The sequence below is a fragment of the Algoriphagus sp. genome (genome assembly GCF_024305035.1).
Lineage (GTDB): Bacteria > Bacteroidota > Bacteroidia > Cytophagales > Cyclobacteriaceae > Algoriphagus.
This window is the reverse complement of record NZ_JAMWZB010000007.1, coordinates 51,905-109,575: the sequence shown is the minus strand read 5'-3', so window position 1 is coordinate 109,575 and position 57,671 is coordinate 51,905. Positions and strand designations below refer to the sequence as shown.

General features: G+C 43.6%; 40 protein-coding genes and 2 pseudogenes (2 of these 42 running past the window's edge). 6 read left to right on the top strand and 36 right to left on the bottom strand.

Translation table 11 applies throughout. The features are described 5' to 3' along the window. The 10 genes from Q0L00_RS05500 to Q0L00_RS05455 all read right to left on the bottom strand — a co-directional run. Positions 1 to 119 carry the 5' portion of an APC family permease gene (locus Q0L00_RS05500; protein WP_297335865.1) on the bottom strand. The gene continues 1,186 nt to the left of window position 1, outside the view, so the window shows 119 of its 1,305 coding nt (coding positions 1–119); it begins with the start codon at positions 117 to 119; its stop codon lies off the left edge, out of view. Between the two features lie 343 nt (positions 120 to 462). After that, on the bottom strand, positions 463 to 1,647 hold the full coding sequence (locus Q0L00_RS05495) for a P1 family peptidase (protein WP_297335864.1): 1,185 nt from the start codon (positions 1,645 to 1,647) through the stop codon (positions 463 to 465). A 76-nt stretch (positions 1,648 to 1,723) separates the two neighbouring features. Next, positions 1,724 to 2,236, bottom strand: a complete 513-nt coding sequence (locus Q0L00_RS05490) for a hypothetical protein (RefSeq protein WP_297335863.1) — start codon at positions 2,234 to 2,236, stop codon at positions 1,724 to 1,726. A 58-nt stretch (positions 2,237 to 2,294) separates the two neighbouring features. Next, entirely contained in the window at positions 2,295 to 3,605 is a 1,311-nt protein-coding gene (locus tag Q0L00_RS05485) for an amidohydrolase (protein WP_297335862.1), read from the bottom strand. A gap of 63 nt (positions 3,606 to 3,668) precedes the next feature. After that, positions 3,669 to 4,580: an alpha/beta hydrolase gene (locus Q0L00_RS05480; protein ID WP_297335861.1), complete on the bottom strand. Its 912-nt coding sequence runs from the start codon at positions 4,578 to 4,580 to the stop codon at positions 3,669 to 3,671. Between the two features lie 185 nt (positions 4,581 to 4,765). Then, the gene (locus tag Q0L00_RS05475) at positions 4,766 to 5,632 is read right to left on the bottom strand and encodes an SDR family oxidoreductase (protein WP_297335860.1); all 867 of its coding nucleotides are present in this window, start codon (positions 5,630 to 5,632) and stop codon (positions 4,766 to 4,768) included. A gap of 48 nt (positions 5,633 to 5,680) precedes the next feature. Continuing rightward, entirely contained in the window at positions 5,681 to 6,319 is a 639-nt protein-coding gene (locus Q0L00_RS05470; protein WP_297335859.1) for a DUF2306 domain-containing protein, read from the bottom strand. A gap of 49 nt (positions 6,320 to 6,368) precedes the next feature. Then, positions 6,369 to 6,788 (bottom strand): nuclear transport factor 2 family protein, encoded by a 420-nt coding sequence (locus Q0L00_RS05465; RefSeq protein WP_297335858.1) that lies wholly within the window; start codon positions 6,786 to 6,788, stop codon positions 6,369 to 6,371. 17 nt (positions 6,789 to 6,805) lie between these two features. After that, positions 6,806 to 7,204 carry a RidA family protein gene (locus Q0L00_RS05460; RefSeq protein ID WP_297335857.1) on the bottom strand — a complete coding sequence of 133 codons (399 nt, stop codon included), beginning with the start codon at positions 7,202 to 7,204 and terminating at the stop codon, positions 6,806 to 6,808. Between the two features lie 244 nt (positions 7,205 to 7,448). After that, positions 7,449 to 8,204 carry a hypothetical protein gene (locus Q0L00_RS05455; protein WP_297335856.1) on the bottom strand — a complete coding sequence of 252 codons (756 nt, stop codon included), beginning with the start codon at positions 8,202 to 8,204 and terminating at the stop codon, positions 7,449 to 7,451. A gap of 163 nt (positions 8,205 to 8,367) precedes the next feature. Here Q0L00_RS05455 and Q0L00_RS05450 point away from each other — a divergent pair, with 163 nt between their 5' ends. Both Q0L00_RS05450 and Q0L00_RS05445 read left to right on the top strand, forming a co-directional pair. After that, a complete protein-coding gene (locus Q0L00_RS05450; protein ID WP_297335855.1) occupies positions 8,368 to 10,329 on the top strand; it encodes a histidine kinase dimerization/phosphoacceptor domain -containing protein in 1,962 nt (653 codons plus the stop codon). Then, positions 10,326 to 11,060 carry a response regulator gene (locus tag Q0L00_RS05445; RefSeq protein ID WP_297335854.1) on the top strand — a complete coding sequence of 245 codons (735 nt, stop codon included), beginning with the start codon at positions 10,326 to 10,328 and terminating at the stop codon, positions 11,058 to 11,060. The genes Q0L00_RS05450 and Q0L00_RS05445 overlap by 4 nt, the downstream gene beginning before the upstream one ends. A 125-nt stretch (positions 11,061 to 11,185) precedes the next feature. Here the strand turns inward: Q0L00_RS05445 and Q0L00_RS05440 are convergent, their stop codons facing one another. The 8 genes and pseudogenes from Q0L00_RS05440 to Q0L00_RS05410 form a co-directional block, all read right to left on the bottom strand. Continuing rightward, positions 11,186 to 11,707, bottom strand: a complete 522-nt coding sequence (locus tag Q0L00_RS05440) for a nuclear transport factor 2 family protein (protein WP_297335853.1) — start codon at positions 11,705 to 11,707, stop codon at positions 11,186 to 11,188. A 254-nt stretch (positions 11,708 to 11,961) separates the two neighbouring features. Further along, positions 11,962 to 12,714 carry an SDR family oxidoreductase gene (locus tag Q0L00_RS05435; RefSeq protein WP_297335852.1) on the bottom strand — a complete coding sequence of 251 codons (753 nt, stop codon included), beginning with the start codon at positions 12,712 to 12,714 and terminating at the stop codon, positions 11,962 to 11,964. Between the two features lie 345 nt (positions 12,715 to 13,059). After that, a pseudogene (locus Q0L00_RS19665) lies at positions 13,060 to 13,221 on the bottom strand (zinc ribbon domain-containing protein); the annotation flags it as partial. 140 nt (positions 13,222 to 13,361) lie between these two features. Beyond that, positions 13,362 to 14,507: a hypothetical protein gene (locus Q0L00_RS05430; protein ID WP_297335851.1), complete on the bottom strand. Its 1,146-nt coding sequence runs from the start codon at positions 14,505 to 14,507 to the stop codon at positions 13,362 to 13,364. A 64-nt stretch (positions 14,508 to 14,571) separates the two neighbouring features. Further along, entirely contained in the window at positions 14,572 to 15,381 is an 810-nt protein-coding gene (locus Q0L00_RS05425; protein ID WP_297335850.1) for a DUF6090 family protein, read from the bottom strand. Positions 15,382 to 15,391: 10 nt separating this feature from the next. Next, positions 15,392 to 16,090 carry a hypothetical protein gene (locus Q0L00_RS05420; protein ID WP_297335849.1) on the bottom strand — a complete coding sequence of 233 codons (699 nt, stop codon included), beginning with the start codon at positions 16,088 to 16,090 and terminating at the stop codon, positions 15,392 to 15,394. 39 nt (positions 16,091 to 16,129) lie between these two features. Then, complete coding sequence (locus Q0L00_RS05415) at positions 16,130 to 19,819, bottom strand: sensor histidine kinase (RefSeq protein ID WP_297335848.1); 3,690 nt, start codon at positions 19,817 to 19,819, stop codon at positions 16,130 to 16,132. A gap of 230 nt (positions 19,820 to 20,049) precedes the next feature. Continuing rightward, entirely contained in the window at positions 20,050 to 20,466 is a 417-nt protein-coding gene (locus tag Q0L00_RS05410) for a hypothetical protein (RefSeq protein WP_297335847.1), read from the bottom strand. 256 nt (positions 20,467 to 20,722) lie between these two features. On the opposite strand from Q0L00_RS05410, the gene Q0L00_RS05405 reads away from it, so the two are divergent. Beyond that, positions 20,723 to 21,619 carry an IS982 family transposase gene (locus Q0L00_RS05405; RefSeq protein WP_297335846.1) on the top strand — a complete coding sequence of 299 codons (897 nt, stop codon included), beginning with the start codon at positions 20,723 to 20,725 and terminating at the stop codon, positions 21,617 to 21,619. Positions 21,620 to 21,794: 175 nt separating this feature from the next. Here Q0L00_RS05405 and Q0L00_RS05400 read toward each other — a convergent pair whose 3' ends face one another. The 17 genes from Q0L00_RS05400 to Q0L00_RS05320 all read right to left on the bottom strand — a co-directional run bounded on the left by Q0L00_RS05400 (position 21,795) and on the right by Q0L00_RS05320 (position 53,845). Continuing rightward, positions 21,795 to 23,861 (bottom strand): ATP-binding protein, encoded by a 2,067-nt coding sequence (locus Q0L00_RS05400; RefSeq protein ID WP_297335845.1) that lies wholly within the window; start codon positions 23,859 to 23,861, stop codon positions 21,795 to 21,797. Positions 23,862 to 23,866: 5 nt separating this feature from the next. After that, a complete protein-coding gene (locus Q0L00_RS05395) occupies positions 23,867 to 31,981 on the bottom strand; it encodes an ATP-binding protein (protein ID WP_297335844.1) in 8,115 nt (2,704 codons plus the stop codon). 5 nt (positions 31,982 to 31,986) lie between these two features. After that, a complete protein-coding gene (locus Q0L00_RS05390; protein ID WP_297335843.1) occupies positions 31,987 to 35,274 on the bottom strand; it encodes an ATP-binding protein in 3,288 nt (1,095 codons plus the stop codon). 207 nt (positions 35,275 to 35,481) lie between these two features. Further along, positions 35,482 to 36,303: a hypothetical protein gene (locus tag Q0L00_RS05385; RefSeq protein WP_297335842.1), complete on the bottom strand. Its 822-nt coding sequence runs from the start codon at positions 36,301 to 36,303 to the stop codon at positions 35,482 to 35,484. Between the two features lie 43 nt (positions 36,304 to 36,346). Next, positions 36,347 to 37,885, bottom strand: a complete 1,539-nt coding sequence (locus tag Q0L00_RS05380; protein ID WP_297335841.1) for an ATP-binding protein — start codon at positions 37,883 to 37,885, stop codon at positions 36,347 to 36,349. Between the two features lie 192 nt (positions 37,886 to 38,077). Then, positions 38,078 to 39,211 (bottom strand): FIST N-terminal domain-containing protein, encoded by a 1,134-nt coding sequence (locus tag Q0L00_RS05375; RefSeq protein ID WP_297335840.1) that lies wholly within the window; start codon positions 39,209 to 39,211, stop codon positions 38,078 to 38,080. 7 nt (positions 39,212 to 39,218) lie between these two features. Next, positions 39,219 to 41,474 carry a pyridoxal-dependent decarboxylase gene (locus Q0L00_RS05370; protein WP_297335839.1) on the bottom strand — a complete coding sequence of 752 codons (2,256 nt, stop codon included), beginning with the start codon at positions 41,472 to 41,474 and terminating at the stop codon, positions 39,219 to 39,221. Between the two features lie 639 nt (positions 41,475 to 42,113). Then, the gene (locus Q0L00_RS05365) at positions 42,114 to 43,091 is read right to left on the bottom strand and encodes an NAD-dependent epimerase/dehydratase family protein (protein ID WP_297335838.1); all 978 of its coding nucleotides are present in this window, start codon (positions 43,089 to 43,091) and stop codon (positions 42,114 to 42,116) included. Positions 43,092 to 43,282: 191 nt separating this feature from the next. Beyond that, on the bottom strand, positions 43,283 to 45,313 hold the full coding sequence (locus Q0L00_RS05360) for a S9 family peptidase (protein ID WP_297335837.1): 2,031 nt from the start codon (positions 45,311 to 45,313) through the stop codon (positions 43,283 to 43,285). A gap of 36 nt (positions 45,314 to 45,349) precedes the next feature. Further along, entirely contained in the window at positions 45,350 to 46,414 is a 1,065-nt protein-coding gene (locus Q0L00_RS05355; protein ID WP_297335836.1) for a DUF3500 domain-containing protein, read from the bottom strand. 288 nt (positions 46,415 to 46,702) lie between these two features. After that, entirely contained in the window at positions 46,703 to 48,877 is a 2,175-nt protein-coding gene (locus Q0L00_RS05350; RefSeq protein ID WP_297335835.1) for a bifunctional alpha,alpha-trehalose-phosphate synthase (UDP-forming)/trehalose-phosphatase, read from the bottom strand. Between the two features lie 171 nt (positions 48,878 to 49,048). Beyond that, complete coding sequence (gene metK / locus Q0L00_RS05345; protein ID WP_297335834.1) at positions 49,049 to 50,302, bottom strand: methionine adenosyltransferase; 1,254 nt, start codon at positions 50,300 to 50,302, stop codon at positions 49,049 to 49,051. Between the two features lie 246 nt (positions 50,303 to 50,548). After that, a complete protein-coding gene (locus Q0L00_RS05340; RefSeq protein ID WP_297335833.1) occupies positions 50,549 to 50,776 on the bottom strand; it encodes a VF530 family protein in 228 nt (75 codons plus the stop codon). A 79-nt stretch (positions 50,777 to 50,855) separates the two neighbouring features. Beyond that, the gene (locus Q0L00_RS05335) at positions 50,856 to 52,250 is read right to left on the bottom strand and encodes a trypsin-like peptidase domain-containing protein (protein WP_297335832.1); all 1,395 of its coding nucleotides are present in this window, start codon (positions 52,248 to 52,250) and stop codon (positions 50,856 to 50,858) included. A gap of 55 nt (positions 52,251 to 52,305) precedes the next feature. Continuing rightward, on the bottom strand, positions 52,306 to 52,701 hold the full coding sequence (locus Q0L00_RS05330; protein ID WP_297335831.1) for a VOC family protein: 396 nt from the start codon (positions 52,699 to 52,701) through the stop codon (positions 52,306 to 52,308). A 78-nt stretch (positions 52,702 to 52,779) separates the two neighbouring features. After that, a complete protein-coding gene (locus Q0L00_RS05325; protein WP_297335830.1) occupies positions 52,780 to 53,358 on the bottom strand; it encodes a hypothetical protein in 579 nt (192 codons plus the stop codon). After that, positions 53,345 to 53,845 carry an RNA polymerase sigma factor gene (locus tag Q0L00_RS05320; protein ID WP_297335829.1) on the bottom strand — a complete coding sequence of 167 codons (501 nt, stop codon included), beginning with the start codon at positions 53,843 to 53,845 and terminating at the stop codon, positions 53,345 to 53,347. Before Q0L00_RS05320 ends, Q0L00_RS05325 begins: the two co-directional genes overlap by 14 nt. 141 nt (positions 53,846 to 53,986) lie before the next feature. On the opposite strand from Q0L00_RS05320, the gene Q0L00_RS05315 reads away from it, so the two are divergent. The 3 genes from Q0L00_RS05315 to Q0L00_RS05305 all read left to right on the top strand — a co-directional run bounded on the left by Q0L00_RS05315 (position 53,987) and on the right by Q0L00_RS05305 (position 56,845). Beyond that, on the top strand, positions 53,987 to 54,589 hold the full coding sequence (locus tag Q0L00_RS05315) for a hypothetical protein (RefSeq protein ID WP_297335828.1): 603 nt from the start codon (positions 53,987 to 53,989) through the stop codon (positions 54,587 to 54,589). 247 nt (positions 54,590 to 54,836) lie between these two features. After that, a complete protein-coding gene (locus tag Q0L00_RS05310; RefSeq protein WP_297335827.1) occupies positions 54,837 to 55,835 on the top strand; it encodes a hypothetical protein in 999 nt (332 codons plus the stop codon). A 563-nt stretch (positions 55,836 to 56,398) separates the two neighbouring features. Further along, positions 56,399 to 56,845 carry a hypothetical protein gene (locus tag Q0L00_RS05305; protein WP_297335826.1) on the top strand — a complete coding sequence of 149 codons (447 nt, stop codon included), beginning with the start codon at positions 56,399 to 56,401 and terminating at the stop codon, positions 56,843 to 56,845. Positions 56,846 to 57,096: 251 nt separating this feature from the next. On the opposite strand, the pseudogene Q0L00_RS05300 reads toward Q0L00_RS05305, so the two are convergent. Next, positions 57,097 to 57,671: pseudogene (locus Q0L00_RS05300) on the bottom strand (IS4 family transposase); it runs 672 nt beyond the window's last position.

Genomic DNA, 57,671 nt, shown 5'->3' with positions numbered 1-57,671 from the left:
GTTTGGGCGATGATGGCAGGTAAAACAAAGATGCCCGCACCCACCATGATATTGACAATATTGGCCGACAGACCCCATACGCCGACTTCGCGTTTTAATCCTTCTTGGGTGGTTTTCATAAAAGGTTTAAAAGATGTGGATCAAAGAATTTTTCCATTAAAAGTTGATTTAGTACGTGATTGAAAAGATAAAAAAATCAAGAGTCACAAGGCCTCAGCCTAGGACGGACTGCCTTGATTTCTTCCCCAACAATGTGGAATACTTTGCAGGCAAAGTGGGATTGATTCAAATTGTTGCTAAGTCAAACAAATTTTCAAATTCAACTCTACCTGTCGGTAGACAAGCCCTTCGAGGTCGGGAAATTTCGGGGCGGAAGGAGCAGTCCTACTTCTCCAGAAGCCGGACTCCGGTTTGGATTAACAAACTGCTTCTGGAGGAGCAACTTAACGACATTTTTTACAATTATTCATTCAACCTATTGTATTTCCTCAGCACGTTCACTAGCAATCCATGAGGTATTGCATAAGACTTATTTCCATTGATTCCTTCCATAGTTTCTGCTGCGATCATAGCATTAATGATGGCTTCTTCGACAGCCTGCACCGTGGCTTCCAATAGCGGATCGATCAAATCATTTGGCAGCATGTCCACTTCTGAGAAATCATAGCGCTGAAAAGCATCGGGATTTGCGGTGGAAAAAGCAATAAAAATATCTCCTGAGCCATTGCTTGCATATCCGCCCGTATTTCCAATTCCTACCGGAACCCTATGTGCAATTCGCTTCAGCTGATGTGGAAGCAAAGGGGCATCTGTAGCAACCACCACTATAATGGATCCGTCTCCTTCTTTTCGATAAGACTGTGGAGGTAACTTCAATTCGTTGTTAAGTGTATCCAGCAACTCCCTGCCTACAGGAACGCCCGAAATGATCAGCGAAGGTTTTCTTCCAAAATTAGCTTGCACAAGTACACCAATGGTAAAAGTGGAATCTTTGATTTGTACCAATCTTGAAGAGGTGCCTGTTCCACCTTTAAACCCCAAACACATCATCCCGGTACCACCTCCTACATTTCCTTCGGCTATTTGACCACCAGATGAATTATTGATAGCTTCCAGTACATGTTCCTCTTTGACATGAAATCCATAAATGTCATTTAAAAACCCATCGTAGGTTTCTGCCACAACGGGATAGGTATACCACCACTCTTCGCCATTATACCAGTCAGTATCTACGTACCACTTCAAAAAAGCATCTCGAACCACTCCAACACTGTTGGTATTGGTAATCATAATTGGTGTTTCCAAAAAGCCGGATTCCGTGACCCATGTAGTCCCGGTCATTTCCCCATTTCCATTCAGGCTATACCAATTGGCAAATACAGGACTAAATTTTTGAGCTTTGCCCCGTGGAAAAATGGCAGTGACCCCTGTTCTTACCGGACCTTTTCCCACGATGTTTTCACCACTTCCAGAAATGATTGTGCTGTATCCGACTTCCACACCTTTTACATCGGTGATGGCATTGAATTGACCAGTTGTGCCATTAAAGGGAACTCCCAAATCTCTCGCTCGTGGTTTTTGGGCGTAGGATGCCGAACAAATAAGCAGTATTATAAAAATTGAAAGTAATCGGATTATATGTTTCATTTTAAAATGTTTAGCTCTTCTTTTTTCGTTTAATTGATAAATCTTTTGGCCATCAGATCATGGTTATGGGTAAGCTTCATTGGTCAGCCATAAATTCAGTGAGGACAGCACTATTTTCAGTTTCCATTTCGCAAGTCCAGCTGTCAATCCACCACCTTCCATTTTCATAATGCAACTGAATGCTATTCAATCCGCGGACGCCAGATTCGATTTCAGGGTCATTTCGGATCTCAAAAGCACTCCAGACCTGCGCCATATTACCAAATTGGCTTACTTCCCTTTTCAGTTCTATCTCATAAAAATCTTCTTTGGGAGATAGGGCAAGCGGAATGTATTCAGACTCCAGGGAATGTGATTCTGCTTGGCCATGTTCATCAATTCTTGTAATTACAGCATTTGGAGAATGGATATAGCGATCTCTTTCAAATTGCCAGGGATCGCTGCTTGAACCTGAAACTACTTGATAGTAAGCAGTGATAATGGCATCGATGGATTGGACATCCTGAGCGTATTGGTTTTGTGGACTTTGAGCGAAAACAAAAGAGCCCGTTAACACCAAGATTGGGAGTAGTATGTTTTTTATCCTCATTAAGTTTAGGTTTTTTTATGTTTGGAGTAAGTTGAGGCTTATTCATCAATTTTCTTTGCTACTGCCCTTCCATTTGCATATAGTCTACGACCAAATTGACCATGGCCTTGATTCCGGTTCTAAAGCCACTTTCATCAAGAAAAAACTCTGGGGTATGATGTGGTCCGGAGCTTTTGGGATCTTGCCCTTTGGGCATACCACCTATGTAGAAATAAAAGCCCGGGACTTCATTGGCGAAAAATGAAAAATCTTCCGCTCCTGTATCTGCGGGAATCAACAGGACATTGGACTTGCCGGCAGAATTTTCTAATGTAGGCAACATCTTAGCGGTAAGATCCAGGTCATTAAAGGTGACAGGGAATCGCGATGAAAAGGGAAGTTCCAGTAGGACTTCCGCCCCGTTTGATTCAGCGGTATTTTGGACTATTTGGCGAATTCGTTCGTGGACCAATTTTTCGTCCGAATCGCTTAATGTTCTTACTGTACCCAGCATTTCTACCTGTCCGGGGATGATGTTTGACCGATTGCCACCTTCGATTGCACCAATGGTTACTACCCCAGCATTTTGTGTGACATTCAGGTTGCGGCTGACGATGGTTTGAAGATTATTGATGATTTGGGCCGCGGTTACGATCGGGTCCACAGAAAACCAGGGTTCAGCACCATGGGAAGACTTTCCTTTGATGGTGATTTTCATGTCGCTCACTCCTGCCATCATTCCTCCCGGTCGATAGGCGATTTTTCCCACTTCGATTTGAGCAATGGAATGCAATCCGAAAATGACATCCACATCCGGATTTTTCAAAACGCCTTCCTTCACCATGAGCTCAGCACCCCCTTCTTCTCCTTTGGGTGCACCCTCTTCAGCAGGTTGGAAAATGAATTTTACTGTACCTTTTAAATCTTCCCGCATGCCAGACAAAATTTCAGCGACACCCATTAGGATTGCTACGTGGGAATCGTGCCCGCAGGCATGCATCACGTAGGTTTCTTCCCCGTTATACATGGCCTTGGCTTTGGAGGCAAAAGGAAGCTGGTTGACTTCTTGTACAGGTAGCGCATCCATGTCTGCGCGCAAAGCCACCACCGGGCCTGGAAGCCCACCCTTCAAAACCCCAACGACGCCTGTCACAGCCACATTGGTCATTACTTCTATACCAAGGGATTCTAAATGTCCGGCAACCAAAGTTGCCGTACGAACTTCACGATTCCCCAGCTCGGGATTTTGATGAATGTCCCTGCGCCACTCGATCACTTTCTGTTCCACTCCCTTTACCGCTGCTTGAATTTGGCTATCGGTGGATTGAGCACTTACTTGTAAACTGCTAAATAGAAAAGCTGATAGCAGCAATAGTTTGATCTTTTTCATTTTCAATTTGTAGTTATTTCTGATAAGCCCCACTGACCATCAGAAGAGCTAGATTATCTATTTTTACTGAAGCTGCTCATTTTTTAGATCATCCAAAAACTCAAAAATTTGAAGATAAGCAGCTTCTAATTCCTCCTGGCTGGGACTGTGTTTTCCCTCTGGGAGATACAATTGGAAATCCTTGCTATTTCTCAATTTTTGAACAAATCGCTCGAAAGTATTTGGAGGAACCTGATCATCCAAACCACCATGCCACAGAAAAATGGGTGGATCCTCTTGATCAAAATAGGTGATGGGCTCATAGACAGCCACTTCTTCTTTTTTGGCATACCCTTCAGAAGGGAAGAGTGCTTCTCCTGCTTTTCTGGCTATCTCTTGATCGAAATTCAGAAAGATCTTTTCGATGATGTCCAAATCATCGACCGGGCCTGAAAAATTGATGATTCCCTGAATGCCTATCCCATCATTTAACTGGTCTGGAAAGGAGGGATTATTTTGACCGAGGCCCACATTGGTGGCAATTTGTGCTCCCGCCGAAAAGCCCGTTAAGATGATGGTTTGCAGGTCTAAATCGTACTCACTTTTATTTGCCTTCAAAAAATTCAAAGCATGGGTCAAATCGCTCGTGGCAAGGGGGATCCCTCTTTTGAGCCTATAATTTAGATTGATGACATTCAACCCTTTTTTAAGATAGGGTTCAATATATCGTTCCTCTGCCGTTTTATCACTCAGGTAATAAGCGCCACCGTGTAGGAAAACAATAGTATAGTTTCGATTACCAAAGGATTTTGCTTTTTGAGAAAGGTAAACATCCATCACTTGGGCTGTATCCTGACCATAAGGGAGATCTTTGATGATTTGATACGTACTGTTTATTTCTCCTTGACTTAGATCAGTCGGTTCGCTTAGCTTTTGGGAATACGCTAAACTGGAAGAGAAAAAAATAAGGAAGCAGATGATTTGGAGAATTTTCATACTAATCAAATTAGTCAAATGACTGGTGAGAATCGGAGTGACTTTACCCGACTTTTTTATTCTAAACTAAGTTATTGATAAACAGAAATCTAAAAGAATTAAAAGACTTCTTTTTATCCAATCCCAATTCCTGGGATTGGACTCTTTTCAGATTTACACATTTCTCTCTGTTTCAATATCCTAATCTACTTTGCTCCATCCCAGTCGGTGATTTGGAAGGTGTTCATGGTATTGATTCGGTGAGGTTCTAGGGTTTCGTTTATGGCTTTGATCCCAAAATCCAAGCCTGCTTCTGTTCGTAAAGGTCGCTGTCCGGCTGGGGCGTCGATTAAGTCTTCAAAGATTTTGACCACGATCATCGGGTCTGTAGGTGTGTCGTTATTTGCAAATGCAGCTTCGGAGTTAGCTACAAATCCTTCATTGAAAGCCGTGATATGCGGGTAGGCCTTAGTGACTTCATCATCGTTCCCGATGATGACATTGGGGAGGAATTTGGTGGAAAATGGCCCAGGTTGTACAATCGCCACATCGATTCCTAAGGGACCAAGCTCGTAGCGGAGCGATTCGCTCATGGCTTCTACGGCCCATTTGCTAGCACAATAAATACCAAAACCCGGAACGGCCAATCTTCCGGCAATCGAACTCAGTTGAATGATTAAGCCTGATTGCTGTGCGCGCATACCTGGTAAAACAGCTTTAATCATTCTGACATTACCCAGCACATTCAGGTCAAATTGTGCCTGGCATTCTTCCAAGCTAAAGGCTTCAATCGCACCGCCAAAACCACGGCCGGCATTGTTGATGAGTACATCTACATCGGGGATGTTCTTCATGGCCTTGGAAACACTTTCGTCTGTGGTGACATCCAACTCGATTACCTCCAATTTCAAGTTTTTTTCTTCTGAAAAATCTTGAAGAGCCTTTGTGGCTTCTGCGTTTGAGCGGTGGACATTTCGCATGGTTGCAAATACCTGATGTCCTTTTTCTGCCAAGTACTTTGCAGCTTCAAATCCGAATCCGGTACTGCAACCGGTAATGAGTATTTTCTTCATTTTTCAAAGAGTTTCGCGCTGTTGAGCGTAATTAAATTTATTAGAGACTTAAATTCCTCGCTTATTCCAAGCTAGCACGATTTCGGTGATGAAAAGCGGGACGGCCCAAGAAAGCCAAATTGCCGTGGGGCCCGTTTCGGTAAATGTCCCCAATTCATGATAAAAAGCCTGACTCGTCAGCCATCGGAAAAACACAAAGGCGAAGGTGACTACGTAGCTTCGGATCATCCATTCCTTGTGGAGTTGGATTCGGCGCAAAAGGATAAATCGAAAGGCCATTCCCGTGGTGCCAAACCAAGCTGTAGCCAAGCCGATCAAAGCCATACTCCAAGTCCAGTGAATCGCCAAGCCTGTAGTCAAGGATAAAGCAATCGAACTGATCACAGCGATCAGAATCCCACTGATGTATGCCATTCCGAGCTTTCGATGAATGTGGAGGTATTTATTCCGGAAGGCAGGCCAAAACTGAAAGGGGCCTAAAACTAACGCAATCAGCCCTCCAGAAATATGCCCAATAAGCGGCCACTTCATAGACCAAAATCTCCCGAAAACTGACTCTTGCATGCCAAAGTAGGGCAGGGCATCGTTTAGAATAAACTGACCGGCAAAGATCACCAAGAAAGCAATTCCCAACCAAGTAACCCAGGTTTTGAAGGGAATGGGAGCAAGTGTGGTTTTGTTGTTCATGATTTGGCAAGGGTTAAGTCTATGGGCTAGCCAAGGAAGCCTGATCGCTTTAGGCGTTCATCGCATCGTGCAGTTTCCTCGTGTCTACGTACTGCTGAAAACCAGTGATTTTTCCATTTTTCACGGTCCAGAGATGGGCAACCTGCGCATTATAGGCGTTCCCTTTTTTGGTCTTCGCATCGTAGCGCAAAGTGGCTAGCACCTTGTCATGAAGCATTTCATGGAGTTCGATATTTTGTAAATTGAAGTATTCATGATCTTGTAAGATGGGTCCAAAAACGCCGTTTAAAACGGCCTCGGGTCCTACATAGGGGTTTCCTTTTGCGTAGTCATTTCCTTCGGCTTCATTCCAAACGATCTGAGGATCCATGGTGTCGAGGACTCCGGGTACATCTCCTTTGGCGAAAGCCTGATAGAGGCTGTTGACGATGGCTTTATTTTCTGCGGATTGCCTGATTATATCTTCCATGGTTTTGTGTTTTATTTTTAGTTTTTACAGTGAACTTCCAGCTCGATTTCGATCAGGAATTCTGGCAAAGCCAAGCCTTTTACTTCTAGCCAGGTTCCTGTTGGGAATTGCTGGGTGTAAATGGTAGTTCGGTGGCCTGCATGTTCTAAAAATGCGGACATATCAGTGGTGAATACATTTTCTACCAGTACATCATCGAACCTGCAATTGAAGTGCTTGAGTACTTTCTCGAGATCGGTATAGCAGTTTTTCATTTGCTGGAGAAAGTTGCCAACAGCCGTAGGATTGCCTTCATCATCCATGCTTACGGCACCGGATACCTTGATGCTGTTTCCGATTTTGACGGCATGAGCATAGCCATAGGCTTGCTCGACTTCGGGTCGGAGTTGGTAAAATGTGGGTTGTTCAGAATTCATGATTACTATGGATTAATTAGCTTGTGATGGATAAAAGAATCCCTCTGAGTGGGTCGATTTTCAATCTAGCCATTCATTGATGACTAAAAAGTTGGTCAAGGACAGACGATCGGCCAAATTGTCCAACGAGGTGTTTTAAGTTTTCAAAGGGTTAAAACTGGGCTTCAGTCAATATTGCCCGATTGACCTCCACCCAGTTTACATCAACTAAATAGCTGGTGGTTTAGTAGATCTTAGGATCGATTTAGTTTGCTGGTCGGCTGATCTCCTTATCCAGCTTGTAGATCGAAGTCCAGCTGGACTCCATTGAAGACCTGAATTTGGTTTGAAGTTCTTCTCGTTTCGCTTTGCCAGCCAATTTCTCCACTGATTCCCAGACTCCTTCCTGTGGAGTATCCATGGCGGCAAAATCCTGATAGCCACTTACCACATGATAATCTGGACTATCTGGATCCGAGGTTTGCCAGCTATACCAATATCCGGGAATGGAAACCCCGGCTTCTCTCCGGATGGATTCCACCTCTTTGACCACTTCCATCATCTGATACCCCTGACTGGAATTGGTTTTGAAAAACTGGACTCGGATTACCTCTCCCTCAAAGGGATTTGAATTACTGATATCTGGCATGAGTCTATGGACATGGGACACCGCCTTTTCTATATGCGGGTTGATCATATTGATGGCAAGGAGTTGGCAGTCTTTACCACTTTCATCCGTGGCGTCCATTTCAGCCCAATTGGCCATCGTGGAAGCTAACACATAGACCGTTCCTTCGCCGTTTTGTTTTTGCCAGAGATTCCAGGTCCAAGGGCCGTTATTTTCTTCGTAGCAGGCCTTCCAGGCTTTAATTCCCTCGCGGAACTGCATTTGATGTCCCGGTTTAATGGTGAATTCAGTGACGTTTGAAAGCGGGCCTAGGACCGCTTCTTGAGCTATTGTAGCCATCGAGACCGCTGCCAGAAAGCCAATGACTAATGAAGTAATGATTGATGTTTTCATATTTTTTGATTTTCTTAAGTTGGATTGGTTGATCCAATTTTCAAATCAATTCCAAGAAGCCATCATCACCTAGGACGAGAGAGAGTGTTTCCTTTCCAAGAGCTAGGTTTTTTTTACCCAATTTTTTTTTAAAATACAAAAAAGTGATTTTCAAATACTTAAAATGATGTATATTTCAAGAATGAAAAGCATTCCACTGGTTTTTTTCCTTTTTATTCCTGTTCTGCTTTTTGCTCAATTTTCCGATCAAAAAGAAGGGAGTGATTACCAAGCGATTTTTGTGGATTCGGATGATTTTGGAGCGGAATATCTGGATGAAATCGAGCAACGTTTGCCAGAAATCAAGCAGCCTGAACTTCGCCTGCATCTACTCAATGATCTCGGGTATCATTATCACACCCGTAACCTTAGGAAATCTCTTAGTATCATCAACCAGGGGCTTCAAGAAGCCCAAAGCCTAAGAAATGAGTTATGGATGGCTCGGATGCAAGTTTCGCAAGGAGCCATTCTCCTGAGAATGGAGAAATTGGATGAGGCTGAGGCGGTATTGCTCCGTGCAAAAATGAAACTCCCGGAAGTCGAAGGTTGGTTGCTTTTGACCAATTTGGGCTATGTGTACGAGCGAAGGGGAGATTTGGGTATGGCTTTTGAATATGCCACAAAGACGCTTGAGCTAGGAAAGAAGTTTGGTGACCAAAAGGCCATGGCAATGGCCTATTCGGATATCAGCAATCTATTTTGGAAGCAAGGTAAATTTGAAAAAGGGGTGGAATATGGGTTGAAGTCTATTGCACTTTTTGAAGAACGCGGGATAAAGGATCTGGATTTTGATTTTACACTTCATGTCTTGGGAAACAATTTGGTCGAACTTGGACAGGTTGAAGAGGCTTTGTCTTATTTTCTTCGGTCGATTGAAATAGGGACGCAATATGGATTTTACAATAATCTCAGCGATACCTACATCGCATTGACTGAGCTTTACCGCCAAACGGCGGATTTTAAGAATTCCGAAATCTCTGGAAAAGAAGCTCTCAAATATGCCGAGTTGCTTCAAAATGAGTTTATGGTAGTCAGATCCCTCCATGCTTTGGGAAGGCTAAAAAATCAGGAAGGAGATTTTGAATCAGCAATAGTTTATCTAGACCGGAGTATCCGAACCGCTACTGAAGACTTTGGAGATTTGTATTACCTGGCCTTGATTTATAAGGACTTGAGTGAAGCTTATGAAGGGGCCAAAAATATTTCCGCTTCTTTTCAGGCGTTTAAAAAACACAACGAACTTCAGCAACAGGTTTTCAATGCGGAAGCCGATCAGCGTATTGCGCTTTTGCAAACCGAAATGGATGTCAATCAGAAGGAAAGCACCATTTCGCTTCAGCTTGAGAAGCTGAAGCGACAAGAAGTTATCCAGGTATTTACTTTGGTTTTTACTGCCGTGATGGTGTTTTTTCTCTTTTTCCTTTATCGAGTTTTTGTCAGACGGAAAAAGTACAGTTTGCTTTTAGAAAAACAGAATCAGGAGAAGGAATTTTTGCTCAAAGAGATCCATCATCGGGTGAAAAATAATCTCGAGACCATTTCCAGTCTTTTGGCTTTGCAGACTGCTCAAATCGAAAATCAAGAGCTTCAGGAAATTATGATCGAAAGCCAAAATCGTGTACAGAGTATGGGGATGATCCATCAAAACCTGTATCAAGGTGAAAATCTGGCTGCCATTGAGATGAAAAATTACTTCGAAAATTTGGGACGATTTGTCATCGATTCCTTTGATGCCTCGGAGAGAATCGTTTTGGAGGTCAGGATGAAGCCTCTGGAACTCAATGTAGATCGAGCCATTCCCATCGGATTGATAGTAAACGAGCTGATCACCAATTCGCTGAAATATGCTTTTCCGAATCAAAGAGACGGGTTAATTAGCATCAGTTTGGAAGAAAAAAATAGACATCTCTACCTTCGGATAGCAGATGACGGTGTGGGAATGGGTTCAACTACCCGATTGAAAGGCACCGGTTTTGGCTCGCAGTTGGTCCAGCTCCTCACGCGTCAATTGGATGGGAAAATGACCTTGAGTACAGAGCGGGGTACTGAATTATATTTTGAATTTAAAATTGAACAAGCAGCATGAGTGAGAAGACGAGAATTTTGATCGTGGAAGATGATATGATCATTGCTGCCAATATTTCCTTGCAGCTCTCAAAGCTAGGCTATGAGGTGACGGGAATCGAGTCAAGGGGGGAGGAGGCGGTAAGTCATGCTTTGGAAAATCGACCGGATATTATTCTGATGGATATTCAGCTCAAGGGCAAAATCAATGGAATCGATACGGCCAAACTGATACAGCAAAAAGCAGCCATTCCGTTGATCTACCTGACCGCAAACTCCGATGATGCCTCCTTTGAAAAAGCGAAAGAAACCAAACCCTATGCGTTTATTTCCAAGCCGTTTAATAAACTGAATCTGGAGCGGTCAGTCGCATTGGTGGTCGAAAAGATTGTCGAGGAAGGCACCCCGGTTAATGCATCTAATTCTTTGGAGGGTACGTTGGACGATCGGATTTTTATCCGGCAAAACGGAAAGCTAATCAAGTTGATGCTCGACGAAATTCTCTACATCGAAGCCGAGCGAAACTATTGCAATATCATCACGACCCATCAAAACTACCTAATCGTCAGTCCCCTGAATTCTTTTTGTCAAAAGATGGAGAGCAAGGATTTTTTACGCGTTCACCGCTCCTATGTGGTCAATATCAAAAAGCTCGATGCGGTTGCCGACTCCCATCTCGAAATCAAACGAAAAGTCATTCCGATCAGCAAAATGTATAAGGAGGATTTAATGCGAAGTATTCGAAGGGTTTGACCGTGGGCTCTTTCCTCACAGGAAGAATAGGAAAGTTTGAATGAAAAATTTGGGGATAGGCCCAAAAAATAATCGCCCTAATCAGGGCGATTGTAAGGCAGAATATCCAGTTTGGTCATCCATCCCTAATCGATGAGGGTCGAATCCATCGCAGCTTTCTGAGATTCTTCGTATTCCATCATCGCCATCATGATAGGTGCATTGTCCCAATATCCGAAATCTTTGATAATCTTACCGTTTTCAAACTGGAATGTTTCATGAAAAGGCACTATGAAGGTTTTGCCGCTTGCAGTATGGGTTGCACTCCATTCTCCCCAGCAGTTGACCCAGGTTTCGCCTTTGTCGGTGGTTACCATTTCGATGGCATCCTCTTCTACGGTGATTTTGACATTGGAGAATTGGTCTCCTTCACTTTGTTGTTGCTCGATCATTTCATCAATGGTGCTGGGTTTGTCTTCCGTAACATTGTAAAAGATTTGCGCGTTTTCAGCATAAAATTCCCGCTGGGCTTCAAAATCCCCAGAGGCAGAGGCTTGGAGTAATGCTTTTGCAGCCTCTATTTCGGGAGATTGTTGGGTGTATTTGGACGGTTGTTGGCAAGCGGTCATTAGTAAGACCAAGATTAGCATTTGAATTGTAATTTTCATAGTTGATGGAGTTTAATTGTGTTGATGAAATTTAGATTAAAAAAATGGTAAAAATACTGAAATACAATATTTTATTTTCTAAAATATAGATTTTTTTAGTTTTAAAAGTATTGAATTATTAGATGAATTTGAAAAGTTAAATTTTTCGATTATTTACCCCATAATAAGGGATTAATCACTCGTATTTGGACCATTGAACTACTGGTATGGATTGGGTCGGCTTTAAAGAATTGTAAGTTCCAACAATCTACAGTTTACCCTTTAGCCATAATCCCTCCATCTAGGATATAGGCAGCACCTGTGATCCAAGAGGCATCTTCTGAGGCCAGGAAAAGAGCAAGCTTTGCGATATCCTCTGGCTCGCCCAAACGCTGGATTAGGGTGTTTTTTCCAGCATTTTCCACGGCTTTAGCCGGATCGGGAAAAGCCACAGCAGAGGCATGAATAAAGGGGGTATCCACCGGTCCGGGACAAATGCAATTGATACGGACTTGGGGAGCGTAATCCACTGCTGCCTGTTTGGCTAAAGCTACCAGTCCTGCTTTGGAAGCGCAGTATGCTGGATGATTGGGAAAGGATTTGAAGGCAGCAATAGAGCTATTGATTATCACAGCAGCTTGCGGCCTTTTTTGCAACTCAGGAAGGGCTGCTCTGAGGAGATAAAAGACCGAACTCAAGTTGACTTCAAGCGTTAGGGACCATTGGTCCGGACTCAACTCGGTGATAGACCCGAGTCCTAGCATCCCTGCATTAGTAGAGATCCCGTCTAACTGTCCGAATTTTTCCACCGCCAAATCCACCAAGGCTTGATTATACTCGGGCTCACTGACGTCACCTGGAAGAAAATAAGCCTTTCCGCTGAGTTGTTTAGACAGTTCTTTTCCGGCTTCTTCATTTCTTCCGCTGAGAATCAGATTAGCTCCCTCTTTGGCAAAAGTTAGGGCAATGGCTTTCCCCATTCCACTGGTGGCACCGGTGACGATAAAGGTTTTGTTTTGGAGTTTCATTGGGGGAGGATTTGGTGGGTTTAAATCAAAATTTCAAGCTAAAATTGAATAGATATATTTCGAATAGAGTGATGTCGTCAGTCGCTACGGGACTTTCCCATGAGTCATTGATATTCATGATTCCAGAGGTTAAAACCTCTGGCAATAAGATTTTTTTTCCCTATGGGAGGGGCTAGCGTTAAAGATTTGTCCACTGGACAAATCTAGCGAGCAGCCAGGCAGCAGGGTGGCGTGAACTACCCATTTACTAAAGACAACTAGGCTTCGGGTTTCATCGCGTGTGCGTGATTGCTAACGTCTGATTTCCTCTGCACCTAAGTTTTGGACAGTCTCTTCCCCAAATTTTTAAACCTTCTTTGAGCATATAACTTTGGTGTGTATTGCACCGCAAGAGTTATCAGTCCATTCTCTATCTGAAAGTTTTAATTCTTGATTTATCCAACCACAGTCTCCACAAGTTTTTGATGAAGGGTAGAAACGATTGACTTGTACCAGTTCTTTCCCATACCCATCACACTTCTATTGAAGAAGTGTAACCAAGTCTCCCCAACTTGCATCTGCAATAGGTTTGGATAGTTTGTGATTTTTAATCAATACTTCTAGAATATTTTCAAAAGTTTCTTCTACGAAGATCGGTCAATTAACAGTTATCTCCGAACCAAATCCAGCTTATAATAGATCAGAAAATCCTCTTCCACACCAAAATATTCTTGGTTCTTTTCGGCAATAATAGCCCCTTCACTAGTTACGATGGACGAGAGTCGTACCCCCTTTGGTAGCGGTAAATCCTGTTGGATTAATTCATGATTATCATCAAAAACAGCGGCATAGCGGGGAATATTTTCCAAAAAAGCGAGCCATTCTTCCCAATTTTCACGATTATGCTGACTGGCAAGCTCTTCACCCACTCCTTTGGTATAGATGACGATGAGGTCATTTTCTCTTCGGTAGATTTGCTCAATCCTTCCAAAAATCACATTTCCAAACTCCTCATACCAATCTGCTTGTCTATTCATAGGAATACCAGGCATAGTAATAGCATCCTTTAAGGCAAGGTCAACCGCTCTGACAAACTGAATCTCTCCATCCTTCTCTTGATAGACAAAATACTTCTGCTCGGCAAGCAGGGTTAAAATCCACTCATCTTGGTGTTTGATAATCATGGGAAAAGTCCAATTGTAAAAGTTTTCTGAATTATAAACCGTATTGGGAGGGAATGGCATGGTGGTCCGAGTTATACCGCTAGAGGTATTGAAAACTTCCAAAATATCAGCTGAGTAAACATTGGAAAACAATGAAGGAATATCAGGCCGACTTTCTCCATGTTCAGGCCGTAAGTAGAACAATTCATCTCCCCGAAGGTGGGCTCCGAAGGGTAATCCATTGAGGTAAAAGTAATCCTTTGGGGTAGGGTACTTTTCCAAAAACGTTCCATCGAGATCAAACACGTAAATTCCTTTTACCTGATCCATGATCCAAAGCTTTCCATCTAAAAAGTTGATGCCCTGAACCCATCCGATTCGATTCGGTCCGTCTTCATTTAATTTAAATGTATGATTGACTTGCCCCGATTCATCAAATATCACATATTCTTCCTGCGCATTCCATCTTGACACAAATAATTGTTGGGCAGGGTCGTAATCCAGCAATGCCAATTCTCCCATGAAATCCACCTGAATGGAGTCTTGGATAACCCATTGATAGGAATCTTCAAAAGTCTCCTCTGCTCGCTCCGGTGTACAAGCGGCTAGAAAAGTCAGGAAAATAAAAGCTACAAAAATTGAGTTCTGCATTTGAGTAAAATTAAGGATTGGATTTTTTTGGGGAAAAACTAAGATTTACCAACCTGGCCATTTCTTATAGTTCGGGTTCAATTTCACTCATCAATTCCGCTATCCGAATATTACTTTCCTCCAGAAAGCTTAATCCTATGGTGGTACTTGCAATTTTGTAAGCCATCACATTTCGTATTAAGATCAAATTGTTCTCCTCTGCCAAATTTTTAAAATAAATCTTGTCTAGAAATCCGATACGAGGATCCTGTTCAAGAAGGCGATTACCAGATAGTAATTCATTGAAACGTGGATTTAACAAAAGAACGTTTCGATCTACGAGTTTTGTCCAAAGTTCTTTAAAAGTATTAAGTTCATTGTTGTTGATTACGTTTCGATCCCGATGTTGAATTTGGTAATGTTGGATGATCTTGTTTTTCAGGACTTGATCGCTGATGAGTACAAGATTCCCTGAAGAGGTCAGATCGAGGTAAGTGGCATCGTAAATGCCATAGGTACGGCCGATTACGAGTTTGGTTAGAATCAGTTTTACTTCTGGTCTTTGTGTTTCCTCCACTTGGAATCTCTTAGCGAGAAATTCGGTGAGTCTCTCTTCATCTTCCTTAAATTTCACTAAAAATGAATGTTGAAGTTGATTTTCTTCCAATTGTAAGCTGAGATCATCCTTAAGTAATTTCAGATAGACTTTTTCCTGCCTTTTGAGGACCTTGTTTTCATTCCAGGTGTTCACTTGAAGCGCAATCAATATCCCCATCACAACCAGCAGAATTTCGCCAAGGGCATACAACAGGTACTTGCCGGCCGACGAGGTAGGCTTTTGGACAGTATCCTGTTTTATCAATTTTTTGCGGATAGTTCGGAAGAATTTAAGCATTATTTACTGTTTAGAATTGGGCATACCAGGCTGCAAAAGACTGCCATGCCTCTAATCGTGTGAGCTCAAAAAAGATAGGGATGGCAATACAAGTGTAGAGCAAAAGCAATCCAGGGAAGACCCATTTTGTTTTTTGGTCCTTGCGATCGAGAAATGAGAAGATCACCAGGAGTAAGATAATGGCTCCAAAGGAGAGCCACTGTAGGTTAATTTCAAAGCCTGAGAAATAACGGAAGATAATCCGCGAAATAATGGGATCAATAAATGTTAGCGTAGTGGCTAGCATTAATCTGGCATGGATGGATTTAGTTTTTCTAAAATAAATGGCAAATCCAAAGGTGAGGGTAAAAGCAACTGCGAGGGAAAGCTGTAAGTAAAGCAGAAAGGATTGGAAGGGGTACATTTCCTCTGGAGAAGTTGAAATTCGGCTTTGAGCTAAGATCAGAATGCTCAATACGATAGAAAATGCAATCGGGTAGGAAATTTTACCGAATAAGCGGTGAAGGTCTAATCTGCGGGACTTGATGAGGATAGGTTGGATTATTAGCAAGGCAAACCACAAAATCGCCGTAAATGAATGGAAGTGGACATAGCCTGGACTCACAGCAAATACCAAGTAATAACTCTGCCAAAATGCAAGAAAGGATAGGAGCAATAGACCTATGACCCAAGGGGTGGAAGTTGGGTATTCCCATTTAATTGGTTTCATAGTTGTGTAAGGATGGATTGTTGAATTTTTTTGAAAAATTTAAGCATTCAAGTATTCTTTAAGCGTAATTTTAAAAACTGTATTTCCCGGTTCAGACTGTACCTCGAGCTCTCCTCCATGCGCTTTCACAATATCATGGGTAATGCTCAGGCCAAGCCCCGTTCCCTCGGTTCCTTTTTTGGTGGTGAAGAATGGCTGCAGGATTCTGTCTTTGATCTCATCAGGAATGCCGGGGCCGTTGTCTTCAACTTCGATGTGGATCTGGTTTTTCGTTTTGAAGGTGCGTAGCGTTAGCTTGGGTTTTCGATTAGATTCTGTTTCTCGCATGGCATCAAAGGCATTGTTGCAGAGATTGATCAAAACTCGGGTAAAGTCTTCCTTGATTAGGGAGAGCTCTTTGACCTCCGGGTCCAACTCAAAATTGATTTCCACGTCTATGGGCCTTTTGCTGGCGCGCATTCCATGAAAGCTCAGATTTGCATATTCCTTGACAAGCGCATTGAGGTCAGTGGGCGCTAGGGTTCCAGAGCCTCCGCGGGAGTGCTGCAACATGGAGGTGACAATGCCATTGGCCCGGGTACCATGCTCGTTGATTTTGATTAAATTGATTTTGATATCATCCAGAATCTCATCTACTAGGGTGTCGTCTTTGTCCTCCGAATCAGCAGGGAGTTCTCGGTTCTTTCTAATCTCCTCCAAGGCTTCTTCGATTAATTCGATGGAGACTTCTGAAAAGTTGTTGACAAAATTCAGGGGATTTTTAATCTCGTGAGCGATACCGGCGGTAAGCTGACCAAGAGAAGCTAGTTTTTCCTGCTGTACAAGTTGGGCTTGGGTGATTTTTAAGTCCAAATAGGCCTTTTCGATTTCCTTGGCATGCTCCAGTTCTTTGAGTTGTATGCGTTCCCGTTCTTTTCGGATGGTTTTGGCCTTTTGAAATTTATCCACCCCCTTGATCCCTACCATTAGGATGATGAAATAAATTAAATAGGCCCACCAGGTGCGGTGCATAGGAGGAAGTACGGAAAATCTATAGGTGGCTTCTTCTGACCATTGGTTTCCTTCAGTTTCTGCAGGGCCGGAATACCTCGCTTTGACCTTAAAGATATAGTCGCCTTCGCTGATGTTACCGAAGGTGGCTAGGTTGTTTTTAAGTACAGGGCTCCAGGTTTTGCTGTATCCTTCGAGGATATATTGGTATTCTATCAGATTGGACCTGACCAATTCATCGGTCCCAAATCCAATCGTAATTTGGTTTTGAGTAAAGGGAAGAATCAGATCTTTCGGGAAATTTTCGAACCTACTGACTCCAGAAAACTCGATTTTTGCAAATGCTTTTTGATTTGATTTTCTCTCCTCAGGACTGAGCTGTCTCCCCAAAACCCTCACTTCATCCAGTAAATAGGCCTGTGAGGAGGTTTGATCGGAGGATTCTTTACTGCTTTGCAAAGAAGTCCAGCTGATCGGCTGCTCGTCTATTTTGATACTTTTAATGGTGATTCTCGGCTGATTCTTCCTTTTCCGCAGGGCGCGGTAATTAAATTTGACCAAGCCGGTTTTGTCGCTTCCATTTCCGGCCCAGATGGTCCCCTGACGGTCCAGATAGATTCCTTTGTTTACGTCTTTTACGGGGTAGCCATGAGCCGTATTATAAAATTCTAGTTTTTCCCGGATTTCTGAAAATGGAAGAGAAGCTGCTTCTGAGGGGATGACGGTAAATCCTTGATTGGTTCCGATAAAAATATTCCCGTCGGGATCTTCGAGCACATCATATACCGTATCATCTACTAATCCCTCCCGCATGGTGAAATTGCTAAAAGATCGGCCGTCAAACCTTGAAACTCCTCCACCTTGGGTGGCAAACCAGAGCTTTCCACTTTTGTCTTCAAGTATGCTCCAAACAATCGGATTTGATAATCCTTGCGAGTGGTCAAAATTAGTAAAAGATGTCCCGTCAAAGTTGGATATTCCTCCCCCCGCGGTACCTACCCAAATTTCGCCTTTACGATCTTCATAAATGCTGTAAACATAATCGCTGGCTAGCCCTTGCTTGCTGGTGAATGTGGTAAAGGAAGCCTGTCCTGTAGGCTGGGTGTTCCAGTCAAATTTCACTAAACCAGCCCCGCCGGTTCCTATCCAGATGTTACCCCGGCTATCTTCCTCAAGGCTGTAAATAATGTCGTTGGGAAGGCCATTGGAGGAGTCAAAAATGGTAATGCTTGGGTTCTGCCTTTGGCTCCATGCATTGCTCAAAAGTCCGATACCTCCACCACCGGTTCCAAACCAAAGCTGGCCTTTACTGTCTTTTAGTGCGCTGATAATCAGTGAATTTGGGAGGCCTTGCGCTTCGGTGAAATTGGTGAATGATTTGCCGTCATATTTGGATAGCCCTCCACCATCCGTGCCAAACCACAAGTTGCCTTGATCGTCTTCTAGGATTCCATAGACACTATTTTTGACTAAACCGAGATCAGCTGTAAAATTATTGAAGGCATTCCCTTTGTAAACCGAAACTCCTCCTCCGGCGGTTCCAAACCACATATTTCCGGAGCCATCCGCTGTGATACTGTACACAATATCTTTGGGCAAGCCCTGCTGACTGGTATAATTAGTGAATTTTTCTCCATCAAATTTTGAAACTCCACCTCCTTCGGTAGCAAACCATAAGTTTCCAGCCAAGTCCTCTTCAATATCCCACACTTCCTCATTTGCCAGTCCATCTGCCATACCAAAGGAGATGAAGGTTCCTTTTGTCTTCAGATCCGTGCTTTCCTGATACTTGGAGATACCGCCACCTTTGGTGCCTATCCATAGGTTGCCAGACCGGTCTTTGCTGATGCAATTTATAGCATTGGCGGATAGTCCGTCTTCGGTCGTAAAGTTGAGAAACTGATCACCATCAAACCTGGAAACGCCCTCACTACCTGTGGCAAACCAAATAAAGCCGTTCTTGTCTTCTGCGATTTTAAGGATTGAATTTCCCTGTAAGCCATTGGTTTGATTATAGGTGGTAAAATGCTCCCCGTCAAAATTGGAAGCTCCACCCTCTCCCGCAGCGATCCAAATAGTTCCATTACTCACAGGGGTGATTCCATAAATGACGTCATTTGCCAGCCCATCAGCAGTAGTTTTGCTGGTGAAAGCATAACCGTCGTAAATCGAAATCCCACCACCTTCGGTCCCGATCCAAAGGTTTCCCTCCTGATCCTCTGCCAGGCAGTGAACCAGATTGTTGGCAAGACCATGCGCTGTGGTAAAATTGGTAAAAGAGAGCCCGTCAAATTTGGATATTCCTCCTCCCCAGGTGCCAAACCAAATGTTTCCGGATTGATCCATCAGGGAGGAGGTGATGTTGTCAAGACTCAAGCCATCGTCGGTGGTGAAAGTGGAAAAATGGGAAATCCCTCCATCGCCCAGGTAATAAGGATTCCCATCACTATCCAAAATAGCCTCTCCTTTTTGGTTTACTAGGTAGGACCGGTGAATTACCTGAGGAGGTTGTATAGTTTGGGGTTCATTTTCTCCACTCCGGATGGTATAAGACTCTGAGTGGGTTTTGGGGATTGGTAAAGTTTTGGGAGGAGAATGATCCCTTATCCAACTCTTTTTAGGCTGAAGGGAGGCTGAGAGGCTGTCCAAATAAGTGGTTTTTGGCAGAAAAGCACTCGCCGGATCCTGAGGGTTTTGTACCGCCTCACCACTTAATTGATCTCCTTTTTGACAGCTCATGGATAGTACAAGGCAGCCAATCCAGCAAAGGATAGATTGCATGACATTCTTACCGTTCACTCCAGATAAAGGATCGAAGGTATTTTTCTTTTTACCTTTAGGGTTAAAGGCAAGCTTTATCGAATGAATCCGCTTAGTTTTTAGCTGCATTAAGGTAAAGGAGTCAATAAATCAAAGTTGAAGGATTGGATGAAGCGTTGGTTTTCTCAGGTCTTGGAGTAACCCAGCTACTATCTAATGATAATCCGTGGAGGAGATTGTCCTCGGGCATAGGTCATTGCCTCGTGGATAAATACCGAATAGGCAAAAGTTCCATCTGGGGCATTTTCCGACACAGCCATTACGAGTGGATTTCCATCTTTAATATCTCGTGTCTCCAGTCCAAATATCCGAGTATCAGGAAATGCAAATGAAGCATCAGATCCTTCGACTATCCATCTGATTCGGTCTCCCCTTCGGACTGTTACATCACTTCTCGTTTCATCTCCATCAAAGACCACTCTCCACTCATCGTTGATAATCTTGACAACGAGTCGGTATTCTACTGCTTGTTCTGGTTCTCCTTTCTTGAGATAGTCAGACCTCTCACTTGATAGGAAGAGGATGGGTGCCAAAAGGATTAAAATCAGGATTTTTTTGAAGTACATAAGTTGTTTATTTTTATTAGTGGATAAGGTTTTAAAATTGAAATTTTGTGAGTGATCACTACTTCACGTTTGGATAGTTAATTAGAAGACTGAAGTAGTTGCTTCGTTCTGGTAAAAGAAATATAGGGGTTGAACTTTTAGTACTTACCTGAGTTCGATTAATAAAATGTGGAATTATTAGGGTTAAAGTAGAGATAGAACCAGTGTGCTTTATTATATTTAAGTATCTGAAATTCAAACATATAAATCAGATCACATGGTTCTATCTAACACTAAAATTACTGAAATTTTCTATCTAGTTGACGAATTTTGCCTAGAATTCGAGCAGACCGTCAAAAAACATATCCTTGGGCAAAGTCCTAAGAGAAAGCCCAGAATGAGCTGTAGCGAAGTGATTACAATCATGATCCTGTTCCACTCCGGAGGGTTCAAAAATATGAAGCACTTCTATCTGTATTACGTTCAAAAGCATCAGTCCGATTTGTTTCCAAAAACAGTTTCTTACAACAGGTTCGTGGAGTTGATGCAAGCAGCTACCTTACCGATGTCCCTCTTTATGAAGACCTGTTGTCTGGGTGAAGGGACAGGGATATCCTTCATTGATTCCACCCCGATAAGAGTATGCAAGAACAAACGGATCAAGAGAAACAAAGTATTCGAGGGCCTGGCTCAAGTAGGCAAATCAACGATGGGCTACTTCTTTGGTTTTAAACTACATATAGTCATAAATGACAAAGGGGAACTGCTGAACTTCGTCATCACACCGGGCAATACCGATGACCGGGAGCCATTGAAAAACAAGTCATTCATCAAAGCCTTGAAGGGGAAAATCTATGCCGACAAAGGCTACATTTCAAGTCAATTGACACAGGTGCTGTTCTTGGATGGACTTCATCTGATTACCAGCATCCGAAACAATATGAAGAATGTGCTGATGGAGCTCAAGGATAAAATCCTGCTCAGAAAAAGATCTGTTATTGAAACAGTCAACGACGAACTGAAGAACATTTGCCAGATCGAACACTCCCGGCACAGATCTTTTGAAAACTTTATAACCAACCTTATTGCTGGTTTAATCGCCTATTCCTTCTTCCCAAAAAAGCCAGCAATCAAGTATCAACCCCTCGAAACAAACCAATTAGCCGTTTTTTAAAATCGAACTCAGGTTACTTGTTTGGTTTGGATCAATTCGAAGTGTTTGGTCAAAAGCAAATGATCCAATCCAATCTCCCATATTGCTATAAATATACATAAAAACACTTTTTACAGTACAAAATTTGTATTTAATATTTTTAAGGAGGAATTGTATTAATTTCATATTGCTCAATTTACTTTTGGGCTAATCGAACCGTGAAAACAGTTCCTTCTCCTAGGGATGTCTTCAGTGCTAAGCTTCCCCCGTGTGCCTTCACAATATCATGAGTGATGCTGAGCCCAAGCCCTGTTCCTTCTGTCCCTTTTTTGGTAGTGAAAAAGGGCTGAAGAATTTTGTCTTTGATTTCGTCGGGGATGCCGGGGCCGTTGTCTTCGATTTCGATCAGGATGCTGTCCTTTTCGATTTTGGTGCGAACTGATAGTTTAGGATGGTATTCTTCCAAGCCTTTAAGGGATTCAAACCCTTGGAGGGATTTTTTTCGCATGGCGTCAAAAGCATTATTGGCTAGGTTGATAATCACCCGGGTAAAGTCCTCTTTGATCAGAGACACTTCCTTGATTTCAGGGTCCAATTCAAGGGTAATATCCACCTCAATTGGATTTTTTCCAGCCCGCATTCCATGAAATGATAAATTGACATATTCACTGATCAATGCATTGAGATTGGTAGGTTCCATTTTTCCGGATCCGCCTCGGGAGTGCTGTAGCATGGAGGTGACGATGCCATTGGCGCGGGTGCCATGCTCATGGACTTTGGTCAAGTTTCCCTTAATATCTTTGAGGATTGCGATGATTTCTTCTTTTTCCTCCGAATTCTCTAATTTTTCAAGCTCTTCAAAAGCTTCATCGATCAATTCACCACTGAGCTCCGAAAAATTGTTTACAAAATTCAGCGGGTTCTTGATCTCATGGGCGATACCGGCGGTAAGCTGGCCCAGAGAGGCGAGCTTTTCCTGTTGGATAAGCTGTGACTGAGTGGATTTTAGCTTTGCGTAGGAGGTTTCGATTATTGCCTTATCCTTTTTTTGCCGGATATTGTTTCTGTATGTAAGGATACTAATCAAGAAAAAAGCTCCAATTCCCGCAGTCAACCCATATATCCGGATTCTGCTCTGAAGCAGTACTTTTTCGGTCTCGAGTTCATTTAATTTTAATTGTTCGTTTAGGCCCAAAACTTGAAATTCTTTCACTCTCTCCTCCTTGTTCATGATCGAATTCAGAGCTGCACCTTCTTTCATGTAGAAATAGGCGCTGTCAATTTGAGAACGAGTATCAAAGAGTGAAGCAAGGGTTGAATGGGCATTGATCATACCTAGCGAATCATTCATTGTACGGTAGGTAGACAGGGCTTTGTGGGCTAAGTGGTAGCTGGAATCAAGTGAACTTGTTTTTTTATATAATTCGGCCAAAGCTAGGTATCCCATTCCAAGGAAATCCGGACTATTTATATCGATATTCGTCGCCACACTCAATTTATAATACTTTTCTGCCTCGATATGATCTCCCTCTGCTTCATAGATTTTACCGAGATCCCAATAAATTAGTCCTGTATATAAGGTATACCCGGAGGACTGAGCTTGTTTAAGCGCCTGCTCTAATTCGATTTTTGCCACATCATATTGCCCCAGTCCTACAAAAGACTCTCCTCTGTTCATGTGCAGCAATGAAGCTGTTACTTCATCCTGTCTGATTTTATTCAATTCTGTCGCTTCCTGATAGTAAGCTATAGCTTGCTCATAGTTGCCCACGAAATAATTAAGTATTCCAAAATGGTTGATGTTTTCCAAAAGAACTGTTAATCGTGCACTGTTGGCATCACCATCATCGGTCAAAAGAGCGATATTCCAAAGATTCCTACTGGCCTCTGGATCTGACGCCAGTTTGCGGGCAGCCAATAGGTAATTTAAAGCTCCAGGGTAATTTTGGATCGAACTTGAAACATAGCCTAGCCTGCTTAAAGCTTCAGCTTCCCATATTTTTTGGTTTAGTGTTTTGGCGAGTTGTAATTGTGCTTTAAAATATTCGAGTGCGGTAAACCGGTTTCTCTCCTGATAGTATAGACCAAGCTGCCGGTTGATATACATCTTCAGTGAATCATTCTCTGTAGATTCAAGCCAGTTTTTTAAGCTGTCAGCTTGGTCTACTTTAGGTTCCTGCCAGTATGGATTTTTTTGCCCCAAGACCATCAAAGAGTTAGTCAAGATCAAAAAAAGAATAATATTGATTTTTAAAATTTTCATAGACCTTATATTGGCAGTAGAATGATAAATGTGGAGCCCTCACCAGGAGAACTCTTAATTTCCAATTGACCCCCATGCGCTTTCACAATATCATTGGTGATGCTGAGCCCAAGCCCTGTTCCTTCTGTCCCTTTTTTGGTAGTGAAAAAGGGCTGGAGAATTTTATCTTTGATTTCGTCGGGGATGCCGGGGCCGTTGTCGACTACTTCAATAAAGACTTGATTTTTTTGAGATTTGGTCCGGACAGTGAGTTTGGGTTGAAAAGGTTTCAACCCTCCAAGGGATTCAAACCCTTGGAGGGATTTCTGTCTCATTGCATCAAACGCATTGTTGCATAAATTGATGATGACCCGAGAGAAGTCCTCTTTGATCAGAGACACTTCCTTGATGTTAGGGTCCAATTCAAGGATAATATCCACCTCAATTGGATTTTTGCCGGCTCGCATTCCGTGGAAACTCAAATTGACATATTCTTTGGTCAGGGCATTGAGATCCGTAGTTTCCATTTTTCCGGATCCGCCACGGGAATGCTGAAGCATAGAGGTGACGATGCCATTGGCACGAGTGCCATGCTCATGAACTTTGCTGAGATTTCCTTTTACATCTTGGAGAATGGCGATGATTTCTTCTTTTTCTTCGGAACTCTCCAACTTTTCAAGTTCAGCAAAGGCTTCATCGATCAATTCACTGCTCAGCTCTGAAAAATTATTCACAAAATTCAGGGGGTTTTTGATCTCATGAGCGATTCCTGCGGTAAGTTGACCGAGGGAGGCGAGTTTCTCTTGCTGGACGAGTTGGGATTGAGTTGCTTTGAGTTCGCTCATGGCAGATTCTACTTCTGCTTTGGCTCGCTCCAGCTTGACAAAATCCTCATAGCGGGCATAGGCTATGGAAAAAGCCTTGGCTAGTGCCTGAACCAATTCAAGTTCATTTTCCTTCAGCGGATTTACTGCCCCCACATAAAGCATCCCCTGTGCAAAAGGGACAAAATGTAGATCGAGCGATTCTGGAGGGGCAGCAGTGCCCTGATAGGTGTTACTATCTTGGATCTGATCCTGCTCCATCAATTGCTTGATCCATTGGATAAAGTCTTCTTGGTTCCAATGCTGCCTGAGAATCTCTCCCTTTCGCCATGCCATCACTGTCTGATAAGTGAGTTCGCTGGCCTTGTAGGGAAGTCGTAAAACGCCTAAGGACTTCCCTTCTGGAGAGGAAAGGTAAGCTTCAACCAGCTTTTGTTTTTCATTAATGATAAAAATCCCACAGCGGATAAATGGAACACCCAATACGGTCAGCTCTTTAAAAATCAGCGGTGTGATCCGGTCAAGGTCATTGGTATGCCGCATGGAAGAGATATCTGCTCTTACCCGGTCAAGTGAGGCCTGTCGCATGGCGGCTTTGGCGCTGATTTCTGCCACACGCAAATCTTTGAAACGTTTATATGCCAGTCCGAAGACATTGGCTGTTCGACGCAATAGACTTCTGGAGTCCGCATCGGGAAAGGAGTAAGATACCATTACCAAAGAACCCCCTGAAAAGTCAGCTATTGCCCAATAGGCTCTCATTTCGGCTACAGGAAGATTACCTATGGATTTTAGGATATAGGAATAAGTTTCAGGTGCGTTTTGCTTGAGTAAATCGAACCATTCCTCTGCCTTTTTGCCTGCATTGAGTAGTACATATTCATCCTGATCTGAACCATAACGATCCATCATTTCATCGATGATCAATTTGCCGGATTTAGGGAACAGGGATTGGGAAAGGACAAGATGTTCCCGACCTTCAATTTGCAAAGCACCCCAAGACTCGAAATCATGATCATGTTCCTCATACAAGTGAATGGCACAGACTTCCAGATCCCTTTGGCCGAGAAGCCCCATTTGGGTTCGGATTTCCATAGCCACCTCTTTTAATTCATCGGATGACTGCATGGCTACTGCACGGGATCTTATTCTTTCCAAAGCTGCCTCTATTTGCGCTTCCCGTGCTTGTTTTTCTGCTTTTTGGAGATCCAAGAAGCGGGTATAAGTGAGATCAAAAACCTGAGCGAAGCGTTTGAAAATATCTTCTTCTTCACAGGGGACTTCGGTGATTATGACCAGGTAACCAGTCTTGAAGTAGGCAGCATGTAAGCGTTGCCAGTTTGGCCTTGGAATTCCGGATGATTCCATCTCTTCAAAAATCTTTTTGGCAATGGGAATACCCATCAACCAATCGTAATGTTCACTTAGCTTTTCATTTTCCAAGGTTACAGTCCGATATGCCTCGCCTAGTTGCCATCCCTGATAGAGACTTTCGTGTGCATAATCGCCTACATTAGGTAGGGAAAAGGGTTGAATCAAGCCGTTGTTCAGACTGAGCCACCATTCGTCCTCTTGCCTGTTTTGCTTGCATAGGACAAATCCGCAGGTCCATAGATTATCGACCAGGGAATTTAATTCGCTGAATAAAACCGTAGCAACCTCGCCCAATTCTTCGGCTTTTTGCATGCCCATGGTGCGGGATCTCACACGTTCTAAGGCCGCTTCAATACGAGCTTCTTGAGCTTGTGCTTCCGCTTTTTGGAGATCAAGAAAACGGGTGTAGGTCTGGTCGAAGACGTTCGTGAACCGTTTGAATATTTGGTGAGCCTCCAGAACCGACTCATAAGTAATAAAGAGCAGAAAGCCGTGTGTAAATTTGCAAAGATGATTGATCTGGTAGGTGGGCAGGGATAATCCTGCGTCTTTGAAATCCTGAAAAGTGGCTTTCAGTTGAGGCAATGAGGTCATGAAATCATAGTGGCTTTTGATCCCCTTGTCTTTCAGTTCTTGGACAAAAAACGATTCATCACTTTGAACGAAATCATCCCACTCTTCAAATGATGGTTCTCCAAAGTGAGGCAAGAGGAAAGGTTTTTGAATGGTTCCCTCGCTGCTCATGATGCAGGTGCTGGATCTGCGATCTTCCTCTAAGATGCAGTAGCCACAACTCCAAGCATGGATGCCCAATGCCTGAATTTCCAGAAACATCAAGTTGGCCACTTCGGGCAGTTCCTCACTTGACTGCATGCCCATGGAACGTGAGCGAACTTTTTCCAGCGCAGTTTCAATTTTTGCTTCCCTTGCTTGGGCCTCCGCTTTTTTAAGGTCGAGGAATCGGGTATAGGTTTGTTCAAAGACCTTGGCAAAACGCTTAAAAATGGAATGAAACTCCGGTGTTTCCTCATAGGTGATAAACATCAAATAGCCATGCTTGAAATAAGCTACGTGATCTACCTGGCTCTTGGGAAGCGCTATCCCCGCTGCATCCAACTCAGCAAATATGTTGTCAAGCGTAGGAAGGGAGGCCATGTATTTATACGTATTCTCCAATTTCTTACCCTCCATCTTCTGGATGTATAGTAGCTCATCCTGCTCGGAGTGCTCGACAATCTGTTTAAATACGTCCTTAGATGTAGGCGTGTCAAATGGTTCGATGGGCCTTCCATCTGCAGAACTTACCCATTGTGAAATGACTGTTTTATCTTCATTGAAAATATTAAAACCACAGCTCCAAGGCTTAAGTCCAAGCCCCTTGATTTGCCTGAACATCTCTGTTGCTGCTTCGGACAATTCGTCGCTGGATTGCATTGCCATGGTTCGAGATCGTACCCGTTCCAGAGCAGCTTCGATCTGTGCCTCTCGTGCCTGTTCTTCGGCTTTTTGGAGATCTTCGAAACGCTTATAAGCCAGATCAAATGCTCCCGCCATTTTTTTCAGTATGGATTCGACCTCAGCAACCGGTGGTTCCAGCACATCGATCGTCATCCTTCCCTTTTGAAGCGGAACTGTCGGGTGATAGCCTTTTTCTAGACTGCTTGATGCAAGGAATGCCAGGAAATCATCTGCCTGTTTAGAATAACCATATTGACGCAACCAGCTGACCGTATGCTTAAAACGATCATTTCCCTGAATGACCACAAAATAGTCTTCTGTTCGATCCCAAACCTCTCTCATAAAAAAGTCGGGGTGAGTATCCTCCCTACGCCAGCGAATATCCAAGGAAATCTCCAGTTCGTTTTCCTCCTCACCGATGGATGTCAAATCCCAAGCCCTATACTTCCCATCCGGCTCTTGGAGATGGATGGTGGCTGCGGTCACATGGGGAATGTCGAGGCCCATAATCTCCTCTCTCAGCTTGTTCACTACCTCCAGAATTTCTTCCGATTTAAACATCGCAAGTGCCCGCGCCCTTACGCGTTCCACGGCAAGATTGACCTGTGCTTCCCTTGCCTGCGCTTCTGCTTTTTGGAGATCAAGGAAGCGGGTGTAGGATTGCTCAAAGACTTTTCCAAACCTTCTGAGAATAACATTTTCTGCTTCAGAAAATTTTTCTCCAAAGTGGTTGATAATAAAAATGCTCGTATGCTTAGCTACTGCACAAGAGCGGGTATATCCACCAGATGCAGATAATGTGTGTTTTTTCTCTTTGGCACTCAATTTTGACCAAGGCTCGTGCTGAAATAAAAACGTGAAAAATTCTATTTTTTCCTCTTGCGTGTATTCCTCGGTAAAAAATCCCGGATCACCTTTTAATCTGGTTAAGATGTGGGTATAGAATGGCTTTTCAAAGTGAGGAATTTGGACCCTATCAAAAGTGTCTGCCGTGCCCCCTGAACCCCAGCATTGGATTTCATGGTCAATTTCACTGTTGATAACGATAAAAGATCCGCCGGAAATGGATATGTTCAGATTAATTAACTCCTGATGAACAGTATGGATTACACGTTGTAATTCGGCAGTTTTATGCATCGCCAAACTTTTGGAGCGAACCCTCTCCAAACCCGTTTCTATCTGCGCCTCTCGTGCCTGGGCTTCTGCTTTTTGAAGATCGAGGAATCGGGTGTAAGATTGTTCAAAAACTTTGGCGAAGCGTTTGAAAATATCATGGGATTCAGGGGCAGGTTCATAGGTGATAAAGAGGACATACCCATATTTGAAAAATGCCACATGATCAATCTGCGAAGTTGGAAATGGGATTCCGGCTGCCTTCATCTGAAGCAACTGTTCTCCCACCCCCGGCAGGCTGCAGAGGTATTCATAATGCGCAGGACAGGCTTCCTCACGGATTTCATTGACCAAGAGAGTTTCTCCTCTTTGACCTGCTTCAAAATACCGGAGAAATACACCTTCCCGTGGGGTTCTGTATTGAGGAAAAGTACCCTTGCCGTTGCTTCCCCATTCCACAGACCCTCTAGGGTCATCATCGTAAATGTTAAATGCACAAAACCAGCTTTCCATGCCCAACGTCTGCACCTGCTTGACCAACTCCATTGAAATATCCGCCAATTCCTCACTTCTGTGCATGGCAAGGCTTCGTGCTCTCACCCTTTCCAATGCCAATTGAATTTCTGCTTCACGGGCTTGTTTTTCAGCTTTTTGTAGGTCGAGGAAGCGAGTGTAGGTTTGTTCAAATACTTTGGCAAACCGCTTAAATAGTTCATGAGCCTTAGGGTAAGGTTCAAGGCTAATGAACAAAAGATTTCCATGAGAGAAGTTTGCCACATGGTGTACCTGTTTTTCGGGCATCGGGTGCCCGGCAGCTATTGATTTTTCAAAAGCTTCGTCTAATAGGGGAAAGGATCGTAAATACCGGAAATACGATTGCATCTCTTCACCGTTCAGGTTTTTTACGATGAAATCGTCTCCCTTTTTCCAGCTATCATATTGTTCTTTATGCCATTTATCTTCTTCAATAGGCATCCGGAAGGGCGGATTCATAGAACCATCTGCATTGCACATCCAGGAAATGAGTTCATCCTGATCTTCATCCCAAATAGTGAATCCACTGCTATAAGTGCTTACTCCCAACGCTTCCATTTGTTGAAACAGCAGGGAAGAAGCTTCAGCCAGTTCTTGGGACTTTTGCATGGCCATGGTGCGGGCTCGGACACGCTCGAGGGCCAACTCAATTTGTGCTTCATGGTGTTGCCGCTCTGCGGATTTCAAATCTTCAAAACGTTTATAGGCCAAATCGAAGACTCCGGCAAAACGGATCAAGGTATCTACCGCATTTTTAGGGGGGGCTATCACTACGCCCGGTAGGCTGTAACCGATTTCCCCGTGTGTAGTTCGTGCCATTACAAAAGTGAGTCCGCTAATGTGCCGAATATCATCGAGGGTGAGCGCTTGCGGATCAACCTGTTCAAAATCACCAAGGGTGATCATTTTGTGAATATAATCCACAGCCGTTTCTACTTCCATCGCAAGTACCAAGGTTGGCTTCTTCGACTTTTCCCAATCGGCTACCAATGGTATATCTCCGTGGATGTGACGGGGAAGTCTCATCACCATACCGATTTTGGTACCATCACCGGAAGTCATCGCTTTATCATACCGCTCAGGCAGCCAGCGCATATGCCAGAAGTACTGTGCTTCATGTCCAAGCTTGACAAATTCGGTCCGCATGGTTACTACAATATCGAGTAAATCGGAGGATTCCTGCATGGCAGTCACCTGGGACCGGATCCGCTCAAGGGAGAGTTCTATTTGTGCTTCTTTAGCCTGAGCTTCTGCTTTTTGGAGATCCAGGAAGCGAGTGTAGGTCTGCTCAAAAACTTTGGCGAAGCGAGAATAAAGTTTTATTTCAATTTCTGTGGCCTCATTCCATGTGCCCAAACCAAGGAACCCATACTTATGCCTGCTCTGGAGAAGGTGAAAATGTTCAGCATCTTCTGGATGACTGATTTCAATTCCAAAAAATTCCTTAATGGCTTTGACCGCTTCAGATTCCTGGATTTTTAATTTGAGCGTGGGAACTTTATTTTTCCAAGCTTCCACTTCCTTTTGTACAGTCAGTAATTTTTCTGGATCAATTCGGATAGGTTTGGCTAGTTTATTTTCATGGGTGGTCCAGATTTCTACCAAATCTGTATCGGGATCGATAAACCACAACCAACTCGTTTCGAGCTGAATCCCAAGTAGCTTTAACTGCTGAAACAGTAAATTACCCGCATCGGAAAGCTCTTCACTATGATGCATGGCCATGGTGCGAGCTCGTACCCGTTCCAGTGCCAACTCGATTTCTGCTTCACGAGCCTGTGCTTCCGCTCTAACCAAATCCAGGTAGCGTCGGTAAGTCTGTTCAAAAAGTGCACTGAACCGCTTGGTAATGTGAATTAATTCGGGCTGGAATTCGCGGGGACTGAAGGCATAAAAAAAGCCATGCTCGAAGATGAAACAGTGTTGGATCTCTCTTTCGGGTAATTTTTCGATTGGAATCTGAATTTTATAATCCGGTGCTTGATTGAGCATGCGGTAGTAGTTTAGCAGGTCTTCCCCTTCCAATACATATTTGTGAAATGGAACCTGCTCCAGCCAAGCCTGACGGGCCTGCTTTAGCATAGGGTGCCAAGCCATATCGATGTTGCCGATATGCATATTGACTTCCTCACCGGTTTTGCGGGCCGTCCAAAGCTGATTGTTTTCATTGTAATGATTGAGGATGCCGATCCCAAATCTTGTCCCCTCATCCACTCCCAAGGCAGTGAGTTCAGAGAACATCTTGACTACACATTTCCCCACATCCTCGCTGCTGTGCATGGCCATGGTCTGGGCTCTTACTCTTTCTAAAGCCGCTTCGATCTCCAACTCCCGGTTTTTGTTTTCCAGCTCTGCAGTGCGTCGTTTGACTGCATCTCGGAGCTCGAGGTTTTCCTTGCTGATTTTCTCCAAAGCCAAGGTTTCTCCTTCCTGTACCCGCATATCGGGGAGAGAGCCATGTTGTTGAGTTACTTTCCAGCCTGCTTCAGTTTCTCTTAGGAATGTAGATATCCTGATTTTTGAATAAAAAGTCCAAACTGATTCACTCCAAACATAGATATCACATTGCTCATTGATTAACATTAATTGATCAACTGGCACAACCTCGATCTGTCGGTTTCGCATCTCTACTTTTCCGACTATCTCATCCAGCTGGGCTTTCAAAAATTCGATTCCGTCAGTTTTGGAATGGCAGACTTCAGACTCAGAAGTTCCGATCATTTCAAAAGTATCATCCAAAGTGGAGGCAAAAGTTTCCAAGTCTCCATTTTGGTAGCTTTTCCAGTATCGATCATATAATTTTCTGGCCTCTTTCGCTTTTGTACTGGATAGTGTCATGGATTTCAGTTTTCAATCGGCAAAAAGATAATCATCTCAGTTCCCTCTCCTTCGATGCTTTTGACCCGCAGATCACCACCGTGTGCTTTGATGATATCGTAGCTCAAGGATAAGCCGAGGCCGGTACCTGAACCTGTGGGTTTGGTAGTAAAGAAGGGTTGAAATATCTTGTCAATGATAGCTTTTGGGATGCCGCTACCATTGTCCTTGATGCAAATTTCTACACCTCCCGATTCCAGAAGCCTAGATTGGATCGTTACTTTGGGCTTGTAACCCTCTTTAAGGTTTTTGTTTTGTTCGAAGCCTGCACTTCGACTTTGCTCAGTACAGGCGTAGAAGGCATTGTTGATCAGATTGAGAAAAACCCGTCCTATATCTTGAGAGACTACTTTGACCCGGGGGATAGTTGGATCTAAGTCAGTCTCAAAATCGGCAGAGAAATTCTTGTCTTTTGCTCGAAGGCCATGGTAACTCAAGCGGAGAAATTCATCGGCCATGCCATTAAGGTTGGTGAGCTTTTTCTCCGAAGAGCCACCACGGCTATGCTCCAGCATGCCTTTGACGATGGAGTCTGCCCGCTTCCCGTGGTGTTTGATTTTGCTGAGATTTTCTTTGAGGTTTTTGCCGATTGTTCTGGCTTCGTCGAGATTACCACTTTCGAGTTCCTCATTCATCTCATCGATGAGCTCTTCACTGACTTCGGAAAAGTTATTGACAAAATTCAACGGGTTCTGGATTTCATGGGCAATACCTGCTGTCAGTTCACCAAGGGAAGCCATTTTTTCGGAGTGAATTAATTGCGTCTGGGTGGATTTGAGCTCTTCGTATGCTTTTTCGATTTCTTTGGCATGGGCCAGTTCCTGCTGCCGATTTTTTTCTTTTTCGCGAGCTAAGATTCTGATCGTTTGAATTTTGACCAAGGCATAAACCAGCAAGGCAAATCCCAGAAAATACAGGACAAAGGCCCACCAAGTGGCATACCAGGGGGGAAGAATGGTAAATTGATAGGCGATTTCATCCGATTGGGTATTAAACGTATTTTTGGCCTTGACCTTAAACGTATAGCTGCCGTAAGGGAGATTTGTAAATTCACGGGTAATGATGTCTTCCCATTCAGTCCATTCTTTGTCGTAGCCCTCTAAGAAAGTCTGATAGAGGATTTTATTTTCACGCACAAAAAATGGTGCGACAAAGTCAAAGGAAATTTGATTGCCTTTGAAGGGAATTTCAGGCATATTTTCGTTTAGGTCTTTGGATAGCGGTAGCCTTTTCTCCTCGGAGGAAACTGATCTGAAATATAAGGGAACCGGATGGTCAACATTATATGCTTTGGTGGGATCTAGTCTCATCAATCCTTCGTCAGTCCCGATCCAAATCACTCCACTGGGTTCAGTATATCCCGAAGTGACCCCACTCGCGGTGATCAGATTGACAGGGTAGGATTTTAATTGGTAACTCCCGTCAGGCTGTTTTTTGGCGTAGCGTTTTTCCCCTTTGAAATCCAAATAGACATGGCCTGTCTCTCCGATTCCCAACCCATAGGTGTCAAGGTTAATATCGGCGACTTCATCCGAAAAGCTGAAAACTGGATCCCGCTCAAATTCATTGACAGGGGTATTGAAGAAATAAAATCCATCAATACCCGAAGTATATACTTTCCCATCAATGGGGCCCTCAGCTAAACCCGAAAGACCTCGGATCCCATCATTTTCACCAAATTCCTCCACTCTGGCATTGGGGACATCAAGATTGCCTGAGGCAGTTTTGGGGAAAATAATCCGATAGAGAATCCCCGCTTGCGTCCCGCCCCAAAGCTCACCTTCTTGGTTTTCTGCCATAGAATAAACCGAGCGTGCCACTCCTGAAATCGGGCCGATATCTTCGTATTGGTATTCTCCATCACTACCTAGCTCTCTTTTAAATACTTGAATGCCATAATTACCGCTTAGGAATACATAGCCCTCATGGCTTTTGGAAATCACTACCCGCAAACTTTGAAAATTATCGGTTTCGGGAATCAATTTTGCTTTAGAACCCTTGATTTCATTTAATCCCACACCCGTACTCAATACGCTATGGGTATCCTCCACCAGGTCAAAAACTTGGGTATTTGGGATTCCTTCTACTTTTTTGATGATTCCGTCATTTTTATCAAGATAAAGTACCGTCGTAGAAGTACCGATGTACAAGTTGTCGTCAAAAGCAGAAAGCGAAAGCGCATTGCCGATTTCGTAAGTATCAGAATCAAAACGGGTCAATGGGGAGAAAACCTCGATTTTGGACAGCCCGCTGTTTGTTCCTACCCATAGATTTTCTGTATTGTCGAGGTGAAAAGCATAGACACTCTGGTCGGGAATGGAGTTTTTAGTAGTAAAATGGGATTTCACTTTTCCTTGCCTGTCAATGATAAAAAAACCATTTCCCAGTACACTCAGCGCGTAGGAACTGTCGGGCAGGGCCAAGGCTTTGTACAAACTTCTTTCTCGAAGCAGGTCATCAATTTCAGTCTGAAAGGGTTTGAAATTTTCTCCATCAAAATGAAAGAGTCCCCCGGCAAATGCTCCAACTAGAAATTCTCCTTTTTCTCGGTAAGGCAGCAGTACTTGAACTCGGTCTTCTCCTAGAAATTCACTTCCTGGGATCAGCTGAAGATTTTCTTCTATCTCTTGGAATAGACCAAGGTTCATTTGATGCGCGTAATAGCTGTCATCCAAGCTAAAAGCATACATAAACTCGGTATCGGGCTTCCAGATTTTGAGGCTGCCAGACTGATCATCGGTGGCTGGAGTGTAAATGAAAATAGCCTCCCGGGCCTGAAAATAAATCTTCCCTTTGCTCTCACGGATGGACCAAATATCATTGAAAATAAAATCAGCTGGAAATCCTTGCAAGAGGGATTGTTCAATGGTTTTCCCGGTCGAATCCGTGGTCACTAGTCCAAAGTCCCCCAGCGAACCATAATAAAATGTCCCATCTGATGCCAATAAAGTAGACCGGACGTTGGTGTTAAATTCGGTACTGGGAGAGGTGAGAAGCTCCCAATTTTTGCCATCAAATTTCTGTAGGCCTGTTGAGGTACCCACAAATAAAAATCCGTCTTGATTTTGGTTGACATTCCAGATTTGTTGTCCGGCGATTCCTAATTGGCCGACCACATAATTGGTGAAGCTAGGAACCCCTTTGGAGGGGTTGATTTGAGCTTGGGAATGAAACCTAATCTGGGTCAAAAAAACAATCAGAATGAAAGATCGAACCAGGGTTGATCGAAAATTAAAATGGGGTGTAGGTTTCATATTGATCTGGATTTTGGTGAAAGGGTTCAATCGGTAGCGGTTACCGGGTGTCGGTGTTGCAATGGAAGCTACTAGGAATGTGGCTTTGAGTCATGGCTGGAGTTTGTTTTTTGGTCTTGTCAGGTAATTAGTGGGTTGGAAGGAAAGTAAAAGTCTCACAAGGGTTGAAATCGGCCCTTGTTAAAGGAGCTTGTCTGAGGAGTTTCATTAGGCCTTGGAGTTTATGCCCATCCGACCCATGGCGAGATACTGACCATCGATTAAAGGTTGGGGTTTGATTTCCAAGAGTAAGCCCTGAGCATTTTTTCCTTGGGAAAGAACGATGTCGTTTTCAAAACGCAAGGGACATTTCCCATGAGTTTTGTAAGGGGCTACTGTGGTATAAATCGAATCTAGAAGCTCCTGAGAGAAATAAAATTGTGTGGTAAATTGCTCTTGCTTATTGATCACCACCAAAGCATGAATGTGAGGAACCCTTCCCTCATACCAGCCCGGAATAATCGTGTCAAATGTCACCCATCCAGTAGGGTCTGTCCTTTGCATCCCTCTGAGAAATCGCGTGTCGTTTACCGGGTCTACATGAAGTTGATCATTTTTGAACGTTCCGTTTTTTAGCCCAAATACCATCGTTTCCCATACATCTCGGGCAATTTCTTTCGGGTAACCGCTATAAACCCCATCCCCGTCACAATGCCAGATATCTACCCTCGCATTTTCGATAGGCTTGCACTCGGGGTAGCGAGTTACTTGTAAACGTAATTGCAGTTTTTGACCGATGCGGTCATCAGTTAGCTCTCTTCGTTCGGGTGATGGGAAATAAAAAGGTCCTTCTACCTGCTGGGAAGTCATTAAACAGATGTTTTCTTCGGTAGTCAGGGAAGAGGTTAATAATTCGGGGTCAAAATCACCTGTGAAAAATAGACGCTTCACAATCGATCTACGCATGATCCAAGTAGTCACTCCTCCTAAGCCAAGTGCTCCAAGGACAAGTAGGAAATTCCTTCTTCCTTTATTTTTTTGCTTTTCCATTTTTCATGAGTTTGGTTTAAACTAGTCAGGGTAAATCCATTGCTTATGTTTTTAGATTAATTGTGAAGGTGGTACTTCCGGGGGATGATTCCACCTCCAATTTTCCTCCATGCGCTTTCACAATATCATAACTCAGCGAAAGTCCTAATCCTGTGCCTTGCCCGGTAGGCTTGGTCGTAAAGAAGGGTTGAAATATTTTGTCTTTGATTTCAGAGGGAATGCCATTCCCATTATCACGAATAGAAATCGCTATATGATCACCGAGATTTTTGGATGTGATTTTTATTTGAGGTAGATAGTTCTCGGTCCTGCTTCCTTTTTTCCTTTCATTCACGGCATAGAATGCATTATTGATCAGGTTTAGAAATACCCTGCCTAGGTCCTGCTTAGTTACATGAATCGAGGGAAGTGAGGGGTCCAGTTCGGTAAAAAATTCCGCATTGAATGATTTGTCTTTAGCCCTTAAACCATGGTAGGAGAGTCTAAGGTACTCGTCTAAGAGAAGGTTGATATTTGTTTCCTCCTTTTCTCCACCACTCACTCGGCTGTGCTGTAACATCCCTTTTACTATGGAGTCTGCACGCTTGCCATGATGGTTGATTTTGACGAGGTTTTTTGCAATACCTTCTAGGATTTCTGTTTCCACCACTTCATCTCGCTCTGCTTTCGGCAGGAATTTTTCTGCTTTTAATTCATCTACGAGTTCGTTGGCTAAATCAGAAAAATTAATCACAAAATTGAGGGGATTTTGGATCTCATGGGCGATTCCGGCGGTGAGCTCTCCGAGGGAGGCCATTTTTTCGCTTTGGATCAATTGCTGCTGTGCTTCTTTTAGTTCATTGAGTGTTTTTTCTACCTCCAGCTTGGCAAGTTCTAATTTTTTAAAATCTTCATATCGGGCAAAAGCCGTAGAAAAAGCCTCACCAACCATGTGTACCACCTGCATGTATTCCTCCGAAAATTGCTCCACGTTTCCCACATACAACATGCCTTGAACAAAGGGTAAGTAGTGTAAAAAAAGTCCTTCTTTTGGAATGTTTTTTAGGTAATGGTCTCGGGTGGAGATAGAGCCATTTTCTAGCAGGGAATCGGCTAAGGCAGAAAATTTTGTCTCATCCCAGTGGCTGATGTAGACGGTACGCTTTCTCCAATTCTCAATGATTTCAGCCATGATGGGAGTATCAAAGGGAATGTGGAAGGCAGTGATCGCTCTTCCATCAGGGGTAGATAGAAAGGTATGAATCTGTTTTTCGACATTATCCATGATGAAGACCCCACAGCGAACAAAGGGTATCCCTAGAAATTGTAATTCTTTCCAAATTAATGGTGTAATCAACTCCAAATCCTTTGAGGTTCGCATAGAGGCTATTTCCGCCCTCACACGATTCAGGGAAGCTTGCTTGTCGGCAATTTTCTTTTGCTTGTCCAATTCATTCTTTGCCTCCTCTATTTGCCGCTTTTGAATTTCCATTTCCTTAAGACTGGCGTTAAGTACGTTGGTGATTGCGGCCTTATCTATCAGCGTTCTATTGTATTTAAACTCTGCGACATCAATAGTTTTCTGTACTTTTTTTAAAGCCATTAGCAAAGACTCTTTTTCCCTTTCAGCTAGGGAGGAATCCGCTATTATTTTTGTGATTTGTTCCAAAGAAGTGAAATTATAGGATAAGATTTAGCTGGCTCAAAGTCATGATTTAGTGTAGGTTAACCTGATTTTATTTTCAAAAATATGTGAGCTTTTAAGAATAAGGGATGGGTAATTTTTTTGAATAGTTTATGCATCTATTTCCTTTAGGATAACCATCGAACAGGTTTCGTTATGAAAATCACAGGTGCTGTTTTCCGTCGCGCCGATTTCACCATAAGTAAAAAAGCCGATTAAAGGCTTATCCCAAATCGCCTGTATCATGCCCGCCTCATCCCCGGTCAAAGGTCCCAGAGCCATGTGCCGGGCTTTGCAGGAAAACATGATCAAAGCGTCGGCTTCTGGAATAGTTGGCTTGAGGAGGCTGATTTTATCCGCGGTTTTTTCGATCAAATCAAATCCCGGCTGTACCGAGAACTTTACTTTGCTCCCCTGAGGAATTCCACCCGCAAAAATCAAAGCTCTACTGTCAATATCCACCATCAATGGGGCACGGAGAACCGTATTGCCATTGTCTTTCTTCATCTGAAGGGGATATTGGGCAAAGTTGGTAGCGATTATTTCGGCTTTGTTGTCTACGCTTTCGGTAAACTGGAAGTAATTCACAAAAACATCCACGGCTGGCTCATCATCGATGGTATAGACTACATTTCCTTCGGATTTCGTGATCGTTTTTTCGATCCCAATATTATCCCAACCGCTGGTGGCCAGTCCTTTGATGTTGATTTTGTCTCCATCGATGACAAGGCCTATCAATCCATTGGAGGATTCTTTTTCATTGGTGAATACATAGGTCGAGGTCATGGTTAGATCATCAGCCGCCAATCCCCCAAAGAGTGGAATACTTGGGTCAAAGGAGTGAAATCCATTGATGATATTCTCCGCATCTATGGTTAATCCACTCGAAATCACAATGACGGATGGATTCTGGAAAGTTGCTTTTGAAAATTTGCTAAGCTTCTCAGCCAAGGATAAGGTGTCTGAGGACTCTTCAAAAAAGAGGGCAAAATGTTCCTTTTTGATATCCAAAAGCAAAATGACAGCTGACTGCTCCAGTACTTCATCATTGATGATCTCTCCGGCCGATGTAGCACCCACTAGTGCGATATCCCTGCTTTTGAAAAAATCTCGAAGGGCTGCTCTATCTTGGGAAATCGAACAAAATAGAATAGCCAATGTCGGTGCAAAGCCGTCCGAGGTGGCTTCGGCAAATCGCTGCTTGATTTGATCGATGGATTCTCCTGATATGTTTTTGGCTTTCATGGTTAGGTTAGTTTTCTGGAGTGGGATTGAAATTTTCTGACTGAAGCTTGCTCAGGCAGTTGCTGATGTTCTTGATCATGATCTCCATGAGTTGAGGGATGAAGGAACCCTCTACCGTATTGGTAAGCCATGGATTCATGATCGTGGAGATGATAAAGTTGATGGAGCTATCGGGTAGATTGTTCACACCGATTCTCGCCCTAAGGCTATCTACCAGCACATCCCCATAGCCATCACGAGTAAAGGCAGAGGAAGTCACTACGATCTCTGTGTCTTCGGTATTGTCTTCATAGGGTTTGAAGCTAAACATCTTGTAAATCGCATCATTGAATTGATTTACCTTAGCCATATCCGAGTTTTTGCTTCGGTCGGCATTATAAAAGTTGAAGAGATAGGTGACAATGGTTTGATCCCCACCCAGTTCTTTGAAGAGGGCAAAAGCCTCCGGATCAGCCATGATTTCCTCATTGGTTTTGATGACTATGCGATCTCGGATAAATTCGTATTGAGCTTGGACTTCAGCTTCGCTTTTTCCCTGTTCAATAGCCGGAATAGGGATCAATGGGACGACGAAAAAGGGAAGGTTCTCGATATTCATACAGACCAAAGCAGCGTAAAGTCGCTTCGCATTAAAGAAGCAGGCTCCAGATAGTCTTCCGTATCCGGTCGAATTAGGACGGATCACTTTGTGGCTGAAGTACACGGCCGCAGCTGCAGCTCCCGGTTTGGAGCCTTCCACTCCATAGACGCCGACTGTAGGGTCTACTCCTCCATGATAGACGACAGGCGCGGTGAATGACACCAAGTTTCGCATAGCCGAATTTCGGTAGCAAAGTCCACCGGCAGGGTAGGGGACATAGCCGGATTTGTGCGGATCGATGGTGATAGAGTCCGCCAACTGGATGTTTTGGTACTGCAATTTCACGTATTCACTCATAGGTAGTGTGGCGATTTCACTTTCTTCTATACTAGCAAATAGTCTGGGGTCACTTTCGTCCGGACTGTTGAGCATGGTTTTAAAATATCCCCCCCAAGCAGCATCAGCATGGACGGCAAATTCCAAACCTTTCCTCCGGAATTCATCCCGAACGGCCAGAATATCTACTAAAGGATCAACAGCACTCTCCTCTGTGGTTCCGATGATGGCTACGACATTGAGCACGGGGATTTTATTTTCCAAACAAAATTCTAGCTCTGAGCGGAGGTGGTTGATGTCCATGTGGACTTTTTCATCCACTTGGATGGAGCGCATATTGGAAGATCCGATGCCTAAGATGGCGGCACCTTTGGGCCAGGAATAATGTCGAGCAGCCGAGCAAAAACTCACAGGCACATTTTTGACCTCAGTCATGGAATTTTGAAAAATCTCATAATACCCCAGATTTTGGACGGTATAGTTGGCGATAGCATTCCCGATGACAGTGATGTCCAGATCGAATTGAGCAGAGATTTGATTGGGGATATCCAGGATTTCATCGATGGGAAGATTCAAAAGCGACCAATCATCAAGAGTGATTAGGGGTTTGGATTCTCCGCTAAGTAATTTGACCTCAAAGCCTTTTGCGCAAGAAAGGGCCGCTTCATTTTGTAGGGCAGCTCGCACGCTGATGGGGTAAAATTTCAGGTTTCTGGCCATCCACAAACCTTCTAAATTGGCAACTGAGCCATCACAGGTAATGTGACCCCAACCCGTGATTCCTTTGGTAGTAACCACAGGGTCATTGCTAGAGGTAGGAATGGGGGTGACTTCATATCCAAGTAACTTACAGAGTTCGTTACCGACATGCATTTCCAAGAGGGTAGTGACAGGGGAAGCCTCGGCTGCGACATTGTTTTGATTGTAGAGCAATGCGGCGAAGTAGCCTAAGATGCCTGGTGTGGTGGTGTCCCAAAGCATGTGACCGATGGACCGCATGCTAAAAAAAGTCCCAGATTCCTGAAGCTGCTGTAGTAGCTTGATGTATTCTTCCTTCATCATGCTGACCGTATTCTGAAAGGAAGGGGAATTTTGAATGGCTTCGTTTAGATAGTCTGGATCTTGGGGGAAATAGTCTCTTCGGAACTCCACATGGAATTTGAGTGCCAGTTGGAGCATCTCTAGCATGGTGGAAGCATTGGTGCCCCGTGATCCTAGAAATAAGGCTTCGAGTGCTTCAGCTCCCGAACCTTTCAGCTGGATTTTTTCCGATTGGGGGAGTTCGTTATGAGCATGAAGAAGATTTTTCGCAAAAATAGCCGAATGATGAATAGTGGATGTTTTCATGATAAAAGGTTTAGAAATGGATGAATACTCAAATAGGATCTCTAGTTTGACGCCCTGCATTAGTTTCTGAGTGAGGCGCCAAAGCTTTCTTTTTCAGGTTCAAATGAGAAGAATATAAATTCATGTGAAATCAGTAAAAAGGGAATTGTAGAATTTCCTTTTCGGAATGAAGTCATGAATACCCCTTCTTGATTTAGGATAATTTCATCGCTTGAGCTTGGATGAAAAATTGCGTGGATCAAGAAATAAGTAAAACGGTTGGTTTGTTTTTCAAGTACAAAAATTTGTATTACCAAAATACAATAATCCGTTTGAAATCAAATCATAAATTTTCTGATTTTCATGTATTTATCGGATCTATGTTTTTGGGATGCTTAGAAAAGTTCAATTTATCTAGTTTAAAGTAGAAGATTTGAGCTTTTATGTGAAGCCGTTTTACAAACCCATGTACGATGCTCTTGAATATAGAATCTTGCGCGTAGTCCCCAGAAAGATTTGGGACGAAACCTCAATTTTATCGTCCCAATTACCCTAAAAATTTTTCCTATTCAGCATGGAGTATTCTCCATCTATGGTTTGGAATTAAGGGTTTTCTTGAATTGAAAAATGAAATAAATCATTGAATTATCTGACAATATCTTAAAGCATTTCTTTCCTGAGCCATTCCTGTGTTTTTTTCATCCCCTCTTCGAAAGAAACTTGGGGAATCCAACCGATCAGTTTTGCCGCCTTCGTATTTGGAAAATCTTTCTTGGAAGTAGCCATTTCGATAAAGCCCGGATCAATTGGGGTTTTGATGCCAGGGATTTTATTGGCGAAAGCGAGTAATCGGGCCAACAAAAGTGGGATACTTTTGAGTTTTTTACCACTCAAATTGGCGTAGTTACTCATAAACTCCTTCCAAGTGGTGAGTCCATTTGATAGGTTAAAAGCTTCGCCTGCTGCTTGAGGATGGATGCCACAAAGAATTATCCCTTCCACGACATCGTCGAGGTACACCGGATGGAAATTTCCCGATCCGTTTCCAAATAAAACCGGCTTACCCTGAAGGATTGCTGAAAACATCCCCTCAGACCAAACCCCATGGCCTGGGCCATAAATCATGGTCGGACGAACGATCGACAGTTCCATTCGGTAAGCTGCCGCGGTTTCAATGGCTCGTTTTTCGGCTTCGGCTTTCGTTTTTGGATAAACCGATGAGTGGGTCAGGGCCAAAGGAGTGCTTTCCTCAACTCGGGTCAAATTGCTCAAATCGTAGGCACCCACGGTGCTTACATGGACAAACCGGGAAACTCCTGCTTCTGCGGCTAGCCTGACCAGGTTTTCGGTGGCATGGACATTTACTTTTTGGGCTAAGGCGAGATCAGGAACTAATGCCGCTGCTGTGTGGAAGACGATTTCCTTTCCTTTGACCACGTTTTTTAGTGCTTCCTCATCTAAGATATCAGCAGTTTGGAGTTCCACTCCTATGTTTTTTAAATAGGAGACTCGGTCGAGATTTCGGCCGATTCCGGTAACCTGTGCTTCCTCCTGTGTAGCAAGTAATTCTGAAAGTCGAGATCCTACAAAACCTGTTGCTCCGGTAACTAAGACTGGGGTATTTTTTAGTGATTTCATCAGTTTATAATTTGCTTTTAGCGATCAGATGGAATCTCGAATTGTTCCCCGATATATCGGGGCATCTCCCTGTGTGTCGCCAGCGTCGTGCTCGATTTCATGTGTTTCCTAGCATTTTGAATCAATGAAAGTAGTCCGGTTTTAAGAAGCTATTCCTTGTGAACAGGGGCTTTTTAGTTGATGCTTCCTGCTTATTCTTTGGTTAAATAATGATTGAACCAGCTCAATATCGAAGCACTTTTGCTCATCAGCATACTGGGTCGATTCACTAAGCCATGGGAAGCATTCGGGATACGGACCATCGCCGATTCTACTCCTTGGAGCTTTAATGCGGTATAATATTGCTCGGACTCTGAAATGGGAGTTCGGAAATCCTTTTCTCCAGTGAGAAGCATGGTGGGTGTGGTCACATTGCCCACCAGAGAAAGTGGAGATCTTCTCCAGTAGTTTTCGATATCTTCCCAGGGCATGGCTCCAAACCAGTATTTCCCAAAAAAGGCCGCCCCATCCGCGTGAAGGACAAAACTCGTCCAGTTAATGACCGGCTTGGCAACCACAGCAGCCTTAAACCGATCGGTTTTTCCCACGATCCAAGCAGTCAACACGCCACCACCTGACCCTCCGGTGACAAATAAATTCTCCGAATCAATGTAGCCTTTTTCGATGACGGCATCTACTCCGGACATGAGGTCCTCGTAGTCATGATTGGGATAATCGTGATGAATGGCATTGCCAAATTCCTGACCGTAACCAGTACTTCCCCTCGGGTTGGTATACAACACGACATAACCTGCGGCCGCATAGGATTGGATTTCGTAGGCAAAGGACGGTCCGTACATGGCAAAGGGACCGCCGTGTATTTCCAAAATGAAGGGATACTTTTTATTGGGGTCAAAATCAGGTGGCGTGACAATCCATCCTTGGATTCGTTTGCCATCAAAGCTAGATTCCCACCAGATTTCTTCGGTTTGGCCGATCTTCCGGTAAGAAAAAAGATCCTCGTTGACTGCGGTCAGGCGATTGGTTTCTCCTCCTATCCACACAGCCAAATCTGCGGGGTGCTCAGGACCGCCTTGGGTAATGGCAAAACGATCATTTTTTGAAACCGTAAATGTGCCCGCATTGTAGGGCCGGCCTAGGTCAAGGCCTCCCAATCCTTCGACTACCGTACGGATTTTCCCAGTTAGAGCCACATGGCCGATTTTAGTATCGCCAAATTCATCGTATTGAAAATAAATTCCTTTACCATTGGCCTCCCATTGGGGATTTCCTGCATCTCGGTCCAGTTCAGCTGTCAGGTTTTTGACTTCAGATCCATCAGTATTCATTACATAGAGATTGGTGACTTGATAGCCTTGGAAGCTGTCGTCATATCCGGTGAAAGCGATCATTTTACCATCGGGAGAAAGGCTGGGGTTAGAGTCCGGACCAAATCTGGATGTTAAGGCTGTGATCGCTCCACTCGCTAAATCGAGTTGGTAGATTTCCGAATTTGCCGGCTCCAATTCTGAATTTTCGTGAAGATTGGCAGAGAAAAAGAGGCTTTGGCCATCGGCAGACCAGATGGGTGATCCATAATTTTTAGCATCAAAAGTTCGCTGTCTTGCCGTCCCTCCACTAAGTCCAATCGTAAAAATCTGGGAATGACCACTGGGAAGATAACCTGACCCGTCTCCTCGATAGTTGAGCTCCTCGATAAAAATCGGGGCTTCGTTCCATTCGGCGCCTTGGGGTTTAGAAGGGATACTCAGTAATGATTTTTTGGATGTGGGGACAAACTGGGTGAAGGCCAAATTCTGTCCATCTGCAGACCAACTTATAGCCCCAGGTGCGTTAGCTGAATTGGTTAGAGCTACGGATTCTTTGGTGTCTAGGTAGAGTACAAAAAGTTTGACCCGCTCGTCTTGGGCATTGGACCGATAGGCGATTTTAGTTCCATCTGGAGACCAAACTGCACCGAAATCCCGCTGATTGCCTTGCGTAAGCGGTCGATTTTGACTTCCATCTGCATTTACCATCCAGAGATTGGAGTAGTCCCGGTCGGTCATGATATCTTTAAAATTCCGCGTATAGATGATTTTGCTACCGTCAGGTGAGATCTGTGGATCACTGACATACTCCAGGTCAAAGAGATCGGTGAGTTCGAGATTGGTTTTTTCTTGAGCTTGTACAGTGCCCAAACAAAATAGCGCGAGTAGTAAAAGATGGAAATGTGTTTTCATCGAATTAATGGTATGACTTTCAATAATTTATTTTTCTCAGTGAGCGTGTTCTAATCGGTGCTTTTTTAACACATCCGCTCCAAAATCCCTTCCGTTTTCCCGAAAGATCGTGTGGATATGATTAGCATTGTCCAGGAACCCCACATTATCATATTCGATTAGAAAATCCGGACTATGGATGAGGTAATAGTGGGGCTTCATGGGTTCGTAGCTTCCGATCCAGGCAAAATACACTTCATCCATTCCCCGGGCATGGAGTGTGGCCAAGTGCTCTGCGGCTTTTTCCGGATCGAGATTTCCGATGTATTCTTCAATCAAATAGTGGAGAATGGTTTGCTGTCCTTCGGTGAGTTCGGAGCCTTTAATGCCCTGAAAATCCTCCAGCCACTGTGGGCGATCCGGGCTGGTGATGATATCCCCGGGCACCTCTTCGGAAAGGGTCGCTTTTGCTTTTTGTGTTTCATTTAGTGAATTGACAAACCAAAACCCGTAATCTTCTTCTTTGCTCAGTGGTCTCAGACCTGCATACTGCGTGTCTTCCACGACGGCAGGATCAGAGCCGAAAAACAAAGGAGTCATGGTAAATTCATTTCCGACAACGGTCAGATTGATGGAAATGTGGTGCCCTTCAAACTTCAGCCCCCACCATTCGTCTTCGGCCGGATTGCCCGATATCAAAAGGTAGTAATTGCCATAGTCCCAATTGAGCCCTCGAATCATTTGGATGGCCTTGTCAGGGATCTGTCCTCGACTGTGCTGGATTTCAAAAAGTTCGTGGAGTATATCATCTACCTGCATGATCGCAAAGGTTTTGAGATAGCCCTGCGAACTGAAAATCCCGCTCAATACCTGATGAAAAGCCATCTTACTTTCTGCTGAAAGTTCGCCATAGGCAAGGCCTTTGCGTGGGGCTAATCCGAGTGGGAGGTTGGTCCACTCGGTACGGGCACTGTCTGCAAAGGGCTGCAAAGCAAGCTCTTTTTGGCCTTCGTCTAAGGTTTCAAGGAAACCTAGTGTCTTGGATTTTAGGATTGGGACCGATTGAGCCATTGACTGAATGCTCAAGAGTAAGGCCATTCCAAGGAGGAAAAGGGTTTTCATCTTAAAATGTAAAGAAAATAAAACCGAATCGAACGTGAGATTCAGCGAAATAGAATAGTCTTAAACAAGAGTTGGTCGTAAACTCAACTAGCTGCGCTAAAGCTGTTTACACGTGAGTTAATTGACTAAAAGTTAGTGATAAAAGTCAAGACTTCTAAGAAGAGTCCAATTTTTTTCTTGCAGACTGTGGAGCGTAAATTTGGTTTGTGATGACTTTAGAGCTCGTGTGAAGGCTTAATGTAGAAATACCTGTCAGGTTTTTGAAACCTGACAGGTATTCAGTTTTAATTACCCAATCAATTTGCCCAATAAATTCCGCACTTGACGGACGGATTTGATATTGTAATTGGCTTGGGTATAGGCATAGCCCACTCGAATGGTATAGGCATTTTTGGGCATGACTTTAAACGTGTCTTCATCGGTCCAGTCGTCACCGATGGCCAGGATAAAATCATAATCGCTGCCTTTCATCAAAGCTGTAGCCGCACGACCTTTGTTGATGTCTGGTCGCTTGATCTCCAGGACCATGTTTCCTTCCAATACCTGCAAATTATGTCCGCGGGCCATGTATTTGAGATGACTGAAGAGTTCCCGCATTCGCAAGTCTCCCAGTCCGCTTTCTACCTTGCGGTAATGCCAAACCAAGGAATGATGCTTTTCTTCAATAAAAGCTCCCGGCGTGCGGAGAACGTAATATTCCATCACTGAGCGGATGTCATCTTTCCAGGTATCATCCACCTCAGCATAGAGCTCCCAGTCTCCTTTGTTTTCTTTTCGCTTCACCCAGACCCCATGCTCGGCGATCATGTCGATCTGTTGGCCTTTAAACCAGGTGCCGAGCGTGTCCTTGTCCCGCCCAGAAATAATAACTACCTGGGCGATTTGACTGAGTCCTTTGATGATGGCCTTGAGTTCGGCATCCGGTTTTGCATCGTTGGGATTAGCCACAAATCCGGTAAGCGTACCGTCATAGTCCAAGAATAGTACAGGATTTTGGGCTGCTTTGAATGCTTTTTCGATTTCATTGATCACCTTGGCGTCCACATCCTTTGAAGTGAGTTCGGCCTGCTTTTCCTTGACATGCTCAATGCGGTCGAGGAATACTTTGACCCATTGGAAAATGTCGTATTTTTTGAGACTTTCCTGCATGGAGGAAATCCGTGCTTTTTGCTCCTGTGGCTTCATGGTCAAAGCGCTGTAGATCGCATCAACGACGCCCTGCCGATCATTGGGATTGACTAAGACGGCATCTTGGAGTTCCTTGGATGCTCCGGCCATTTCAGAGAGAATCAATACGCCAGTTTGATCGGTTCGACTAGCTACATATTCTTTACAAACCAGATTCATTCCATCCCGAAGTGGCGTGACCAGCGCAATGTCTGACATATTGTAGAAGGCACTGAGCTCTTCGAAAGGAAAGCTGCGGTAGAAATAGTGAACCGGTACCCAATTGAGCGTCGAATATTCCGAATTGATCCGCCCGACGAGCAAATCAATTTCCTCTTTGAGTTCTTTGTAGGACTGCACTTTGTCCCGACTGGGCACTACGATCATAATCATGGAAACCTTGCCACGAAGTTCCTTGTGATCTTTCAAAAGTTGATTGAACGCATGGATTCGCTGTGGGATTCCTTTGGAGTAATCCAGGCGATCAATAGTTATGATCAGCTTTTGACCGGCAACTTGCTTGGTGAATTCCCGAACGATACTTTGAGTCTTTTTACTCTTGGCCTGTTTGGCAAATTTGTCATAATCAATGCCCATAGGGAAGGAGTCTACATTGATGATGCGATTATCGGCTTGAATATATCCGCTTTCACTGGAGAGTCCGGTAATTCGACCTACTGCGCTCATAAAATGCCGCATATCGTCGTAGGTGTGAAAACCGATCAAATCAGCCCCACAGACCCCTTCTAAGAGTTGTTTTCTCCAAGGGATCATACGGATGATCTCATAGGAGGGAAAGGGGATATGCTGGAAAAATGCAATGGTGGCATTGGGGAGCACTTCCCGTAGCATCTGAGGAAGGAGGAGTAATTGGTAATCGTGCACCCAGATCGTGTCATCGGGATCGGCCTTTTTGAGGATGGCCTCGCAAAATTTCTGATTGACTCGCACATAAGCCTCCCAATGTTCGGCATTGTAGCTCATGTATTGGGTGAAATAATGAAATGCGGGCCATAGGGTTTCATTGCTAAAGCCCTCGTAAAACTGCTCCACATCTTCTTTGGAGAGAAAAACGGGGGCCATTTTAAGGTCGTGAAGCTCGAGAATGATCTCTGCCCGCTGCTCGGGATCATCGACGGTATTTCCGGGCCATCCGATCCAGATATTTTCTCCGGATTTATAAATAGAGCCCAGCCCAGTTGCTAATCCTCCGGCTGAAGGTTTGAATTCAAATCGCCCATTTCGATGTCTTAGCGAAATAGGAAGTCGGTTAGATACAATAATGGTTTTTGCCATAGGTAAGGTGTTGCAGTTAAAAACGTGAAAAGAACAGACCTTTTCAAAAAGGTGATTAGCTAAATATAGGAAAAATGAGCGGGAATGGAAGAGTGGATGGATAATTCATTATGGCTTAACTTTGGCTTAAACCAGAAAAAAAGCCTCCCGAATTTCGAGAGGCTTGAAGGATTAAAGTTTAAATGCCGACTTGATTTTATCGACAAAGTCTAGTTTTTCCCAGGTGAAAAGTTCGACATCCAAAGTGATTTCATCCCGATAGGGAGAAAAGAAGGTTTTGGTGACCACCTCATTCTGTCTTCCCATGTGTCCATAGGCGGCAGTTTCTTCATAAATTGGATTACGAAGCTTGAGCCGCTGCTCGATGGCATAGGGGCGCATATCAAATAGCTCTTCGATCTTTTTGGCGATTTCTCCGTCTGTCATGCCCACATTTGCTGTGCCATAGGTGTTCACATAGATCCCCATCGGAGCGGCTACGCCGATTGCATAAGAAACCTGCACCAGCATTTCGCTGGCTACGCCTGCTGCGACCATATTTTTGGCAATGTGCCGCGTGGCATAGGCTGCGGATCGATCCACTTTGGAAGGGTCTTTTCCTGAGAAAGCTCCCCCACCATGTGCACCTTTGCCTCCGTAGGTATCTACGATGATTTTTCTGCCGGTGAGTCCGGTATCTCCATGAGGGCCGCCGATCACAAATTTCCCTGTTGGGTTGATATGGTATTTGATGTCTGAGGTGAAAAGCTTCTGGATGTCTTCGGAAAGTCCAGCTTTTACGCGAGGAATTAAAATAGAAATCAGATCTGAGTTGATTTTGGCGAGCATCTTCTCCTCCGAGTCAAAATCATCGTGCTGCGTGGAAATCACGATCGCCTCGATTCGCTGAGGGACATTGTCATCGCTGTATTCGATGGTCACCTGTGCTTTGGAATCGGGGCGGAGGTAAGTGATGTCCTTGTTTTCGCGACGCAAAGCGGCCAATTCTTTCAAAATTCGATGCGAAAGATCTAATGCCAACGGCATGTAGTTTTCAGTCTCATGGGTTGCGTAGCCAAACATCATCCCCTGATCGCCTGCACCCTGTTCTTCGGGATTTTGACGCTCCACACCTTGATTGATATCTGCAGACTGCTCGTGAATGGCGGATAGCACCCCACAGGAATTGCCTTCAAACATGTAATCACTTTTGGTGTATCCGATACGGTTGATCACATCCCGGGCGATTTTTTGGACATCCAGGTAGATGTCTGATTTGACTTCGCCGGCGAGGACCACCTGTCCTGTGGTGACCAGGGTTTCACAGGCTACTTTGGAACTCGGATCAAATGCCAAAAAGTTATCGATCAGTGCATCGGAGATTTGGTCAGCAATTTTGTCAGGATGACCCTCAGATACTGACTCTGAGGTAAATAGATATGCCATAAACTTGCGTGCTTATACGTTTTTCAAAGAAAGCCCAAAAATAGGGTTTGTGGGGGAAATAAAAAACCGATTAGGGATGATGGGAATGGGGAGTGTTAACTTTATTAAAATGAAAGTCTAAAGCCAGGGATGGTCTAAGTGTTTTTTTCGGAATTTGAAGAAATGTTGTTTTGAAACTTCAATACAGGTCTTGAAATGTTGTTTTAAAACTACAAGAACATTGAGAGTGTTAATTCTTCGATCTAGTTACTTTTTCAGATCCCGCTGCATTTTCAAATACAAACCTTCTACTCGCTCTCGGGCCCATGGGGTTTTACGGAGAAATTTCAGGCTGGACTGAATTGAGGGGTCATGGGTGAAGCAGCGGATGGTGATTCGCTCTCCGAGTTCCTCCCAGCCATAATGTGCGACAAGTTGCTCCAAAATCGTATCCAGCCTTAAGCCGTGAAGTGGGTTTTTGGGTTGGTGTTCCATGGTGAATAAGGACTTGGGTTTAGTTTGAGGAAGGTAAGGGTTTAAAATAAATTTTTCGTTTGTAGCTTGCTAAAACTATTCAGTTAGTGTTTTTTTCAAGCTGAAAATAGCCAATGGTCCCACTCATGCATTCCAGAAGGATAGCCTCCTTTGACGAGTTTTCGATGACTTTTTGCAATTCCTCCAAAGTATGTGTTTCCTGGTCGTTTGCTTTGATAATCAGTTCACCGAGAGGCCATTCCATTTCATCTGCCTGTGTACCTTGGTGGATATGGGTAACCACCAACATGGGTTTGTCCCGATCGAGGATTTTGAGCATTTCGATTTGGGCATAGGGGTCCACTTCCTGGATGGCCTGAATGATCTCAAAACTAAGTGGCTGAATGATCATCCCAAAAATTTCCAAATAATTTCTTTCACTCAAAATCGGATTGGAAAGGATGCCTTTTTCCGGATTAGGCATGGCCTGGGCTTGAGTTTGGTGAATCTCTCCGGCTCTTAAATAGGTGATGCTGACCTCTTCCCCGATCGGCACCAGCTTCATCACGTCAAAAATATTAGTATGCCGATAAAGCCCTTCTTTGCCGACCACAATACCATGCCGATCAAATTCGATTTGATTGATAGAGAGTATCACATCTCTAGCCTGAAGATTTGCCGCCTCTAGAAACCCATTGGATGCCACTTGAGAAATGATCACTCCCTTCGCTTGCTCTTGCTTCAACAGGGGATTGAAATTTTCTGAATTCTTTTGCAATTTTCCACCTATGCCTGCAAATTGAGGTTCGTTTTGGAGAATAAGGTTTTCGATTATGATTTTCACAAAGCTGGCGGGTGTGATGAAACCGATATTTTCGGCATTGACGACTACGGCTGTATTTACACCCACTACTTTCCCATCCTCACTAATACTTGGACCGCCTGAGTTTCCCGGATTAATCGCAGCATTGGTGACGTATCGCTCAGAACTGAACTCCGAACCTGAGATAAAATTGGTAATCTCTCCTCCGGAGATATTGGGTTCGGCCATGCCTAGGGGATAGCCGATTGCTTTGATGTTTTCCCCTCTTGAAGGGCTTGTTCCCCCTCTGAGCTCCAGGTATTCTATGGGTTGGATCGCTAGTTTTTTAAAGCGAATCAGCTCCTTTTCGCTGAGTTTGATTAGGGCTACATCCGGCTCGAGTTGCTTGACCAAGCCTACGATTTCCGCCTCAAATCGTTCTTCACTTGTCAGCATGGAGCTGATTTCGATCTTCACTGCATTTCTGACGACATGGGCATTGGTCACGATGTATCCCTGGAGATCCTTGTATTTTACAAAAAATCCTGAACCTGACCATATGCTTGGGATCCGAATGGCTGGATTCAAGACGGATTGAATGTCTTCTTCTAGATAGCCCTCAACGAGGATTTGAACGACTCCACTCATCATTTGGCGAGCCACCTCATTGAGTTTTCGGGTTGATTTGGACATGATTTTTGTAGAGAAGGAAAGGAAAGAAGTCCAGAAGTTAGAAAAAAAATTGGCTTTAATCTGTCTGGTTTCGCTCAATTAAATCCCAGAGGTTTCCATACAAATCTCTGAAAACCGAAACAGTTCCATAGCTTTCTTCTGCCGGTTCGCGGATAAATTCTACTCCTCGGGCTGTATATTTTTCATAATCCCTCCAAAAATCATCGGTGTAAAGAAAGAGAAAAACCCGTCCGCCGGCTTGAAATCCGATTTGCTTTTGCTGGATTTCATTGCCGGCTTTCGCCAAAAGCAAGTGACAAGAGGAACCCGGAGGAGCTATCCTTACCCAGCGTTTGGTTTCAGAGAGTTTGGTGTCCTCCAATAGCTCAAAGTCCAAGATTTGGGTATAATAGGCGATGGCTTCGTCATAGTCTCTGACGAGTAGGGAGAGTTGTCCGAGTTGCTGATTCATCTTCAAAATTAAAAATTTCAGAGGCTTATAGAAAATCAATTCTGACATGGCTGAGAAAATGTTTTGTTATCGATTTTTTCACCCATCTCTATTGACCTTTCCCAATATATCCAAAGTCTCCCGCTCTTTTTGGTAGCTTTTTCGAATCACCCAAATAAAACCCAGCCAAAATCCCAACCCAGTAATCAGGCAATAGGCAAAGAAAGTAGAAGAAAGATGAGGTTGAATCGCGACTAAAAAGAAGATCAGACCGACTCCATAAACCAGGTAAGCGATCGGAGTTAGTACAAACTGAATACGCTTTCGGTTTTTATAATAGGTTCGGACTTTTTCCACAAATACCACAGTAGCCTGATGAGGTTGGAGATGGCGGAGCTGAAGTCGGCTCCCCAGCTCCAAAAATACCCGAACTCCTAAGGAACCAAGCATTAGTGAAAGTCCTGTGATCAATTTCCAATCCCCAAATTGGCCGATTTCATAAAAGAAGAGAGCTAAGACAAGCAGCGTGGTTGATAAGATTCCTAAGGTCCAATATTGGTCTTTTTTCAGCTTTTTGAGAGCTGACTTGGCTGAATTCAGAACTTGGTCTGCCTGCAAGATGGGAGACTTTTTCACTTGCGAATTATAAATCAACTGAAGGGGATCAAGGTTTTCCATGGCTGATACAGGGATAAAGTTGTTTTTTGATTCGATGAATTTTGACGCGGAGATTTTCCGAACTCAGGCCTAATGTTTCTTCAATGGTCGCGTAAGAGATGCCCTCTAACACCATCAATATGAGTAGTCGATTTTGAGAGCTGAGCTGATCAATGCAGGCATACATGCGTTGGATCTGTCGTTCCTGTTCAGGATCGTATTCCGAATGAGGTTGAATTGCCAATTCCGCCGATTTTTGGGCTTCTTTCTTTTCTTTTTTCAACTGAAGCAAGCAGGTATTCACGGCAATTCGGTAAATCCAGGTTTGCCAATTCGAATCTTCCCGAAATTGCTTTCTGTGAATCCAAGCTTTGACGAAGGTTTCCTGTAAGGCGTCCTCAGCCAAGACACTGTCTTGCCTGAAATAGCCCAAGCAGAGCCGGAAGACTGCATCCTTGTGTTCCTCAAATCGGGTTTTGAATAGTTTTTCTTCTTCGCTGCTGCTCAAAGCTTTTTTCGATGACTACTGGTTAGAGTATGTTTTTTGGGTATTGTTACAAAATCGGGAATATTTTTTTAGAGTAGAGAAAAATTGAAAGAATGCTGTAACAATTTGAGGGAAGCCCACTCTAAATCAAAAACATAAAAAATGAAAACGACTACGACAACCATGAACGCTCACCAATTAGAATTACTCGACGAGTGGAGAACTGAACTTAGTATACGTTGTAAGAATGGAATCAATTTTATTTTTGCGGCGACCTTGATCTGGGCAGGGATTGCAGTGATCTGGAATTCGGAAATAAGTATTAACCATCAAAGTATTCTCACCTTTTCCATCTCTGGACTGATGTTGCCACTGGCTTGGGTCTTCGGGAAATTGATGAAAACGGCTTGGAATGTGGAAGGAAATCCCCTAAATAAAGTGGGTTTGATTTTCAACCTGGCTCAATTCTTTTATTTCCCTTTTCTCTTTATCCTTTTGGGAAATAGACCCGAATACTTTGCTTTGGGCTATGCCATCATCACTGGAGCGCATTTCTTTCCCTACGCCTGGTATTACAAGACGAATTGGTTTGGGGTTTTCGCTGGGCTGATCCCATTTGGATCGTATATCCTTTCCATTTACTTCCCAGAAATGATCGCGTTGATCCCTACTTTTGTTTCGGGCTGTTTGGGGATTTTGGGACTGGGATTGGTGAGGGATTATCGATTAAAAATCGGGCAAAAGAGTAAGGGAGTTATCCTTTGAAGTTTCTAAAACCTCGAAGGATTCATCAACTCCCACTTAGTTTTTGTGCTTTATCCAAGAAAAATTAGTGTTAAAAAATGATGAATATCTATCTGGCATACTTGATTTTAGAAATTTTTCCCTAGTTTTAGTCATAAACTTTTACATTTTTCCAGAGAAACTATAAAATCAACCAATCAAATTTTGGTCTTGGATGTGGGAATTTGAACTGATTTTACAACAGGTTAAAACTGATAACTGGTTTACAATGAAAAAGTCAATAATTCTATCTGTTTTCTTTGTTGGTCTTCTCTCCTGTAAGCAAAACAACTACCCTGTCGGTATTTTTCCTGAGGAAGCGACCAACTTATCCGTAGTCAATTCTCCATTTGATGATGTGAACTCAGATATGGGGACATTTAGTCATGAGACCAATCTAGTCTTTTCATCCAATCGAATTAATTCCCAACCCAATCACTTTAATTTGGTAGAATCAAAGCTTGTTTTCATTTGGTATCCATCTGATGGATTTCTATCAGTTGAAAAAGGTAGTACCCTTTTTGATACCTGGTTGAGCGATTGGGTTAGAAAAACGGAAACGAATTTCAATGAAAAAGGGCCCTATACCTTCGTTGATTCGAAAGCTGGAGAGATTCTGCTCTTTAGTCGGGACAATGCCGAAGGTATTTACTCCATCCTATCAGAACCCCGGGAAGAAATCTCACAAGAAATTGATGGTGCTGAGGCATCATTTAGGCTAATGGAAGATGGATCGAGTGAGATGTACCCCTCCTTTTTTGGAGCCGATTATTTGAAAGGAGCAGGAGTTGAAAGCCAAGGCCGACCCGAAAAAATGCTTTTTAGCTCGGATCGGGATGGGGCATTTGATATCTACGAGGTGGACCTGCCGAAAAGCGGGTCCGTGCTGGAATATCTCCAAAGTGCCGAAGAAAAGGAGATCCAAAAAATCGGGATCAATACCACGGCCAATGACCACATGCCTTTTGTTTATGGGGACTTGCTGGTCTTTTCCTCAGACCGTCCGGGAGGATATGGGGGCTACGATTTGTATTACTCGTTTCGAAGCGGGGATGGCTGGACCGAGCCGGAAAATTTCGGCCCCAAGATCAATTCCGAATTCGATGAATACAGACCCGTGGTCTCGGATTCTTGGGAATTTGAAAATCAGGTGATGATCTTCTCCTCCAACCGACCCGGAGGATTGGGCGGGTTTGATTTGTATTTTGTGGGAATACCGAAGTTTTAGCAGTCCGGTTTCTGGAGAGCTACCGTTGGTTAACTAAGTCAACTGATTGTGAAATATCAAGAAAAAATTAAGAAAACCCCTGAAAAATACCCAGTTCTGGGTATTTTTCAGGGGTTTTTCTTTATAAGTTCAGCCCCAATTTTCATTCACACAAAACCAACATCCAACCATGGAGAAAAATAAAGGTTTTTCGAAAATTATACTAATGACTCGCTTAACCTGGGGGGGGGCATTCGTTGTACCACTGATTTTGAAGATCAAATTCCTCTCGCTTCAAACTTATCAGGAATAGAAATTCAAAATGGAACGTTAAAGATTCCCTCCTTCGACTGATATGAAGATTTGATTACAGGGAAAGACGGAATGGATGAGTTAGCTTTTGTTAGCTTTCAAGAGAATTTTCAGGAATCGGTAAGGTCTGGCCAGAATCTTAGGATTAGTCAGGAAGGCTATAATGAAATCACTTCCTGGGAAGCACTCCCCTTCTGGAATTATTGGATCAGGATGGGTTTATAATTCTTGAGGATTACCTGATCTTTTTAAATTTCAACAATCGAACAGTTGTGGTTTCGACTAATCTGGAATTAAAGGATAAGATATTGGAAGGGGATGTCGCAAGTGAAGATATCAGGTTGTTTTCCTTTGATGATGATGTGATAGGACTATTGGAGATTAATAGCCCTTCCACATTACCAAAAGCACAATACGATGCACGAATACTGACGACTTATGATCCTTTGGCTTACACTGTTACGAGTGGATGTGTATGGGATAAATGTGATAATTCTAACGATGAGGATAATATCAATATAGAAGGTGTTGCAAATTCTGGTGGAAATTTCACTTACAGGTTAGAAGCAAAATATGTTTACCAAGCTGCTGGCATTTATTTCAGGTTACTTTCCCAATCAAAACACATGAGAAGACCTTCAGGAAGTTTTCTAACTTGGAATGCTGAACCAACGTCTCTTTATCTTTGGTATGACTATGAGTATAAAAGTAAAAAATGAAATAGTAGTTTAATCAAAAGATCTGGTCAGAATAATGTATTCAATAATGTTTTAGAACCAACATATTATAGTTCAAGTAGAGGATTGGAAAGGTTATATGTAAAAACCCAATTTTATGGTGAGCCGGGAGGAAATCATGGATACTCTCCTTCAGGGCAGTTTTGGCAATTTAATTTAACCCAAATCAATGCTGTCCTAAATAAATTTTGATGAGGATTAATTTACCTATTTTTTACAATTCAAGGGATATTTTAAGAGTAATCTGGAAATAGATCCCCCTGGGAGCTTTTCTGCGGTGGTTTATCGTGGTCCTCAAAGGGCCTGTCAAGCCATTTTTGCAGTTCAATTTTGACGAATATGTTCAATCGGATAAAGGCGACAAGATTGGATAGATGCCATCCGAATTTTGCGGTGGCTTTCATGACTTTCAACAATAGGATGGTGATCAATGCAGTCCAAATTTGGATCATTACCGCATTTTTTGAGGTTCCGATAAATGTTTTGATGTGCAACAACTGTTTGATGTCTCGGAAAAACACTTCGATCTCCCACCTGGACTTGTAAAGATCCCCTATGGTCTGTGCAGCCCAAGTGAAGTTGTTGGTGATCAACTCTATGGTCTGCTTGTTTTCCTCATCCCATACAGCTACCCTTCTGAGCTTTCCCGGATACTTGGCCTTGGATTGGGGGTTGGACAGTTCGATCTCTTCGTCTATAAGTACATGTTGGGCTTTGTCTTCAGGCAGTTCCCGCTCTTTAACGGTATGGAATGCCAGGTTGTCTTTGTGCCGAATAACAAAAAACACACCGTTGCTGTCCCAAACGT

Excerpts from the sequence above, each read along its gene's own strand:
- Q0L00_RS05495 (WP_297335864.1), bottom strand. The coding sequence starts at position 1,647 with ATGAAACATATAATCCGATTACTTTCAATTTTTATAATACTGCTTATT.
- Q0L00_RS05490 (WP_297335863.1), bottom strand. The coding sequence starts at position 2,236 with ATGAGGATAAAAAACATACTACTCCCAATCTTGGTGTTAACGGGCTCT.
- Q0L00_RS05485 (WP_297335862.1), bottom strand. The coding sequence starts at position 3,605 with ATGAAAAAGATCAAACTATTGCTGCTATCAGCTTTTCTATTTAGCAGT.
- Q0L00_RS05480 (WP_297335861.1), bottom strand. The coding sequence starts at position 4,580 with ATGAAAATTCTCCAAATCATCTGCTTCCTTATTTTTTTCTCTTCCAGT.
- Q0L00_RS05475 (WP_297335860.1), bottom strand. The coding sequence starts at position 5,632 with ATGAAGAAAATACTCATTACCGGTTGCAGTACCGGATTCGGATTTGAA.
- Q0L00_RS05470 (WP_297335859.1), bottom strand. The coding sequence starts at position 6,319 with ATGAACAACAAAACCACACTTGCTCCCATTCCCTTCAAAACCTGGGTT.
- Q0L00_RS05465 (WP_297335858.1), bottom strand. The coding sequence starts at position 6,788 with ATGGAAGATATAATCAGGCAATCCGCAGAAAATAAAGCCATCGTCAAC.
- Q0L00_RS05460 (WP_297335857.1), bottom strand. The coding sequence starts at position 7,204 with ATGAATTCTGAACAACCCACATTTTACCAACTCCGACCCGAAGTCGAG.
- Q0L00_RS05455 (WP_297335856.1), bottom strand. The coding sequence starts at position 8,204 with ATGAAAACATCAATCATTACTTCATTAGTCATTGGCTTTCTGGCAGCG.
- Q0L00_RS05450 (WP_297335855.1), top strand. The coding sequence starts at position 8,368 with ATGATGTATATTTCAAGAATGAAAAGCATTCCACTGGTTTTTTTCCTT.
- Q0L00_RS05445 (WP_297335854.1), top strand. The coding sequence starts at position 10,326 with ATGAGTGAGAAGACGAGAATTTTGATCGTGGAAGATGATATGATCATT.
- Q0L00_RS05440 (WP_297335853.1), bottom strand. The coding sequence starts at position 11,707 with ATGAAAATTACAATTCAAATGCTAATCTTGGTCTTACTAATGACCGCT.
- Q0L00_RS05435 (WP_297335852.1), bottom strand. The coding sequence starts at position 12,714 with ATGAAACTCCAAAACAAAACCTTTATCGTCACCGGTGCCACCAGTGGA.
- Q0L00_RS05430 (WP_297335851.1), bottom strand. The coding sequence starts at position 14,507 with ATGCAGAACTCAATTTTTGTAGCTTTTATTTTCCTGACTTTTCTAGCC.
- Q0L00_RS05425 (WP_297335850.1), bottom strand. The coding sequence starts at position 15,381 with ATGCTTAAATTCTTCCGAACTATCCGCAAAAAATTGATAAAACAGGAT.
- Q0L00_RS05420 (WP_297335849.1), bottom strand. The coding sequence starts at position 16,090 with ATGAAACCAATTAAATGGGAATACCCAACTTCCACCCCTTGGGTCATA.
- Q0L00_RS05415 (WP_297335848.1), bottom strand. The coding sequence starts at position 19,819 with ATGAGCTGTCAAAAAGGAGATCAATTAAGTGGTGAGGCGGTACAAAAC.
- Q0L00_RS05410 (WP_297335847.1), bottom strand. The coding sequence starts at position 20,466 with ATGTACTTCAAAAAAATCCTGATTTTAATCCTTTTGGCACCCATCCTC.
- Q0L00_RS05405 (WP_297335846.1), top strand. The coding sequence starts at position 20,723 with ATGGTTCTATCTAACACTAAAATTACTGAAATTTTCTATCTAGTTGAC.
- Q0L00_RS05400 (WP_297335845.1), bottom strand. The coding sequence starts at position 23,861 with ATGAAAATTTTAAAAATCAATATTATTCTTTTTTTGATCTTGACTAAC.
- Q0L00_RS05395 (WP_297335844.1), bottom strand. The coding sequence starts at position 31,981 with ATGACACTATCCAGTACAAAAGCGAAAGAGGCCAGAAAATTATATGAT.
- Q0L00_RS05390 (WP_297335843.1), bottom strand. The coding sequence starts at position 35,274 with ATGAAACCTACACCCCATTTTAATTTTCGATCAACCCTGGTTCGATCT.
- Q0L00_RS05385 (WP_297335842.1), bottom strand. The coding sequence starts at position 36,303 with ATGGAAAAGCAAAAAAATAAAGGAAGAAGGAATTTCCTACTTGTCCTT.
- Q0L00_RS05380 (WP_297335841.1), bottom strand. The coding sequence starts at position 37,885 with ATGGCTTTAAAAAAAGTACAGAAAACTATTGATGTCGCAGAGTTTAAA.
- Q0L00_RS05375 (WP_297335840.1), bottom strand. The coding sequence starts at position 39,211 with ATGAAAGCCAAAAACATATCAGGAGAATCCATCGATCAAATCAAGCAG.
- Q0L00_RS05370 (WP_297335839.1), bottom strand. The coding sequence starts at position 41,474 with ATGAAAACATCCACTATTCATCATTCGGCTATTTTTGCGAAAAATCTT.
- Q0L00_RS05365 (WP_297335838.1), bottom strand. The coding sequence starts at position 43,091 with ATGAAATCACTAAAAAATACCCCAGTCTTAGTTACCGGAGCAACAGGT.
- Q0L00_RS05360 (WP_297335837.1), bottom strand. The coding sequence starts at position 45,313 with ATGAAAACACATTTCCATCTTTTACTACTCGCGCTATTTTGTTTGGGC.
- Q0L00_RS05355 (WP_297335836.1), bottom strand. The coding sequence starts at position 46,414 with ATGAAAACCCTTTTCCTCCTTGGAATGGCCTTACTCTTGAGCATTCAG.
- Q0L00_RS05350 (WP_297335835.1), bottom strand. The coding sequence starts at position 48,877 with ATGGCAAAAACCATTATTGTATCTAACCGACTTCCTATTTCGCTAAGA.
- metK (WP_297335834.1), bottom strand. The coding sequence starts at position 50,302 with ATGGCATATCTATTTACCTCAGAGTCAGTATCTGAGGGTCATCCTGAC.
- Q0L00_RS05340 (WP_297335833.1), bottom strand. The coding sequence starts at position 50,776 with ATGGAACACCAACCCAAAAACCCACTTCACGGCTTAAGGCTGGATACG.
- Q0L00_RS05335 (WP_297335832.1), bottom strand. The coding sequence starts at position 52,250 with ATGTCCAAATCAACCCGAAAACTCAATGAGGTGGCTCGCCAAATGATG.
- Q0L00_RS05330 (WP_297335831.1), bottom strand. The coding sequence starts at position 52,701 with ATGAATCAGCAACTCGGACAACTCTCCCTACTCGTCAGAGACTATGAC.
- Q0L00_RS05325 (WP_297335830.1), bottom strand. The coding sequence starts at position 53,358 with ATGGAAAACCTTGATCCCCTTCAGTTGATTTATAATTCGCAAGTGAAA.
- Q0L00_RS05315 (WP_297335828.1), top strand. The coding sequence starts at position 53,987 with ATGAAAACGACTACGACAACCATGAACGCTCACCAATTAGAATTACTC.
- Q0L00_RS05310 (WP_297335827.1), top strand. The coding sequence starts at position 54,837 with ATGAAAAAGTCAATAATTCTATCTGTTTTCTTTGTTGGTCTTCTCTCC.